The organism is Streptomyces sp. NPDC016640, assembly GCF_043076215.1.
Classification (GTDB): domain Bacteria; phylum Actinomycetota; class Actinomycetes; order Streptomycetales; family Streptomycetaceae; genus Streptomyces.
Map to the genome: position 1 here is coordinate 682,790 of NZ_JBIBRG010000001.1, position 55,824 is coordinate 738,613.

The window sequence follows — 55,824 nt, forward strand, 5'->3', positions numbered from 1 at the left end:
GGGCGAGGTCACCGCCCCCGTCTACTCGCACCTCATCTACGACATCGTGCCGGGCGAGAAGCTCACCGTGCGCCGCCCGGACATCCTGATCGTCGAGGGGCTCAACGTGCTCCAGCCCGCGCTGCCCGGCAAGGACGGCCGCACCCGCGTCGGCCTCGCCGACTACTTCGACTTCAGCGTGTACGTGGACGCCCGCACCGAGGACATCGAGCGCTGGTACCTCAACCGCTTCAAGCGGCTGCGCGAGACCGCGTTCCAGGACCCGTCGTCGTACTTCCGCAAGTACACCCAGGTCTCCGAGGAGGAGTCCCTCGACTACGCCCGCACCATGTGGCGCACCATCAACAAGCCCAACCTGGTGGAGAACATCGCCCCCACCCGGGGCCGGGCCGCCCTGATCCTGCGCAAGGGCCCGGACCACAAGGTCCAGCGGCTCAGCCTGCGCAAACTCTGACCGCTACGCTGCCGCCATGCTGCACCTGCGCCTGATCACCCCCGCCGGGAAGACCGACGAGGCGGTACGCCTGATCGAGGGGACGGTCGGCACCGCGCACCTGTGCGTGCTGCCGGGCGCGGCCCGCAGTCCCGCCGGCGACGTCGTGATGTGCGACGTGGCCCGGGAGGCGGCCGACGACCTGCTCGGCGGACTGCAGCGGCTGGGGCTGGACACGACCGGTTCCATCGCCGTGGAGAACATCGACCTGTCGCTGTCGCAGCGGGCCGACAGGGCGGAGAAGGAGGCGCCGGGCGAGAGCGCGGACGCCGTGCTGTGGGACCACCTGGCCGAGGAGACCCACGAGGAGTCGACCCTCTCGGTCACCTACCTCGCGTTCATCACGCTGGCCACCATGATCGCGGCCTGCGGTGTGGTGCTGGACAACGCGATCCTGATCGTGGGCGCGATGGCGGTGGGTCCGGAGTTCGGCCCGCTGGCCGGTTTCTCCACCGCGGTGGTGCGGCGCCGGCCGCGTCTGGCGCTGCGCTCGGTGATCGCCCTGCTGGTGGGCTTCGCGGTGGCGATGGCGGTGACGGTGGGCTTCAGCCTCTTCATGGACGCGGTCGGCCTGTTCACCCGTGAGCAGCTCAACGGCGAACGGCCGCAGACCGGCTTCGTCTACGCCCCCGACTGGTTCTCCTTCGTGGTGGCGGTCCTGGCCGGCGCGGCCGGCACGCTCTCGCTGACGTCCGCCAAGTCCGGCGCCCTGGTCGGTGTCGCCATCTCGGTGACGACGATCCCGGCCGCCGCCAACGCCGCCGTGGCCCTGAGCTACGGCGACACCGTGCAGACCTGGGGCTCCACCGAGCAGTTGCTGCTCAACCTGCTCGGCATCATCCTCGCGGGCACCGTCACCCTGCTGATCCAGAAGTACTTCTGGGCCAGGCAGCACGAGCGCCTGCGCAAGCGGGCACGCGCCTGACGGACCCCCGAACAGTCGGTGCTCACTACCGGCCAACTTCGGTCGACATCCGACCGCTTCATCCATCATTCGAACACCGGAACTTCACAAGCGCCCCTTGCGGTGTGAAGAAACGAAGGACGAGAACAGCTACCGACCGGTAGGTGGGATCTCGCCACCCGTCGTCCGACAGCGGCACCGGCCTCTCTTCCCCGCACCCGGCCTTCTGTCTAGTGTTACGCCCCGCGCAGCCGGAACCGACCAGTCCGTCCTGCGCGCATCCATCAGCGACCGGGGGAACAGCGCCGCCACGGGGAGGGGCGCGTCGCATGCCGCACCATCTGTCATCCGTGCATCTCGTACCGGACGGACATCGCCGTTCCTGACGCCACGGGAGCCGAGGCGTCCTCACCGACGCCTCGCGCTCACCGACGCCTTCCCGGTCATCCCCCTCCAGTGAAGAAGAGGATGCACGCTTGCGTTCCAGACCACCGTGGTCCGTCGGGCACGGACCACGTCGAGCCGGACTCCTTTCCGGATTCCTTCCCGTCTCCCTCAGCCTCGCGGTCGTCGCGGGCCTCGCCGCCCAGCCGCAGCCGCTCGGCCGGACCACCGCGGACGACGCCGTTCTCGCAGCCGGCTCTCCCGACTGGAACGCGGTCACGGCCGCCGAACAGCTGCGGGAGGACCAGTGCCTGATGTCGGACGTGCTGCGGCTGGGCGGACCGGCCATGACCGCCGTCGCACGGGACGGCCTCAACCAGCCGCCGGACAAGCTGCGTGAGCTGGCCGACCGCGACTACTGGGAGGACACGCCCCTCGCCACCGCGTACACCAAGGACCGGGACGCCGCTTCCCGGGAACTGGACGCGCTCAACAGCCGCCGGGACGCCTGGGCAGCGCCCCTCGACGGGCTCGAGACGCCCGGCGGCTTCACCGTCACCGGGTTCCACTGGCCGCCCGGATCGCCCGGTGACGACGAGGAGGACTTCTCCTCCCAGACCGGCCTGACCCAGTGGGTCGCCGACCGGTTCTGGAAGAGCGAGGGCGACTTCTACGAGGACCCCACCCCCCTGGCCGACGAGCAGACCGTCAAGGCCGTCACCGACCTCGGCGCTCCGCTCTACAGCGAGAAGCCCTACGATCCGTCCCTGCCCAATGATGAGCGGCAGCGGCAGTACTACGAGGAGCGGGCGTTCGAGGACCTGACGGACGGTTTTCCCCCCGCGGGCGCGGACGACGCCCGTCTCTTCCTGTCCTACGGGGGTTTCCCCCGTACCGCTCCCCAGCCGGGCACGGCGGAGTACCGCATCGCGGTCGAGGACCTGAAGACCCGGTTCGCGTCCTGCGCCTGGCGGGACCCGATCGACCCGAGCGAGGTGCTGGGCGGGATCGCCGGCACCGCCGCCGTCGAGTGGCAGGAGGAGGTCGCCGCCCAGGCCGGGCAGCGCGACCTGATCCTCGACGCCAACGAGGACGCCACCAAGGCGCTCGCCGCGGGCGCGAAGTCGCTCGGGGAGATGCTCGGCAACTCGTGGGTCGCCGACCACCTCGTCCAGTGGCAGGACTACTGGTCCGCCGGCGGGGTGGGCTGGATCGGCGACAGCCACGTGACGATCGAGGTGCCGGGTGCGAAGGGCAACTGCCTGGACGTCGCCGGCGGCAAGGATGTCAACGGCACGCCCGTGCAGATCTACCCCTGCAGTGGCGGCGCGGCCCAGCAGTGGACGCTCGAGGGCAGCGAGAACGACCTTCACCTCCGCAACGTCGCCTCGCAGAAGTGCCTGGACGTGGCCGGGAACGCCTCGGCGAACGGCACGAAGATCCAGATCTCGGACTGCTACAAGTCCAAGGGGCAGTCGTGGAAGGGTGACGTCCGCGCCACCGCGCCCCTGAAGAGCGTCACCACCGGCAAGTGCCTGGACCTGAGCGCGTTCACCAAGAGCACGGACGCGCGGCTGTGGGACTGCAAGGACGCCGCTTCGCAGAAGTTCCTGATCAAGCCGTCCGGCCACCAGGGCACCGACAGCCTGTCCTACCCGGACACGGCCCAGTTCGACAAGGCGAAGAAGGGTGTCGCCGCCGCGCAGGCGAAGGCGGCGAGTGAACTCGCCCTCCTCAAGGCGCGGGCCGCCGCGGCCCGGAAGGCCGTGGCCACCACCGAACTGGCGGAGAAGGCCGCCTACGCCATCGCCGACGGGCGCGGCGCGCCGCGTGGCCGCGGTCTGCTGGTCGGTCAGCAGAAGGCACAGGTCACCAAGGGCGCCGCGGCGGCGCTGGAGGCGATGGTGAAGGCCGGCGAGACGGCCGAGGCCGCCACCCGCGCGTCCGCCGGCGACAGCGCGACCATCGCCCAGCGGGCGCTGGCGCAGGCCGCCCAGTCCAAGGCGGAGTTCCGCAGGGAGGCCGCCCACGCCGCCGAGCTGCAGGCGAAGGCCTCCGCCGACGCGGCCAAGGTGCACCGGGACAACGCCAAGAAGGACAAGGAGACCGCAGAGGCCAAGCTCGCCGAGACGGTGAAGGCCGAGGGTGAGGCCAAGGCGGCCGCCGCCGAGGCCCACGCCGAGCGCCTGGCGGCCGAGGCCGAGGAGAAGACGGCCGAGGCGGAGAAGAAGGAGGCCGCCGCCAAGCAGGCCGAGGCGGCCGGGCACCGGAGGACCGCCGAGACCGAGGCCACGAAGGCCAAGGACGCCAAGGACAAGGCCGAGGCGGCCGAGGGCACGGCGTCCGACAAGCGCGACGCCGCGGTCAAGGCCCGGGACAAGGCCCGCGACCTGCGGGACGACGCCTGGGACGCCGAGCAGAAGGCCGACGCCGCACGCGCCAGGGCCGACGCGAAGGAGGCGTACGCCCAGGCGCACGAGTCCGACAGCAACGCCCAGGAGGCGAGGGCCGCGGCCGACGCGGCCACCGGGCACGCCGACGACGCCGAGGCCGCCGCGACGAAGGCCCGCTCCGCGGCCGACGCCGCGACGAAGGCCGCCGCGGACGCGGACGCCGCCGCGACCCGCGCCGAGGCCGCCGCCAAGCGGGCCCGCGCGCACGCGGACGGCGCCCAGGCCGCGAAGCTGAAGGCCGACGCCGCACTGAAGACCGCGACCAGTGCCGCGGCGGACGCCATCCAGGCGGCGAAGCACGCCGCGTCCGAGGCCAAGGCGGCCGTCGAACTGGCCGCCGAGGCGGAGAAGGAGGCCAAGACCGCCAAGACCCACGCGGACGAGGCGAGCAAGGAGGCCGCCAAGGCCCTCGTCGCGTCGGCGAAGGCGGCGGGCTTCGCCCACGTCACCGCCCAGGCCGCGGCGGACGCCGGCAACGCCGCCGCACAGGTCGCCAAGCCCGCCAACGACGCGATCCAGCTCGGCTCCCCCTACGTCGACACCGACTCGGCCGCCGGCCTGGTGGTGCTGACGGGCCAGGCGTCGAAGTCGATCGCCGAGCAGCAGAAGGCCGTCGCCGAGGCCCACGCCAAGAACGCGCAGGCCGAGGCCTCCGCCGCGAAGAACCTCGCCGACCAGGCGCAGGGTGACGCGAAGCAGGCCTACGTCCACGCCGCGAACGCCGCCGGCCATGCCGCCGACGCCCGCGGCTACGCCAAGGAGGCCCTCGGCCACGCCGCCGACGCCGCCACCGCCGCGTCCAGGGCCGCCGCCTCACTGGCCCGCACGGTCGAGTACGACCGCCAGGCCACCGAGGACGCGGAGGCCGCCGACAAGGCGGCGGGCCGCGCCGAGGGCCACGCCAAGGACGCCCGCGACTCCGCCGACGAGGCCGCGCTCGACGCGGCAGCCGCCCGCGCGGCCGCCACGGAGGCCGAGGAGGCCGCCCGGGACGCCCGGTCGGCCGCCGACCGCGCGGACGCCGCCGCCACCGAGGCGGAGGAGGCCGCGAAGGACGCCCTGAAGTACGCGGAGGAGGCCCAGGAGGCGGCGGAGTCCGCCGAACGCAAGCAGGCCAACCAGCAGGTCTCCTCGGGCGCCGGCACGGGCATCGGCGGCGTCTTCTACGTGGTCGACGAGGACACCGTCGAGGTCACCGACGCCCAGCAGAAGAACGACTGCGTCATCGAGATCGGCTTCGAGGGCTGCACGGTCACGTTCGCGGTGACCTTCGACGTGGAGGTCGACTTCCTCCTCTGCACCAACCCGGACGTACCCGCCACGGCCACCGGCTGCCCGGCCGGAGACACGCTGTACCTCAGCACCCAGCCTTTCAACGGGCTGAAGAAGGACGTCACCCACTACTTCAGCAAGCTCGACCTGATCAAGCAGACCGTCGTCTACCAGATCCTGAAGGCGGCCCTGGTCCAGGACTTCGTGGACTGCTGGCACGGCAGCGTCAGCGGCTGTGCGTGGGCGGCGAGCAACTTCATCCCGGGCAAGGCGTTCGCGAAGGTCGGCGACGCGCTCCACGCGCTCAACGCCGCGATGCACACGGGAGTCGGCGTCACCGACGCCTTGAAGGCGCTGAAGGCCCTGGACGGCATCGACCCCGCGACCCTCGCCAAGATCGAAGGGACGGTCAACGCCTACGAGGACGTGATGACCGCCTGCCGGGTCAACAGTTTCCCGGGCGCCACCCGGGTACTGATGGCGGACGGCTCCCGCAAGGCGATCCGGGACGTACGGGTGGGCGACCTGCTGCTCGCCGGTGACCCGCTGACCGGGCGGTCGGCCATGCAGCCGGTAACCGACACCTTCCGGCATCCGACGACGCGCCTGATCGACATCGCCCTGACGGACGGGGCCCTCACCAGCACCGCCGGCCACCGGTTCTGGGTGGAGGGCAAGGGCTGGACCCTGGTCTCCGGTCTCCGGACGGGCGACCGGCTCCGCACCCCGGACGGCACCTTCCACGCGGTGACGGGTCTCCGGGACCGGAACGGGCTGGCGTCCCGCGAGGTCTTCGACCTGACGGTCGACGCACTGCACACCTTCTACGTCACCACCGAAGGCACCCGGCCGCAGGACGTCCTCGTCCACAACTGCACCGACATCATCGGCGACGAGGGCTTCGAGGGCGCCCACACCCTGGGTGACCACGTGAACAAGACCGACGAGCAGATGAAGCAGAAGGCGCTGGCCTCGACCCGCGGCATCGCGACGCGGTGGCTCGACGAGGCGACCGCCGCGCGCGCCGTGGACAAGGTCATGAGGCAGTGGATCGCACAGCCTCGCAACGCCGCCAAAATGGAGACGTGGAGGACCAAGCAGGCCCAGCGCATCGGGAAGGGGATCGGCTTCGACCCGCGGAAGGATCTGCTCACGTTCACCTGGACTCTCAGCGACGAGGGGTCCTTGGGCTTCAAGTGGGTGAGGAACGGCGACGACGCGGCCAAGTCCGCCGCCGGTAACAAGGTGTCGATCAGCCTGAAGTACGTGGGCAAGCACAAGCCGTCCAAGTACGTGGTCTACACCGCATACCTGGAAGGCTGACCCATGACCGACAGAACCGGGAAAGGACCGGGTGCCCTGAGCGATTACCTTGAAGACATCTTCGTGGAGGACATCGGGCTCAGCTGGGTGACCTCCAAGTGGAACGTCCCCGACGAGCTCTCCCCGGAGGACGCCGAGCGCTGCCTTCCCGAGGGCGGGCCGTCGGCGTGGTGGCTCACGCTCCCCGCATCCGCGGTGGAGAACTTCGACCGGTCCAGAGCCGTGCGGCTGGGGCAGGACATCCGCCGCCTGGTCGAGTCACCGCTACCGGACGGGACCATCCGTACGGTGTGGCTCGGCGCCACGCACGGGACCTTCGATCCGGAGGCGTACGGCTTCGGCGCTCGCGCCTGGCTGCGAGAGCTGGGGGACGCCTGGCTCACCCGGGTCCGCCAGGACGATCCCGTCTTCACGCCTCCGCCACCACAACCGGTGCGGGACGAGCAGGCGCGGCAGGCCGTCCTGGGGGTGATGCGCCCGGTCGCGGACGACTTGGACCGTGCGGCCTCGAACCCCGGCTACGGACTCGCCGTGCACGGTCTCGTCCCCGCACTGCGGCAGGTCGTCACCGAGGCCTGCGCCGACCTGGGCTACCGGCTGTTCCTGCGCGCCATGAAGGCGTACTTCGTGGAAGTCGACACGTCGAGCCACGACGCCTTCGTCGCCCTCGGGCAGCGCTTCGGCTACCCGGAGTTCCTGGTGGATGACAACCTCAACCACCGGAGCTGATCGATCCGAACAGCGGACGGCGGGGGACACCACCAGGTGTCCCCCGCCGTCCGCCGTTCCGTCCCAGGAGAGCGAGGGCTCCCCGGACTTCCGCCGCGCCTACCCCAGCGCCGACTTCACCGCGTCCGCCAGGCGGCTCGCCACCGAGCGGGCCTGGTCGATGTCCGCGGCCTCGACCATGACGCGGACCAGCGGTTCCGTGCCCGAGGGGCGGAGGAGTACGCGGCCCGTCCCGCCCAGTTCGCGCTCGGCCTCGGTGACGGCCGCGGCGAGTTCCGCGGAGGTCTTCACGCGGGACCTGTCCACGTCCGGCACGTTGACGAGGACCTGCGGCAGCCGCTCCATCACCGAGGCCAGGTCCCGCAGCGTACGGCCGGTCTCGGCGACCCGCGCCGCGAGCAGCAGGCCGGTGAGCGTGCCGTCGCCGGTCGTCGCGTGGTCGAGGACGATGACGTGGCCGGACTGCTCGCCGCCGAGGGCGTAGTCCTTCTCCTTCATCTCCTCCAGGACGTACCGGTCGCCGACCCCGGTCTGCACGAGCCGGATGCCCTCGCGTTCCATGGCCAGCTTGAAGCCCAGGTTGGACATGACGGTCGCGACGACGGTGTCGGAGCGCAGTGCGCCGCGTTCCCGCATCGCCAGCGCGAGCACGGCGAGGATCTGGTCGCCGTCGACCTCGTCGCCGGCGTGGTCCACGGCCAGGCACCGGTCGGCGTCGCCGTCGTGCGCGATGCCGAGGTCGGCCCCGTGCTCGACGACCGCGGCCTTCAGCCGGTCCAGGTGGGTCGAGCCGCAGCCGTCGTTGATGTTGAGCCCGTCCGGCTCGGCGCCGATGGTGACGACCTCGGCCCCGGCCTGCGTGAACGCCTCCGGCGAGACCTGGGCGGCGGCACCGTGCGCCTCGTCCAGGACGACCCGCAGACCGTCCAGCCGGTTCGGCAGGACGCCGACGAGATGGGCGACGTACTTCTCCGGCCCTTCCGCGTAGTCCCGCACGCGGCCGACGCCGGCGCCGGTCGGGCGGTCCCAGGGGGCGCCGGTGCGGTGCTCCTCGTACACGGCCTCGATCCGGTCCTCCAGCTCGTCGGCGAGCTTGTGACCGCCGCGCGCGAAGAACTTGATGCCGTTGTCCGGCATGGCGTTGTGGCTCGCGGAGAGCATCACACCGAGGTCGGCGCCGAGCGCGCCGGTCAGGTGCGCCACCGCGGGCGTCGGCAGCACGCCGACCCGCAGCACGTCCACCCCGGCGCTGGCGAGGCCCGCCACCACGGCGGCCTCCAGGAACTCCCCGGACGCACGCGGGTCGCGCCCGACCACGGCGGTGGGCCGGTGGCCCTCGAACGTGCCCGCCTCGGCCAGTACGTGCGCGGCGGCGACGGACAGGCCGAGCGCCAGCTCCGCCGTCAGGTCCGCATTGGCGACACCGCGCACCCCGTCCGTGCCGAAGAGTCGTCCCACTTGTCCTCCTGAGGAAGCGTCAGTATCGAAAGCCGTGCCAGGGACCGGCCGGGGCCGCGCCCAGGCGTCGGACCGCCCGCGCGGCCGACGGTCGCGCCCCTGACGAGGCCGGTGATGTGTTCGACGGTCGCGATGCGAGTGCGGCTCCGCATCCCGGGCACACACCACGGCGGCAATGCCCGACCATCCGATCACATTAGCCTTTGAGCGCCTTGTGCCGTTATACGCCCACGGCAATGAGAAAACGAACGCCCCGACAGCACGTGGCGTGCCGCCGGGGCGTTCGGAGTACGCGCGAGCGTCCGGGATTAGCGCTTGCTGTACTGCGGGGCCTTGCGGGCCTTCTTCAGACCGGCCTTCTTGCGCTCGACCGCACGGTCGTCGCGCTTGAGGAAGCCGGCCTTCTTCAGCGGGCCGCGGTTGTTGTCCACGTCCGCCTCGTTCAGCGCGCGGGCGACACCGAGACGGAGCGCACCGGCCTGACCGGAGACACCGCCACCCGCGATGCGGGCGATGACGTCGTACCGGCCCTCGAGCTCGAGCACCTTGAAGGGCTCGTTGACTTCCTGCTGGTGCACCTTGTTCGGGAAGTAGTCCTCGAGGGTGCGCCCGTTGATCTTCCACTTGCCGGAGCCCGGGACGATCCGGACGCGGGCGATGGCGTTCTTGCGACGGCCCAGGCCGGCGGCCGGCTGGGGCTCGCCGAAGCGGGAGGCCATGGACTCCGAGGTGTACTCGCCCTCGACGGGCACCTCGGACTCGGTGGTGTAGCTGTCGATGTCAAGCTCTTCGAGCGGCTGCTCGGCAGTGGTCTCGGCCACGATGCTCCTCAGATTCTCTTCAGTCTTAGGGGGTGGCCGGACTTACTGCGCGACCTGGGTGATCTCGAACGGCACCGGCTGCTGGGCAGCGTGCGGGTGCTGGTCGCCCGAGTAGACCTTCAGCTTCGACAGCATCTGACGGCCCAGGGTGTTCTTGGGGAGCATGCCCTTGACGGCCTTCTCGATGGCCTTCTCGGGGTTCTTCGCGAGCAGCTCGTCGTAGCGGACGGAGCGCAGACCACCCGGGTAACCCGAGTGGCGGTACGCCATCTTCTGGGTCCGCTTGTTGCCGGAGAGGTGCACCTTGTCGGCGTTGATGATGATGACGAAGTCACCGGTGTCGACGTGGGGTGCATAGATCGGCTTGTGCTTGCCGCGCAGGATGGAGGCCGCAGTGGAGGCCAGACGGCCCAGGACGACGTCCTGAGCGTCGATGACATGCCACTGGCGCGTCACATCGCCGGGCTTGGGGCTGTACGTACGCACGGTTCGTAGCCTTCGCTTCTTCAGTGAATGGTCCTGACAAGGTCACCGAAGACGATCACGACAGCCCTGACCGCACAGCGGTGACGCAAACCGCGTGCTGGTCGCTGGTCATCGGCCCGGTGGACCGGTGTAAGGGCCCCTCACGTGAGAATGAGTAAGCCACTACACACAACGAACAAGCAGAATACCCATGCTCGGCCGGACGGGTCAAAACGGCTCCGCCACCGGTGGGCTACGGCGCTTCCACGGCCGCACGCTCCCGCTCGGGCGCCCCTCCCCGCTCACCGGTCCCTCCGGGCCCCCGCACGCAGTGGCGCGCCACCGTCGCCGTCAGCGCACACAGGGTGAGGGCGTCCCGGAAGGCCCGGCGCCGCGCCGACTCCAGCCACGGCCAGGTCACCCCCGGCAGCTGCGGCACCAGGGCGAGCCAGAACCAGGGCCGCCGGGCCACCCCGCCGGCGTACGGCAGACCGGCGAGCAGCAGCGGCAGGACGACCAGGAGGTAGTGGTCGTAGGAGGGCCGGGAGACCAGGAACGCCGAGAGCATCAGCCCCGCGGAGGTCTCCGTCAGCCTGAGCGGCACCGGACCGGGCCCGCGCCAGCGCCGGTACGCGCACACCACCCCCGCCGCGGCCGCGAGCAGCCCGAGCAGCGCGGCGAGGGCCCCGGGCACGCCGAGCCGGGGCAGCACCGCCACCGGCGAGGCCTCGTAGAACCGCACGAAGGGGTCGTCGCCGCGCAGCAGGAAGGGCAGCGTGCGGGTGAGGAAGCCCGCGGGGTCCGGGAGCAGCAGCGCCGCCCCCGCCGAGGCCACCGCCGGCACCAGCACCAGCGCGGCCAGCGCCCGCCACCGGCGGGCGAAGAGGAACAGCAGCACCATCGGCGCGAGCAGCGGCTTGAGCGCCACGGCCACCCCGACCACCGTGCCCGCCGCCACCCAGCGGCCCCGGCTCGCCAGCAGCAGGCACAGCGGCAGCGCCAGCGCGGCCGACACCGTCCAGTTGCCCAGCCGCACCAGGTGCCCGAACGGCGCGAAGCCGGCCACCAGGCCCAGCAGACCGAGGGCGGCGAGCCTGCTGTGCAGCGGCACCCGGTGCAGCCGCAGGGCGCAGGCCCAGCCCAGCGCGAGCGCGGCGGTCACCGCCGGCGGCACCAGCACCCCGAGCACCGGCCGCGGCAGCAGCGCCTGCGGCACGGCGGCCATGACCGCGCTCGGGAAATAGAGGAAGTGCGGATCGTCATACGGCGAACCACCCGCCAGCCAGGTCCGCGCGGCGTCCACGACGATCGCGTTGTCCATCCCTCCGTCCGAGGTCACCCGCACCGCATGGACCGTCAGAGCCCCCAGCAGCGCCGCCAGTCCGGCCCACAGGGCCCCGCCCGCAGGACGCACCAACCACCCGGAGATGTCGCTTTTGCCCGTCACCATGGGGGCAACGCTAGGGCCTGTCCGGCACGTTGGGGCGGACCAGCACACCCCTTGCCCCGTCTAAGATGCGCCCCATGAGTTTTGGGCAGGGGGGACCTCAGCAGCAGTGGGATCCCTGGAAACCGAATTCCCAGCAGCCCTGGAACAGCGGCGGCTCCGGCCAGTCACCCGACTGGGCCGCGCTCGCCGACGCCTCCGAGGCGCGCGCCAAGCGGCGCAGGCTGCTGTTCATAGGCGGCGGCGCACTCGCCACCGTCGCGATAGGCGCGGCGGTTGCCGTGGCCGTCGTCTCGGCCAACGGCGGTGACCAGGCCTCTCCGGGCGCCTCGTCCCAGCTGCCCGGGGCCACCGGCCTGCCGAGCGCCACGAGCACGGTCCCGTCGTTCGCCCCGACGAGTGCCCCGCCCCCGCTGGACCCGAAGGACTTCATCGCCAGCGCGAAGAAGGACAAGGCTCCGCTGAGCCCGGACGTCCTGTTCCCGGGCACCCAGCTGACCATGGGCGAGACGGTGTACAAGAAGGGCCCGACGGCCGACACCGGGAACTGCGTGTCGGCCGCCAAGGCCACGCTCCCCAAGGTCCTCACCGACAACGGCTGCACCCGCCTGCTCCGTGTCACCTACACCAAGGACGGTGTCGCGGTGACGGTCGGCGTGGCCGTCTTCGGCACCGAGGCCCAGGCGACCCGGGCCAAGCAGCAGGCCGACGACAAGAGCATCGTCAAGTCCCTCGCGGGCGGCGGCGTCAAGGACTTCTGCGTCGGCGCGGTCTGCCGCTCGACCACCAACTCCTACGGCCGCTACGCCTACTTCACCCTCGCCGGCTTCACGGACGGCAGGGACGTGACGACCGGGGACACGGCCGTCTTCTCCACCGGCGACGACCTCCAGGAGTTCACGTTCCGTCAGATCCGCCGCAGGGGCGAGGCCCAGGCGTCGGCGGCGGCGGACGAGTAGCCGACGCCGCGGCGCCGGACCGGCGGGTCACCGGCGCCCGGCGCCGCGCGGGGTCCTGGCGCGGGGCCGCGCGGGGTCTCGGCGTGGTGCCCCGCGTCCGGGCGCGAGACGCCGCCGATGCCGCCCACCGCGGGGACAAGCGCCTTGCGCACCACCGTCCTGCGGACCGCAGGGGCGCGGTGTGCCCGGCCCGCTCATCGACCGGGCGGACGGCCGAGCGGGCCCGCCCGGTTCAGCAGCAGCCGGCCGTCGGCAGCGACCGCTTGTTGCGGGCCTCCCTGCTGCGGGCCGCGAGCAGTTCGTCCGCCGGGTAGCCGACCTCCTCCAGGGTCAGGCCGTGGGGGCGTACGACGTGTACGGCCGAGTCCCGCACGCCCGCCGCGAGGACCTCGCCCGGCCAGTCCGGCGGACGGTGGCCGTCGCCGACGAACAGCAGCGCGCCGATGAGCGAACGCACCATGTTGTGGCAGAAGGCGTCCGCCCGCACGGTCGCCGTGATGATCCCGTCCGCGCCCCGCACCAGGCTCAGCTCCTGGAGCGTACGGATCGTCGTCGCGCCCTCCCGCCGCTTGCAGTACGCGGCGAAGTCGTGCTCCCCCAGCAGTGCGCGGGCCGCCTCGTTCATCGCGTCGACGTCGAGCGGCCAGTCGTGCCACAGCACGTGCCCGCGCAGCAGCGGGTCCACCCCGCCCGGGTTGTCGGTGACGCGGTAGGCGTACCGCCGCCAGACCGCGGAGAACCGGGCGTCGAAGCCACTGGGCGCCTCCCTGAGAGCCCACACCCGCACATCCCTCGGCAGCCGTCCGGCGAGCCGCTTGAGCAGCTTGGTGTGGTGCTCGGCCCAGACGCCGCGCTCCAGGTCCACATGGGCGACCTGTCCCCGCGCGTGCACCCCGGCGTCGGTACGGCCGGCCACGGTCAGCTCGCACGTCGCGGCGCCGGAGCGCGTCACGGTCCGCAGCGCGTCCTCGATCTCCCCCTGCACGGTCCGCCGCCCGCCGGCCTGCTTGGCCCAGCCCGAGAACCCGGTCCCGTCGTAGGAAAGGTCCAGCCGCACCCGTACGAACCCGGGTTGTACTTCCTCGCTCACCCCTAGATCCTCTCAGCAACGCGGAAGCGGGCCCGCCCCCGCAAGGGACGGACCCGCTCGGCGCAAGGCAGTGCCTCAGGCGTCCTTGGACTCTTCGTCCTTGGCGCTCTCCTCGGCCGCTTCCGCGGCGGGCTCGGCCGGGGCCTCGGCGGCCTCGTCCTTCTTGAGGGCGTCTTCCTTGACCGCGCGCTTGGTGGCGGCCTCGGCCTCGCCGGTCGCCTCCTGCGCCACCGTCAGCGCCTCGACCAGCTCGATGACGGCCATGGGCGCGTTGTCGCCCCGGCGGTTACCGATCTTGGTGATGCGGGTGTAGCCACCGGGACGGTTCTCGTACCGCGGGCCGATCTCGGTGAAGAGCGTGTGGACGATGCTCTTGTCCGTGATGACCTGGAGCACCTGACGGCGGTTGTGAAGGTCGCCCTTCTTCGCCTTGGTGACCAGACGCTCGGCGTACGGACGCAGCTTGCGCGCCTTCGCCTCGGTGGTGGTGATGCGGCCGTGCTCGAACAGCGCCTTCGCGAGGTTCGCGAGGAGCAGCTTCTCGTGCGCGGCGCTGCCGCCCATACGGGCACCCTTGGTGGGCCTCGGCATGGTGTTTCTCCTAGGTGTCTGCCCCGGCCGTATCAGGTACCGGGGTCAGTATCCGAGCGGGCGGTTGCCCGTCGGAGATCCGGGCGCCGTTTCCGGCGCCCGGAGGGTCCGCGCCCCTGAGGGGCGCGGGGTCGTACTCATGTGCGGCTCCGCCGCGTGGGCGCGACCGGTCACAGCCGGCCCGCGGCCGGGAGCGGACCGCCGGGCCCGGGCTCTCAGTACTGCTCGGTCTCCACGAAGCCCGCGTCCGCGTCGTCGTCCGCGCCGAACGCGTCCGCCGCGGCGGTCGGGTCGAATCCGGGCGGGCTGTCCTTGAGGGCCAGGCCCATGCCGGCCAGCTTCGCCTTGACCTCGTCGATGGACTTCGCACCGAAGTTGCGGATGTCCAGGAGGTCCGCCTCGGAGCGGGCGACGAGCTCACCCACGGAGTGGATGCCCTCACGCTTGAGGCAGTTGTACGACCGAACGGTGAGCTCCAGCTCCTCGATCGGCAGCGCCAGGTCGGCGGCGAGGGCGGCGTCCGTCGGGGACGGGCCCATGTCGATGCCCTCGGCGTCGATGTTCAGCTCACGGGCGAGACCGAACAGCTCGACCAGGGTCTTGCCGGCCGACGCCATGGCGTCACGGGGACGCATGGCCTGCTTGGTCTCGACGTCGACGATCAGCTTGTCGAAGTCGGTGCGCTGCTCGACACGGGTCGCCTCGACCTTGTAGGTGACCTTGAGGACCGGCGAGTAGATCGAGTCGACCGGGATACGGCCGATCTCCTGGCCCACCTGCTTGTTCTGCACGGCGGAGACGTAACCGCGGCCGCGCTCGACCGTCAGCTCCATCTCCAGCTTGCCCTTGCCGTTGAGCGTGGCGAGGACGAGGTCGGGGTTGTGCACCTCGACACCGGCCGGGGGCGCGATGTCGGCGGCGGTGACCAGACCCGGGCCCTGCTTGCGCAGGTACATCACGACCGGCTCGTCGTGCTCCGAGGAGACGACCAGCTGCTTGATGTTGAGGATCAGGTCGGTGACGTCCTCCTTGACGCCCGGCACGGTGGTGAACTCGTGCAGGACGCCGTCGATGCGGATGCTGGTGACGGCGGCACCGGGGATCGACGACAGGAGGGTGCGGCGGAGGCTGTTGCCGAGGGTGTAGCCGAAGCCCGGCTCCAGCGGCTCGATCACGAACCGGGAGCGGAACTCGTCGACGACCTCTTCGGTCAGCGAGGGACGCTGAGCGATCAGCATGTGTGGATCAGATCCTTCATTCGTGGACGCCCGCTATTTGACGCCCGACGGAAACCGCACCCGGTGACAAGTGCGGGTACTGCAAGGGTACGGGCGGTACGGCCCCTTGCGGAGACGTACCGCCCGAAACTCCGAACCGGACGAAGCGGCCGTGCGTCAGACGCGACGGCGCTTCGGCGGACGGCAGCCGTTGTGCGGGGTCGGGGTGACGTCCTGGATGGAGCCGACCTCGAGGCCCGTGGCCTGCAGGGAGCGGATCGCGGTCTCACGACCGGAGCCCGGGCCCTTGACGAACACGTCGACCTTGCGCATGCCGTGCTCCTGGGCGCGGCGGGCGGCCGACTCGGCGGCCATCTGCGCGGCGAACGGCGTGGACTTGCGCGAGCCCTTGAAGCCGACGTGGCCGGCGGAGGCCCAGGAGATCACGTTGCCGGACGGGTCCGTGATCGAGACGATCGTGTTGTTGAACGTGCTCTTGATGTGCGCGTGGCCGTGAGCGACGTTCTTCTTTTCCTTGCGGCGCACCTTCTTGGCAGCGCCCTGACGACCCTTGGGGGGCATCTATAACTCCTACGGGAGGTGGTCGGTCCTGCAGCAAGACCGCTGGATGAGCGTCCGCTGAGGACTACTTCTTGCCCGGCTTCTTCTTGCCGGCGATGGCGCGACGCGGGCCCTTGCGGGTACGCGCGTTGGTGCTGGTGCGCTGACCGCGGACGGGGAGACCGCGACGGTGACGCAGACCCTGGTAGGTGCCGATCTCGACCTTGCGGCGGATGTCGGCCTGGATCTCGCGACGGAGGTCACCCTCGGTCTTGATGTTGCTGTCGACGTACTCGCGGATCGCGACGAGCTGCTCCTCGGAGAGGTCGCGGACGCGGGTGTTCGGGTCGACGCCGGTAGCGGCCAGCGTCTGCTGCGAAAGGGTCCGGCCGATACCGAACACGTAGGTGAGGGCGATCTCCACGCGCTTTTCGCGCGGGATGTCAACACCGGAAACGCGTGCCATTCAATGGCTCCAGTTTGATCTTCGGAGGTCTTCCACAGAACCGGATCCCAGCCGCCGTACCAGGTACGAACTGGGTCCCCGGCCTCCGAGCCGGGGGTGTCGAGCCGTGCGGCCCGGGTCCTGCGTATGAACGTGTGTTGCTCGCGTCGCGCGAAGTTCTGCGGAAGTCGCAGAGGGTCGATCGTGCTGCGGTCAGCCCTGGCGCTGCTTGTGGCGCGGGTTCTCGCAGATGATCATGACCCGGCCGTGACGGCGGATCACCCTGCACTTGTCGCAGATCTTCTTGACGCTCGGCTTGACCTTCATGGGATGTGAGGCTCTCCGGGTCAGTGCCACCACCCCGGCGTACCGGGGCGCGGGCAAGATCTACTTGTACCGGTAGACGATCCGGCCACGCGTCAGGTCGTACGGAGACAGCTCCACCACGACCCGGTCGTCAGGGAGGATGCGGATGTAGTGCATACGCATCTTGCCGCTGATGTGTGCCAGGACCTGGTGGCCGTTCTGGAGCTCGACCTTGAACATGGCGTTCGGAAGAGACTCGACGACAGTGCCCTCGATCTCGATGGCACCTTGCTTCTTGGCCACGCTTCGCCCTTCGAATCGACTACCTTGATCGACTCTGGCGTGCACCACGAACACATGCGGACATGAGGGTGCACGAGAGCCGACGAGTCAGTCTACGTCAGCGCACCCGGAAAGACGAATCGAGGGATCCTGCCCCGCGTCCGAGATCCTTAACCGGCCGGATCCGGCGCGAACCGGCCGGATCCGGCCCGGCGGCGGCACCCGGCGGCTCCGCCGGCCGCGCCCCACCGCCGTCCCCGACGCCGCTCCCGCGGGGCCGGTGCGTCAGCCGAGCGGATCCGGCGCCGCCGTGACGCCCAGTTCGGCGAGCTTCGCCTTGCCGCCGTCGGGGGCCGTCAGGACCAGCGGACCCTGTTCGGTCAGGGCGACCGAGTGCTCCCAGTGGGAGGACCAGGTGCCGTCGGTGGTGATGACGGTCCAGTCGTCGGAGAGGACCTCCGTCCTCGGGGTGCCCAGGGAGACCATCGGCTCGATGGCCAGGCAGAAGCCCGGGACCAGCTTGGGTCCCTTGCCCCGGCGGCGGTCGACGTAGTTCAGCAGGTGCGGGTCCATGTGCATCTCGGTGCCGATGCCGTGGCCGCCGTAGTCCTCGATGATCCCGTACTTGCCGCCGCCCGGCTTCGGCTGGCGGCGGATGTACGTCTCGATCGCGCGGGAGACGTCCACGAGCCGGTTGCCCTGCTTCATGGCCGCGATGCCGGCCCACATCGACTCCTCGGTCACCCGGGACAGCTCGACCAGCTCCGGGGAGTGGCCGGAGCCGACGAACGCGGTGTAGGCCGCGTCGCCGTGCCAGCCGTCGACGACCGCGCCGCAGTCGATGGAGATGATGTCGCCGTCCTTCAGGACGACGTCGTCGGAGGGGATGCCGTGGACGACGACCTCGTTGACCGAGGTGCAGATCGTCGCGGGGAAACCGCCGTAGCCGAGGAAGTTCGGCTTGGCGTTGTGCTCCGCGAGCACCTTGCGGGCGACCTGGTCCAGGTCCTTCGTCGTGGCCCCGGGCACGGCGGCCTCACGGGTGGCCGCGTGGATGGCGGCGACGACCAGCCCCGCCTCACGCATCGTGGCGATCTGCTCGGGGCTCTTGATCTGCACCATGGGGACTGCGGCCTTTCTGGACCGAGGGAGATACGGACGCTTCCCACGATACGGGCCGGACTCCCGTGCACCGCGGGCACATGTGCCGCCGGGGACGGCGCGGGCGGGCGGTGGGGGCGCCTCCCGCCCGGGCGGGGCCGGGGGACGGGGTGGCGCGCCCCGCGGACGCCGGACCGCGTCACCACCCCCGCCATGCCGCAGCCGCGGTCCCTTGCGAAGGAACCGCGGCTGTGACCGGCGTGGGGACTACTCCCCGCTCTTCAGCGCTTCCAGCGCCCGGCCCGTGACCTCGTCGACCGCCCCCATCGCGGAGATGGTGACGACCAGGCCCTGCGCCTTGTAGTAGTCGATGATCGGCTCGGTCTGCGTGTGGTAGACCTCCAGCCGCGTCCGCACGGTCTCCTCCGTGTCGTCGTCGCGCTGGTACAGCTCGCCACCGCAGATGTCGCAGACACCCTCCCGCTTCGACGGGCTGTACGTCGCGTGGAAGACGTGCGCGGAGTCCTTGCGGCAGATGCGCCGGCCGGCGATCCGCTTGACCACCTCGTCCTCGGGGGCCTCCAGGTCGAGGACCGCGTCCAGCTCGATGCCCTCGGTCGTCAGCAGTTCGTCCAGCGCCTCGGCCTGCGACACGTTGCGCGGGAAACCGTCCAGCAGGAACCCGCCCTCGGCGTCGGGCTGCTCCATGCGGTCCTTGGCCATGGCGATGGTGACCTCGTCGGGCACGAGGTTGCCCGCGTCCATGTAGGACTTGGCGAGCTTCCCGAGCTCGGTCTGCCGGCTGATGTTGGCGCGGAACAGGTCGCCCGTGGAGATGTGCGGGATGCGCAGTTTCTCGGCAAGGCGGGTGGCCTGCGTACCCTTACCGGCACCCGGCGGCCCGACGAGGACGATTCGCATCAGCGGAGGAACCCTTCGTAATTGCGCTGCTGGAGCTGGCTCTCGATCTGCTTCACCGTCTCGAGGCCGACACCCACGATGATCAGGATGCTGGTCCCGCCGAAGGGGAAGTTCTGGTTTGCCCCGAAACCAACCAACGCCATCGTCGGTACGAGAGCGATCAGACCCAAGTACAGCGAACCCGGCCAGGTGATCCGGTTGAGTACGTAGCTCAGGTACTCAGCGGTCGGTCGGCCAGCCCGGATGCCCGGGATGAAGCCACCATACTTCTTCATGTTGTCGGCGACTTCCTCGGGGTTGAAGGAGATCGCCACGTAGAAGAACGCGAAGAAAACGATGAGCAGGAAGTACAGGCTGACGTAGATCGGGTGGTCGCCCTGGACCAGGTGCTGCTCGATCCAGGTCTTCCATCCCGAGGTCCCGCTCGAGAACTGGGCGATCAGGGCCGGGATGTAGAGCAGCGACGAGGCGAAGATGACGGGGATGACGCCCGCCTGGTTCACCTTCAGCGGGATGTAGGTCGACGTGCCGCCGTAGGAACGGCGGCCGATCATCCGCTTCGCGTACTGCACGGGGATCCGGCGCTGGGCCTGCTCGACGAAGACGACCAGGCCGACCATGACCAGGCCGACGGCGATGACGGTGCCGAACTCGATCCAGCCGTCCGCCAGGCTGCCCTGCTCCTTGATGGCCCACAGGGCGGAGGGGAAGGTCGCGGCGATCGAGATGAACATCAGGATCGACATGCCGTTGCCGACACCCCGGTCGGTGATGAGCTCGCCGAGCCACATCACGCACGCCGTACCGGCGGTCATGGTGATGACCATGGTGATGGTGACGAAGATCGACTGGTCCGGGACGATCTGGCTCGCGACCGGGCAGCCCTGGAAGAGGGCGCCGCTGCGGGCGGTGGCCACCAGGCCGGTGCCCTGGAGGATGGCGAGCGCCACCGTCAGGTAACGGGTGTACTGCGTGATCTTCGCCGTACCGGCCTGGCCCTCCTTCTTCAGGGCTTCCAGGCGCGGGATCACGACGGTCAGCAGCTGCAGAATGATGCTCGCCGTGATGTACGGCATGATGCCCAGCGCGAAGACCGTGATCTGCAGCAGCGCGCCGCCGCTGAACATGTTGACGAGACCGAACAGGCCCTGGTTCGCCTCGGCCGCGTCGATACAGGTCTGGACGTTCCGGTAGTCGACACCAGGAATCGGGATATGCGTACCGACCCGGTACACCACGATGATGCCGAGCGTGAAGAGCAGCTTCTTGCGCAGGTCGGGCGTCTTGAACGCCCGGGCGAACGCGGTGAGCACGGTGCCTCCTGCGACCCCCCGCGCAACTGCGTCAAGGGTGACGGTCTTGAGATTCCGACTAAGGACGATTACGTAACGGTCAACTGCCGCCCTGAGTGCCCCGCATGGGGCGCCCGAGGTCAGTGGGCAGCGCAGGCCACCTTACCGGCGACCTGCCGCCCTAGGAACGACCAACCGGGGATACCCCATTTGTGGGGTATCCCCGGTCGGGATCGCTCTATGTCATCGAGACACCCGAAGGTCTCAGACGAGCTCGGTGACGGTACCGCCGGCGGCGGTGATCTTCTCCTTGGCGGAGCCGGAGACGGCGTCGACCGTCACCTGCAGCGCCACGGAGATCTCGCCCTGGCCCAGGACCTTGACGAGGCTGTTCTTGCGCACGGCACCCTTGGCGACCAGGTCCTCGACCGTGACCTCCCCGCCCTCGGGGTAGAGGGAGGCGAGCTTGTCCAGGTTGACGACCTGGAACTCGGTCTTGAACGGGTTCTTGAAGCCCTTGAGCTTCGGGAGGCGCATGTGGAGCGGCATCTGGCCACCCTCGAAGCGCTCCGGAACCTGGTAACGGGCCTTGGTGCCCTTCGTACCACGACCGGCCGTCTTACCCTTCGACGCCTCACCACGACCGACACGGGTCTTGGCGGTCTTGGCGCCCGGGGCGGGACGGAGGTTGTGGATCTTGAGCGGGTTGTTCTCCGCCATGATCAGTCGACCTCCTCGACCGACACGAGGTGGCGGACGGTGTGCACCATGCCGCGGAACTCGGGGCGGTCCTCCTTGACGACCACGTCGTTGACCCTCTTCAGGCCAAGCGAACGCAGGGTGTCACGGTGGTTCTGCTTGCTGCCGATGTAGGACTTGACCTGCGTGATCTTGAGCTGGGCCATGATCACACACCCGCCCCGGCACGTGCGCGCAGCAGGGCCGCGGGGGCGACGTCCTCGAGCGGCAGACCACGGCGGGCCGCGATCTCCTCGGGACGCTGCAGGCCCTTCAGGGCCGCCACGGTGGCGTGCACGATGTTGATCGCGTTGTCGGAGCCGAGCGACTTCGACAGCACGTCGTGGATGCCGGCGCACTCGAGCACGGCGCGCACCGGGCCACCGGCGATCACACCGGTACCGGGCGACGCGGGCTTGAGCAGCACGACGCCGGCAGCCTTCTCACCCTGGATGGGGTGCGGGATGGTGCCCTGGATACGGGGGACCTTGAAGAAGTGCTTCTTGGCCTCCTCAACACCCTTGGCGATGGCGGCCGGCACCTCCTTGGCCTTGCCGTAACCGACACCCACGGTGCCGTCACCGTCGCCCACCACGACCAGCGCGGTGAAGCTGAAGCGACGACCACCCTTCACAACCTTGGCGACACGGTTGATCGCGACGACGCGCTCAACGTAAGCGGTCTTCTCGGCGGCAGCTGCGCCGCCGTCACGGCCCTTCCGGTCCCGCCGCTCGCCGCCACCGGCGCCGCCACCGCGGCGCTGGGGTCCAGCCATTTCCTGTCTCCTTCCTAGGCCCGCAGGCGGCTCAGAACTTGAGCCCGGCCTCACGAGCGGCGTCCGCCAGAGCGGCGATACGTCCGGCGTACTGGTTGCCACCACGGTCAAAGACGACCGCCTCGACACCGGCGGCCTTGGCACGCTCGGCGACCAGGGCGCCGACCTGCTTGGCCTGCGCGGACTTGTCGCCCTCGCCACCGCGGACCGAGGCGTCCAGCGTGGACGCCGACGCCAGGGTGTGACCCTTCAGGTCGTCGATCACCTGCGCCACGATGTGGCGGTTGGAACGAGTCACGACGAGGCGAGGACGCTCGGCGGTACCGGCGACCTTCTTGCGGATCCGGATGTGACGACGCTTGATAGCAGCACGCTTGTAGGCGTCGCCCTTGAGGATCTTCTGCCCGTATGCCATGGCTTACTTACCCGCCTTTCCGACCTTGCGGCGGATGACTTCGCCCTCGTACTTGACACCCTTGGCCTTGTACGGGTCGGGCTTGCGCAGCTTGCGGATGTTGGCCGCAACCTCGCCGACCTTCTGCTTGTCGATGCCCTCGACCGAGAACCGGGTCGGGGCCTCCACCTTGAAGGTGATGCCCTCAGGGGCCTCGACCGTGATCGGGTGGCTGTATCCGAGGGAGAACTCCAGGTTCGAACCCTTGGCGACAACGCGGTAACCGACACCGCTGATCTCGAGCTTCTTCACGTAACCCTGGGTCACGCCGGTGATCATGTTCGCCACCAGCGTGCGGGACAGGCCGTGCAGGGCCTTGTTCTGACGCTCGTCGTTGGGGCGGGTGACGTTCAGAACGCCGTCCTCACCCTTGGCGATCTCGATCGGCGCCACGACGGTGTGGGTCAGCGAGCCCTTGGGGCCCTTGACCGAAACCGTACGGCCGTCGATGGTGACGTCCACGCCGGCGGGAACCGCGATGGGGAGCTTGCCGATGCGCGACATAGCTGTTTCCTCCGTTCCCTTCCGCTACCAGACGTAGGCGAGGACTTCCCCACCCACGCCCTTCTTGCCGGCCTGCTTGTCGGTGAGGAGCCCGTGCGACGTGGAGATGATGGCCACGCCCAGGCCGCCGAGCACCTTCGGCAGGTTGGTGGACTTCGCGTACACCCGGAGACCGGGCTTGGAGATCCGCTTGATGCCCGCGATGGAGCGCTCACGGTTGGGGCCGAACTTCAGCTCGAGAACGAGGTTCTTGCCGACCTCGGCGTCCTCGGTCTTCCACCCCGTGATGAAGCCCTCCTGCTGGAGGATCTCCGCGATGTGCGACTTGATCTTCGAGTGCGGCATCGCCACGGAGTCGTGGTACGCCGAGTTCGCGTTCCGCAGACGCGTAAGCATGTCTGCGATCGGATCAGTCATGGTCATGAATTGGCCTTCGGCCTCTCTCGCCGGGGTTTCCTGGTGCGCCATCCCTCTCCCCGATCCGAGACGGGACGGGTGCGGCGCGGTGGACCTACGGCGTAGTAAGTCGTATGGGCACGGCAGGCGCCCAACCCCACAAGCCTAAGCCATGGGGAGTGGGCGTCCTGCCGCCCCAGTTGCTTACCGAGAGCCCTGGGTGTCCGGAAAGTGCCGGATTACCAGGAGCTCTTGGTCACGCCCGGCAGCTCGCCACGGTGAGCCATCTCACGAAGGCACACGCGGCACAGGCCGAACTTGCGGTACACGGAGTGCGGACGACCGCAGCGCTGGCAGCGGGTGTAGCCGCGCACTCCGAACTTGGGCTTGCGAGCAGCCTTCGCGATGAGAGCCTTCTTCGCCATCTCGCTCACGCCTCCTTGAACGGGAAGCCGAGGTGACGGAGAAGGGCGCGGCCCTCTTCGTCGTTGGTCGCCGTGGTGACCACGGTGATGTCCATACCCCGGACACGGTCGATCTTGTCCTGGTCGATCTCGTGGAACATGACCTGCTCCGTGAGACCGAAGGTGTAGTTGCCACGGCCGTCGAACTGCTTGGGGGACAGGCCGCGGAAGTCGCGGATGCGCGGCAGCGCGAGCGACAGGGTGCGGTCCAGGAACTCCCACATGCGGTCGCCACGGAGGGTGACGTGGGCACCGATCGGCTGTCCCTCACGCAGCTTGAACTGCGCGATGGACTTGCGGGCCTTGGTGACGGCCGGCTTCTGACCGGTGATCGTGGTGAGGTCGCGGATGGCGCCGTCGATCAGCTTGGAGTCGCGGGCGGCGTCGCCCACACCCATGTTGACCACGATCTTGACGAGGCCGGGAACCTGCATGACGTTCTCGTAGGAGAACTGCTCGCGCAGCTTGCCCGCGATCTCCTCGCGGTACTTCGTCTTCAGACGCGGAGTGGTGGTGGTCGTCATCAGATGTCCTCACCCGTCCGCTTGGCAACGCGGATCTTGTTGCCCTCGTCGTCGAAGCGGTAACCGACGCGCGTGACGACCTTGTTGCCGTCCTTCTCCACGACCAGCTGGACGTTGGAGACGTGGATCGGGGCCTCGGTGGTCACGATGCCGCCGGCCTGCGAACCGCGAGCGGTCGGACCGGCCTTGGTGTGCTTCTTGACCCGGTTGACACCCTCGACCAGAACACGGTCCTCACGGGGGAAGGCCGCGATGACCTTGCCCTGCTTGCCCTTGTCCTTACCGGTGATGACCTGGACCAGGTCGCCCTTCTTGATCTTCATGCTCACAGCACCTCCGGCGCGAGGGAGATGATCTTCATGAACTTCTTCTCGCGCAGCTCACGGCCGACCGGGCCGAAGATACGGGTGCCGCGAGGGTCGCCGTCGTTCTTCAGAATGACGGCGGCGTTCTCGTCGAAGCGGATGTACGAGCCGTCCGGACGGCGGCGCTCCTTGACGGTGCGAACGATGACCGCCTTGACGACGTCACCCTTCTTCACGTTGCCACCGGGGATCGCGTCCTTGACGGTGGCGACGATGACGTCACCGATGCCCGCGTAGCGGCGACCGGAGCCACCGAGCACACGGATGCAAAGGATCTCCTTCGCCCCCGTGTTGTCGGCGACACGCAGTCGCGACTCCTGCTGGATCACGTCTATCTCCTGTTTGTCTGCCGGTTCCCCGGGGACCGTTCGGGCGAACGGTCCCCGGAGCCTGGCGGAACTGTCCTGCGAGGGATGCCCCGCAGAGGATTACTTGGCCTTCTCGAGGATCTCGACGACGCGCCAGTGCTTCGTCGCGGACAGCGGCCGGGTCTCCATCAGGAGGACGCGGTCGCCGATGCCGGCGGCGTTCTGCTCGTCGTGGGCCTTGAGCTTGCTCGTGCTGCGGATGACCTTGCCGTACAGCGCGTGCTTCTTGCGGTCCTCGACGGCGACGACGACGGTCTTGTCCATCTTGTCGCTGACGACGATGCCCTCACGGGTCTTGCGGTCGCCCCGAGCCTCAGTGTTCGTCTCAGTCACGTTGTTCTCGCTCATCAGGCGCTCTCCACCGTCTCGATGCCCAGCTCGCGCTCACGCATCAGGGTGTAGATCCGCGCGATGTCCTTGCGGACGGCCTTGAGCCGACCGTGGTTCTCGAGCTGGCCCGTCGCCGCCTGGAAGCGGAGGTTGAACAGCTCTTCCTTGGCCTCGCGAAGCTTCGCCAGAAGCTCCTCGTCACCCAGTTCGCGCAGCTCGGACGCCTTGGTACCGGCCGACATCACGCTTCACCTGCCTCGCGCTTGACGATCCGGCACTTCATCGGCAGCTTGTGGGCCGCACGGGTCAGCGCCTCACGGGCGATCTTCTCGTTGGGGTAGGACAGCTCGAACATGACCCGTCCCGGGTGCACGTTCGCGATCCACCACTCCGGCGAACCCTTACCGGAACCCATGCGGGTCTCGGCCGGCTTCTTCGTGAGCGGGCGGTCCGGGTAGATGTTGATCCAGACCTTTCCGCCACGCTTGATGTGGCGGGTCATGGCGATACGGGCCGCCTCGATCTGGCGGTTGGTCACGTACGCCGGCGTGAGGGCCTGGATGCCGTACTCGCCGAACGCGACCGTCGTACCGCCCTTGGCCTGGCCACGGCGCTTCGGGTGGTGCTGCTTGCGGTGCTTGACCCTACGGGGGATCAGCATGTCGGTCAGGCCTCCGTTCCGGTGCTCTCAGCCGGAGCGGCAGCCGGAGCCTCGGCCTTGGGGGCCTCGGCAGCGGCAGCCTGCTGCGGCTTGCGACCGCGACCGCCACGCTCGCCGCCGCGGCCACCACGGGCCGGACGGTCGGCGCCGCCACGGGCCGGGCGGTTGCCGGCGCGGGCAGCAGCGTTCTCGGCGCGGACCTCGGCGATGTTCTTGACGTCGCCCTTGTAGATCCAGACCTTCACGCCGATGCGGCCGAAGGTCGTCTTGGCCTCGAAGAAGCCGTAGTCCACGTTCGCGCGGAGCGTGTGCAGGGGCACGCGGCCCTCGCGGTAGAACTCCGAGCGGGACATCTCGGCGCCGCCGAGGCGGCCACCGCACTGGATCTTGATGCCCTTGGCGCCCGCCTTCATCGCCGACTGCATGCTCTTGCGCATGGCGCGGCGGAAGGAGACGCGGGAGGAGAGCTGCTCGGCGACGGCCTGGGCGACCAGCTGGGCATCGGTCTCGGGGTTCTTGACCTCGAGGATGTTCAGCTGGACCTGCTTGCCCGTGAGCTTCTCGAGGTCACCGCGGATGCGGTCGGCCTCGGCGCCGCGGCGGCCGATGACGATGCCCGGACGCGCGGTGTGGATGTCCACCCGCACACGGTCACGGGTGCGCTCGATCTCGACCTTGGAGATGCCGGCGCGCTCCATGCCGGACGTCATCATCCGGCGGATGGCGACGTCTTCCTTGACGTAGTCCTTGTACAGCTTGTCGGCGTACCAACGCGACTTGAAGTCGGTGGTGATGCCGAGCCGGAACCCGTGCGGGTTTACCTTCTGGCCCATTACCGGGTTCCTTCCTTGCTGCTGACGACCACGGTGATGTGGCTGGTCCGCTTGCGGATCCGGTAGGCACGGCCCTGGGCACGCGGCCGGAACCGCTTCAGGGTCGGACCCTCGTCGACGTAGGCCTCGGAAATGAAGAGGCTGTCGACATCGGTGTGGTCGTAGTTGTGCGCGGCGTTGGCGATGGCGCTGTCCAGCACCTTGCCGACCGGCACGCTCGCGGCCTGCGGGGCGAAACGCAGGACCGCCTGAGCCTCCGTGGCATCCATGCCACGGATGAGGTCCACCACTCGGCGGGCCTTCATGGGCGTGACGCGGATGTACCGCGCCTGGGCCCTGGCTTCCATGGTTGTCCCTTCAGTGTCTGTCATGGTCGATTGCACCCCGCCGACTAGCGGCGCTTCGACTTCCGGTCGTCCTTGACGTGGCCCCGGAAGGTGCGGGTCGGCGAGAACTCGCCGAGCTTGTGGCCGACCATCGACTCGGTGACAAACACCGGGATGTGGGTCTTGCCGTTGTGCACCGCGATCGTGTGGCCCAGCATCGCCGGGACGATCATCGAGCGACGGGACCAGGTCTTGATGACGTTCTTGGTACCGGCTTCGTTCTGGACGTCCACCTTCTTGATCAGGTGGTCGTCGACGAAGGGTCCCTTCTTCAAGCTACGAGGCATCTCAACCCGTCCTTAGCGCTTCTTGTTCGTCTTGCGGCGGCGGACGATGTACTTGTTCGACGCCTTCTTGGGCGAACGAGTACGGCCTTCCTTCTTGCCCCACGGGGACACGGGGTGGCGTCCACCGGAGGTCCGGCCCTCACCACCACCGTGCGGGTGGTCGACCGGGTTCATGACGACACCGCGGACGGTCGGACGGACGCCCAGCCACCGCTTACGGCCGGCCTTGCCCCAGTTGATGTTGCTCTGCTCGGCGTTGCCGACCTCGCCGACCGTGGCGCGGCAGCGCTGGTCGACCAGGCGGATCTCGCCGGACGGCATGCGGAGGTGGGCCATGGTGCCCTCCTTCGCGAGCAGCTGCACCGAGGCGCCGGCGGAGCGGGCGAACTTGGCGCCGCCACCGGGACGGAGCTCGATCGCGTGGATCGTGGTACCGACCGGGATGTTGCGGAGGGCCAGGTTGTTGCCCGGCTTGATGTCGGCCCCGGGACCGTTCTCGACGCGGTCGCCCTGCTGCAGGTTGCGCGGGGCGAGGATGTAGCGCTTCTCGCCGTCCGCGTAGTGCAGGAGCGCGATGCGCGCGGTGCGGTTGGGGTCGTACTCGATGTGCGCGACCTTCGCCGGCACGCCGTCCTTGTCGTGACGACGGAAGTCGATCACGCGGTAGGCGCGCTTGTGGCCACCACCCTGGTGGCGGACGGTCACACGACCGGAATTGTTACGGCCGCCCTTGCTGTGCAGGGGACGGACCAGCGACTTCTCCGGCGTGGACCGCGTGACCTCGACGAAGTCGGCGACGCTGGAGCCACGACGGCCCGGAGTCGTCGGCTTGTACTTGCGGATACCCATTTCTCAGTCCTCGTCCGATATCGAACGATCCTGACCGCTTACGCGGTCGGACCGCCGAAGATGTCGATACGGTCGCCCTCGGCGAGGGTCACGATCGCGCGCTTGGTCGCCGCGCGCTGGCCGAAGCCGGTGCGGGTCCGCTTGCGCTTGCCGATGCGGTTGATCGTGTTGACCCCGGTGACCTTGACCGAGAAGACCGCCTGGACGGCCTCCTTGATCTGGGTCTTGTTGGAGCCAGGCGCGACGATGAACGTGTACTTGTTCTCGTCGATGAGCGCGTAGCTCTTCTCGGACACGACCGGCTTGATCAGGACGTCACGGGGGTCCGTGAACGACTTGCTCACCGGCGTGACGACGGTGTTCTTGCCCTCGGCGGCGTGACGGCGCGCCTTGGCGACGCGCGCGGCCTTGGCCTTCTTGGCCGCCTTGGAGGCGATGGAGGGGTGACGGATAGCCATCAGACCTCGCTCCCTTCGTTGTCGTTGGCCGTGTTCGGGCCGGCGACGAAGGACTCGAAAGCGGCCTTGGTGAAGACCACGTCGTCCGAGACGAGAACGTCGTACGTGTTCAGCTGGCCCGGCTCCAGGATGTGGACCTGGGGCAGGTTGCGGGCGGACAGCCACGCGGCCTCGTCGGCGCGGTCGACGACCAGGAGCAGGTTCTTGCGCTCACTGATCTTGCCGAACAGGCTCCTGGCGGCCTTCGTGGACGGCGTCTCGCCCTCGACCACGCCGGAGACGACGTGGATGCGGTTGTGGCGTGCCCGGTCGGTGAGGGCGTGACGCAGGGCGGCAGCCTTCATCTTCTTCGGGGTGCGCTGCGAGTAGTCACGCGGCTGCGGGCCGTGGACGACGCCACCGCCGGCGAACTGCGGCGCGCGGGTCGAACCCTGACGGGCGCGACCGGTGCCCTTCTGGCGGTACGGCTTCCTGCCGCCACCACGGACTTCGGCACGCGTCTTGGTCTTGTGGGTGCCCTGGCGGGCAGCGGCCAGCTGTGCGACGACGACCTGGTGGATCAGCGGGATGCTGACCTTCTCGACGTCGAAGATCTCCGCGGGGAGCTCGACGGTACCGGCCTTGTCGCCCGCCGGCGAAAGGATGTCAACAGTGCTCATCGGTTACCTCAGGCCCCCTTGGCCGCGGTGCGGACCAGGACGAGGCCGCCGTTCGGACCGGGAACCGCGCCCTTGATGAGCAGCAGACCCTTCTCCGCGTCAACGGCGTGGACGGTCAGGTTCTGGGTGGTGACCCGCTCGTTGCCCATGCGACCCGCCATGCGGAGGCCCTTGAACACACGACCCGGGGTGGCGCAGCCACCGATGGAACCGGGCGAGCGGTGCTTGCGCTGGGTGCCGTGACCGGCGCCGAGGCCCTTGAAGTTGTGACGCTTCATGACACCGGCGAAGCCCTTGCCCTTGCTCTTGCCGGTCACGTCGACCTTCACGCCGGCCTCGAACACCTCGGCGGTGACTTCCTGGCCCAGCGTGTACTCGGAGGCGTCCGCGGTGCGGATCTCGACGAGGTGACGACGGGGGGTGACGTCGGCCTTGGCGAAGTGACCCTTGAGGGGCTTGTTCACCTTGCGCGGGTCGATCTCGCCGAAGGCGATCTGGACGGACTCGTAGCCGTCGACGTCGTTCGTGCGGACCTGGGTGACGACATTGGGGCCGGCCTTGACGACGGTGACCGGAACAACACGGTTGTTCTCGTCCCACACCTGCGTCATGCCGAGCTTCTCGCCCAGGATGCCCTTGATCTGCTTGGTCATCTTCAGATCACCGGCCTCAGAGCTTGATCTCGATGTCGACACCGGCCGGGAGGTCGAGTCGCATCAGAGAGTCAACGGTCTTGGGGGTCGGGTCGAGGATGTCGATCAGGCGCTTGTGCGTGCGCATCTCGAAGTGCTCGCGCGAGTCCTTGTACTTGTGCGGCGACTTGATGACGCAGTACACGTTCTTCTCAGTGGGCAGCGGCACCGGGCCCGCGACCGACGCACCAGTGCGAGTCACCGTCTCGACGATCTTCTTCGCCGAGCTGTCGATGACCTCGTGGTCGTAGGCCTTGAGCCGGATGCGGATCTTCTGTCCCGCCATGGCTACTTCGTAGTCCTGTCTCTCTTTACGCTCTGGAACCCGGTGCTCCAGGTCTCGTCCGCCGACCCACGCGGTCGGGCGTGTCGCACTCTCGCTAATAAGAATGTCCCTCGTTCGAACATCCCTGCGGGATTGACACGGTCCTACCAGAAACCGCGGACCGGGGGCGAAAGGCCCACCGGGTGCCTGGCCGTCGTCGCGCTCACGCTTCCCGGAAGATTCCCGTACGTCCGCCCCTGCACCTTCCGGTGCAATGCATGGGACGACGAGTACTGTGGGACTCGCTTCCGGTCCTCCCGGCGGGAGGCGCGCAACATCAACGCTCGACCGAGCAACTCGGACAGTCTGCCACAGCGGGCGGGGTGCTGGCCAATCGGGCCGGAGAGAATACCCCGGGAGTGACGAGGATCAAACAAGGGCTCGCGCGGGGACGGCCGCCGGCCGGGGACACCGTCACCGGGCCGGGGACCGGGGTCTCCCCGGCCGAAGCTCTCCGCCACGCGGCCGCGGGCCACCTGCCGGTCCGGCGGAACGGCGGACGGACCGGGGCGGCGGGGTGCCTGCGGATGCCCCGGCCCACCGCCTCCCCGATACTGGCGTGGTGCCGACGCCACCGCTGCCCGTGAGCCCCGACCCACCGGGGGCGGTCACGCGTCCGCTGCTCACCCAGTCGTGGCTCGGCCTGACGTTCCTGCACTGGGCGGCGGACCCGGCCGACGTGGCCGGGCTGCTGCCGCCGGGTACCGTGCCCGACACGCTGGACGGTGTCACGTACGTCGGTCTCGTCGCGTTCCGGATGCACCGGGTGGGATGGCTCGGCCTGCCGGGGGTTCCCTGGCTGGGCACCTTCCCGGAGACCAACGTCCGGCTCTACTCGGTGGACGCGCACGGGCGGCGCGGTGTCGTCTTCCTCTCCCTGGACGCCTCGCGCCTGATCCCGGTGGTGGTCGGCCGTCTCGGGTTCCGGATGCCGTACGTCTGGTCCCGCATGGACATACGGCACGACGGCGACACCGTGACGTACACCGCTTCCCGCCGCTGGCCGGGACCGCGCGGCGCCGGTGGCCGCATCACCGTACGGCGGGGCGGGCGGATCGAGGAGCCCACCGGGCTGGAGCACTTCCTGACCGCCCGCTGGGGCCTGCACGGCGCCTTCTTCGGACGGTCGGTGTACCTGCCGAACGCCCATCCCCGCTGGCCCCTGCACCGGGCCGAGCTGGTCGAGTGCGAGGACGACCTGATCACGGCGGCCGGGCTGCCGGGGCCGGCCGGGGAGCCGGTGAGCGTCCTGTACTCGCCGGGCGTGCCCGCGCGCTTCGGACGCCCGGCCCGCCCGGCCGGCATCACCACCCCGTGATCAGATGACTCCCTGCGCGAGCATCGCGTCCGCCACCCGCTCGAAGCCGGCGATGTTCGCGCCGGTCACGTAGTCGCCGGGGGCGCCGTAGCGCTCGGCGGTCTCGGCGCAGGTGGTGTGGATGTCCGTCATGATGCGGGCCAGTTCGTTCTCGACCTGGCCGGCCTTCCACGACGTACGCGACGCGTTCTGCGTCATCTCCAGCGCGCTGACCGCGACACCGCCCGCGTTGGCCGCCTTGCCGGGGCCGAAGGCGACGCCGGCCTGCTGGAGCAGGGCGACGGCGTCGGGCGTGGCCGGCATGTTCGCACCCTCGGAGACCGCCTTCACGCCGTTGCGGATCAGGGTCGCGGCGTCGTCCGCGTTCAGCTCGTTCTGCGTGGCCGAGGGGAGGGCGACGTCCGCCGGGACCTCCCAGACCCGTCCGCCCGGCACGAAGCGGGCGGAGGCGCCCCGGCGCTCGGCGTAGTCGCTGACCCGGCCGCGCTCGACCTCCTTGATCTCCCGCAGCAGCTCCAGGTCGATGCCCTTCTCGTCGACGACGTAGCCGCCGGAGTCGGAGCAGGTCACCGGGTTGGCGCCGAGGGCGGTCAGCTTCTGGATGGTGTAGATCGCGACGTTGCCGGAGCCGGAGACGACCGCCGTCCGCCCCTCCAGGTCCTCGCCTCGCTCACGCAGCATCGCCTCCGTGAACAGCACGTTGCCGTACCCGGTCGCCTCCGGCCGGATCAGCGAGCCGCCCCAGCCGGCGCTCTTGCCGGTGAGCACGCCGCCCTCCCAGCGGTTGGTGATCCGCCGGTACTGGCCGAAGAGGTAGCCGATCTCGCGGGCGCCGACGCCGATGTCACCGGCGGGGACGTCGGTGTACTCGCCGATGTGCCGGTGCAGCTCGGTCATGAAGGACTGGCAGAACCGCATGACCTCCGCGTCGCTGCGCCCCTGCGGGTCGAAGTCGCTGCCGCCCTTGCCGCCGCCGATGCCGAGCCCGGTCAGCGCGTTCTTGAAGATCTGCTCGAAGCCGAGGAACTTGATGATCCCGAGGTTCACGGAGGGGTGGAAGCGCAGGCCGCCCTTGTAGGGGCCGAGGGCGCTGTTGTATTCGACCCGGAAGCCACGGTTGACGTGGACCCGCCCGTGGTCGTCCTGCCAGGGCACCCGGAACATGATCTGCCGCTCGGGCTCGACCAGCCGCTCGACGAGCCCCGGCTCCGCGTACTCGGGGCGCGCCGCGAGCACCGGGCCGAGGGTCTCCAGCACCTCCCGTGCGGCCTGGTGGAACTCGGGCTCCGCCGGGTTGCGGCGCTCGACCTCGGCACGGAGCAGGTCGAGCGAGGTCTTGGGGTCGGGTCGTGAGGTCACAGGGTCCCTTTCTGGCGCGGCTGACACCGATACATGTACCGGTGAGGGGCGCTCGGCGCCGTTGCCGCGCGCAGGACAGCGGCCGCCCTGGTCGTATACGACAGGTCGGCCGACCCTCCCAGTGTTACTGCTGTGTTAACTCGATACCAAGAGCCGGGCCGGATTGCCCGCCATCTGGACAGGGCGATCGCAGTCCGGAGGGCCGGTGGGTCCTGATCCGGTCCTTGGCATACCCACACCCATCCCCCGCATCGCCCCTCAGGCTTTCGTGGCGGTGCGGGCAGGCACCGTACGGGGCGTCGCCGATCCGGCGGGGCGGGAGAGACAGGGGCATCATGACGGGTGGGGCAGCCGTGCGGCCGGCGACAGGGGACGGCGACGAGACGGCGGCCGACGGCGGTCCCGGCCTCGCCCGCCCCGCCGGCGGCGCGGCGCCCGTGGCCCCCGGCCGACTGGTGACCGTACGCAATCGCCCGTGGGTGGTGACGGAGGTGACCCGTTCCGCCCTGACCACCGACGACCCCGCCCGCAGCGCCGGAGCCAGTGCGCCGCACCTCGTCTCCCTGGCGTCCGTCCAGGACGGCGCCCGGGACGAGGAACCGCGGGTGGTGTGGGAGCTGGAGCAGGCGACGGGCGTCCACGACCGGTACGAACTGCCGTCACCGGACGCCGGCCGGATCGGCAGGACGGGAGTGCTGCACGCGAAGGTGCTGGCCGCCGATCGGCACACCGCCCTGCTGGGCAGTGCGAATCCGACCGATCGCGGGCTGTCGGACAACATCGAGGTGGGCGTGGTCCTCCGTGATCCGGCGGTGGTGGAACCCCTGGTCGATCACTTCCGTCGGCTCATCAGCCCCGGGAGCGAGGTGATGCGCCGTGCCGGGCAGGGGTTCCTGGAAGACAGGGCGACGGGTGCCCGGCACATCGCGCCGGGCACGGCCCGGTTATCGTGGCGATCACGACTGGAAAAGGTCAACTGACGCGCGGGGCAAGGGGAATCGACGTGGATCAGCAGGACTCCGCTATGGGCGCTCCGGTACGGATCGACACCGGCAAGCCGCATCCCGCGCGGATGTACGACTGGTTCCTCGGCGGCAAGGACAACTACCCGGTGGACGAGGAGCTGGGCAGACAGCTCGTGGCGTTCGCGCCGCCCATTCCGGTCATGGCGCGGATGAACAGGGCGTTCATGCACCGTGCCACCCGCTGGGTGGCCGACCAGGGCGTGCGCCAGTTCCTCGACATCGGGACGGGCATCCCGACGGAGCCGAATCTGCACCAGGTGGCCCAGGGGGTCGCCGCCGACGCGCGGATCGTGTACTGCGACAACGACCCGATCGTCCTGGTCCACGCCGAGGCGCTGCTGCGGGGCACGCCCGAGGGGGCCGTCGACTACGTGCAGGCGGACGCCCGTGACACCGCCGCGATCGTCGAGCGCGCCCGCAGGACGCTGGACTTCGAGCGGCCGGTCGCGCTCTCCCTGATCGCGCTGCTGCACTTCATCGGCGACGAGGACGGGGCGTACGAGCTGGTGGATCGGCTCAAGAAGGCTTTGGCGCCGGGCAGTTACCTGGTGATGTCGCACCTCACGCCCGACTTCCACCCGGAGCAGGCGTCGAGGAAGGTGATCGACCTGTACCGGGCGGGCGGGCTCACCATGGACATGCGCAGCCGGGACCGGTTCGCCCGGTTCTTCGAAGGCTTCGAGGTCGTCACCCCCGGCATCGTGGCGGCCGAGGAGTGGCACCCGGAGCTCGGTGAGCCGGTTCCCGGGCAGGAGGGCGTCCACAGCGGGGCGTACGTGGCGGTGGCCCGCAAGGCCTGAGCCCTCGCGGAGCAAGACGGCAGGACCGCCCCGGTCAGGGCGGCCCTGCCGGGCGTTCTCAGCCCTTCCCGTGCATGTGGTGCTTCCCGTGCTTCTTGCAGTCGTCCTCCCGGGCCGCCTCCCTCAGCGTGTCCCGCAGGGCGTAGAAGGCGGGCTTGCGGGTGTAGTCGGCGGTCATGACGTTCGCGAAGCCCTCGCCCTCGAAGAACACCGGCACCCACGAGTACTTGTCGGTGAAGCCCCAGATGGTGAACGAGTTGCAGCCGTCGACGGCCAGGCACGCCTCCAGGGTCCGCTGGTAGTAGTCGGCCTGCTTCCGCTCCTGCTCCTCGGTGGGCACGCCGCCCTCCGGGACGTCCATGCGGACGTCCAGCTCGGTGACGGCGGTCTCCAGGCCGAGCGCGTCGAACCGGCTCAGGTTGTCCTCCAGGTCGCCCGGGAAGCCGTACCGCGTGCTCAGGTGCCCCTGGACGGAGAAGCCGTGCACGGGCACGCCCTGCGCGAGCAGGTCCTGGACGAGGGCGTAGTAGGCGTCGCTCTTGGCGTTGACGCCCTCGACGTTGTAGTCGTTGAAGAACAGCTTCGCCTTCGGGTCGATCTCGTGGACCCACCGGAAGACGTCCGCGACGATGCCCGGCCCCAGCTCGCGGATCCAGATGTTGTCCTGGGTGCGCAGGTCGCCCTGGTCGTCGAAGATCTCGTTGGCGACGTCCCACTGCTGGATCCGGCCGGCGTAGCGGCCGACGACGGTGGTGACGTGCTCGCGCAGGACGGCGCGCAGCTCCTCCTTCGAGAAGTCGCCCTCCTCCAGCCACGCCGGGTTCTGGCTGTGCCACAGCAGGGTGTGACCGCGTACGACCTGCTTGTTGCGCCGGGCGAACTCGACGATCGCGTCGGCCTGTGCGAAGTCGTAGCGGTCCCGCTCGGGATGGATGTGGTCCCACTTCATCTGGTTCTCGGGGGAGACCGAGCTGAACTGGCGTCCCAGGACCTTCCGGTACTCCCTGTCGTACGTGAAGGGGTCCGGGTAGTCCTGCTCCAGGTGGTGGCCGCCGCCTGCCGCGGCGGTGCCCACGACGAAGCCCTCCGGAGCGGCCGAGCGCAGCCGGTCGGACGCGGCGTGGGAGTGCGGGGCGGCCTGCGCCGCCGCGCCGCGGTCGCCCGAGGGGCCGGCTGTGGCCACCGCCGTGAGCGGGAGGGAGAGGGCGGCGGTGGCGAGGGCCACCGTGGCGAAGCGAGCGGGTCTCATGCGGGGAGCCTCATTCCGTCGACGTCATCCGGTGTCGAATGTTTCGAAAGTAGATCCGAAACATTAGGGATGGGCGGACGGTAGGATCCGGCCGGACGCCACGTCAATACCCGTGCACGGATTCGGGACGCCGGCCGCCCTCAGACCGACGGCCGGACGATCTCGTCGGCGGCCCACCGCGCGACACCGTCCGGATACGGCCCCGGCAGCCCGAGGACGATGTGCCGGAACCCGGCGTCCACCGCCTCCCCGATCGCGTCCCGGGTGACGCCGGGGCGGTCGTAGGAGACGGGCAGGTGGATCGAGCGGACGACCGAGGCCGGGTCCCGGCCGGCCTCGGCGCAGTAGCGGTCCAGCAGGGCGCTGCGCCGGGTCAGGTCGTCGATGTCGCCGCCGCCCGGGATGTTCCACAGGTCGGCGTGTTCGGCGACCACGCGCAGGGTCGCGGACGAGCGTCCGCCGATGAGGATCGGCGGGTGCGGTCGCTGGACGGGTTTGGGGCTGCCGAACGCCCCGGTGAGGTGGTGGCGGGCGCCGTGGAAGTCGAACGGTTCCGTCTCCGTCCACAGCCGCCGGATCACCGTGCAGGCTTCGGCGAGGCTCTCCACGGCGTGCGCGGTGTCGTGGAAGGGCAGGCCGTGTGCCGCGTGCTCGATCTCCGGGACGGCGTCCGCCTCCTGCCATACGCGCAGGACGTCCCGGTAGTCGACCTGCGAGGGGGCGGTCCTGATCCCGAAACGGGGTCGGGGTGCGGGGTGCACGGGCTGGTTGCCCTTTCGGGTGGCTCGGTACGTCCGGGGCTCCCCCGGACGGTCAGCGGCGCCGCAGCGACGGGTCGAGCAGCGCGGGCGGGGTGTCGAACTTCTCGTGCGCGGCCAGGTCGGCACCGGGGGCGACGATCGCGTCGATCGCGTCGAGGACATCGGCGGAGAGCACGGTGTCCGCGGCGGCGAGTTGCGCGCGCAGGTGGTCCAGGGTGCGGGGACCGATGAGCGCGCCGGTCACGGCGGGATGCGCGGTCACGAAGCCGAGCGCCAGCTGGATCATGGTCAGGCCCGCCTCGTCGGCGACCTCGGCGAGCTGCTCGACAGCGTCGAGCCGGGCCCGGTTGGCGGGGAGGGCAGTGTCGAAGCGCTCCGGCAGGATCCCCGACCGGTGGGTGGTGATGTCCCGGCCCCTGCGGACGGCGCCCGACAGCCAGCCCGAGGCCAGCGGGCTCCACGCCAGCACGCCGAGGCCGTACTCCTCGGCCACGGGCAGGACGTGGGCCTCGATGCCGCGCTGCAGGATGGAGTAGCTGGGCTGTTCGGTGACGTAGCGGCTCAGGCGGTGCTCGCGGGCGGCCCACTGGGCCTGCACGATGCGGTAGGCGGGGAAGGTGGAGGAGCCGAAGTAGCGGATCTTCCCCGCGCGCTGCAGGTCGGTCAGGGCGGACAGGGTCTCCTCGTCACCGGTCTCCGGGTCCCAGCGGTGGATCTGGTAGAGGTCGACGTGGTCGACGCCGAGGCGGCGCAGGCTGTTGTCCAGTTCGGTGACGAGCCAGCGGCGCGAGCTGCCCCGGTGGTTGCGCTCGTCGCCCATGGGCATGCCCGCCTTGGTGGCGAGCACGATGTCGTCGCGGCGGCCGGCGACGGCCTTGCCGACCATCTCCTCCGACTCCCCGCCGCCGTACATGTCGGCGGTGTCGATGAGGTTGACGCCGGCTTCGAGGGCCGCGTCGACGATCGCGGTGGCCTCGTCCTGGGTGGTGCGGCCGATCGCGCCGAAGTTCATCGCGCCGAGCGCGAGGGTGCTGACCTGTACTCCGGTGCGGCCGAGGGAGCGGTAGCGCATGAGGTGTTCCTTCGTCGTGGGTGAGGTGGGGTGCCACCGGCCCATGGCTTGGTGGCGGGCTCCCGTTCTGCCATGATGGACAAACGGAACCTCGTTCCGGAACGACAATACGGAACACTGTTCCGCTTTGCAAGGGTGGTTGTGCACGCGTCCGTGGGAGTGGTTGTGCCGGCGGCCGTGGGAGCGGTTTGTGCGAGCGGCCGTGGGAGCGGTCGTGGAAGGAGCGGGTGCGATGAGCGACGGCGAGGGGAGCCCGGGCGGCGCGGGACGTGCGGCCGAGTCCAAGCGGAAGGACGCCCGGCGCAACAAGGAGGCCCTGCTCGACGCGGCCGCCGCGGTCTTCGTCACGTCAGGCGTGGAGGCCCCGGTGCGCGACATCGCGGCCAGGGCGGGCGTCGGCCTGGGCACCATCTACCGTCACTTCCCCAAGCGGGCGGACCTGATCATCGCCGTCTACCGGCACCAGGTCGACGCCCTCGCCGAGGCGGGCCCGGCCCTGCTGGAGAGCGGCGCGAGCCCGCACGCCGCCCTGGGGCAGTGGATCAGCCGGTTCGTCGACTTCCTGGTCACCAAGCACGGGCTCGCCGCCGCACTGCGCTCCGACGACACCGGCTTCGAGGCGCTGCACGCCTACTTCCTGGACCGCCTGGTGCCCGTCTGCGCCCGACTGCTCGAAGCCGCCGTCGCCGCCGGCGAGATCCACTCCGACATCGAGGCCCTGGCGCTCATGCGCGGCGTCGGGAACCTCTGCATCGGCGGCGACAGCGATCCCCGCTACGAGCCGCGCCGGCTGGTCGAACTCCTCATCGCGGGACTGCGCCACCCCCCGCTGACCGCCGGGTGACGTCAGCGCCCGGAGGCGTACGTCACGAACCGGGCCCGTGCGGCGGGCGTGAGCGCGAGCCGGGAACCGGGGACCGGGAGCCGTCGGCGTTCAAGGCCCTCCCCGCCGTACCGCACCCCGGCTTCCCCCCTCCCGCCCTCCTCCGGACCGCCGCCGAAGTCCTCCCCCGACGAGGACGTGTCAGTGGTGGTGGCCCTGCCGGCCGAGGGTCTCCACGGGGGTCGCGCCGGGGCCGGTCCACTGCGGGACGGGGCGGCCGGCCGGGCCCCTCCTCGAGGACCTCCGCCGCGGACGTGGCCGTGACGGCCCGCGTGAACCACAGCTCAAGCACGTCCGGGTCGTCACAGTCGGCGATGCGTTCCCGGTCCTCGTCCGTCACCTCCCCACCCCGGCCGAGGCCTTGTTCCGTGAGTTCGATGAAGGTGCCCGCGGTGTTCTCGTCGTCGGCCGGCGGGCCTTTCGCCGCCAGCCTCATGGGATGAGCTGACCATGCGGCGAAGCTACGGTCGGGACGGCATGCACCGGGCTCATATGACGCGACATCCCCTCGACCGGGTGACGCCTTCGGCGCCGATGTCGACGCCCCCGCACCCCGCACAGCGAAAGGGCCCGCACGACCGAAGTCGTGCGGGCCCCTTCAGGTGCCAGGTGCTCGCGAGCGAGCTACCAGGTCAGATCAGCAAGCTCACTTGTTGATCTTGGTGACCTGGCCGGCGCCCACGGTCCGGCCACCCTCACGGATGGCGAACTTCAGGCCCTCCTCCATGGCGACGGGCTGGATGAGCTCCACCTTCATCTCGGTGTTGTCACCCGGCATGACCATCTCGGTGCCCTCGGGGAGGGTCACGACGCCGGTCACGTCCGTCGTACGGAAGTAGAACTGCGGGCGGTAGTTGTTGAAGAAGGGGGTGTGACGGCCACCCTCGTCCTTCGACAGGATGTAGGCCTGGGCCTCGAACTCGGTGTGCGGGGTGACCGAGCCCGGCTTGATGATGACCTGGCCGCGCTCGACGTCCTCGCGCTTGATGCCACGGAGGAGCAGACCGACGTTCTCACCGGCCTGGCCCTCGTCGAGCAGCTTGCGGAACATCTCGATGCCGGTGACCGTGGTGGTGGTCTTCTCCTGCTTGATGCCCACGATGTCGACGGTCTCGTTGACCTTGAGGACACCACGCTCGATACGGCCGGTGACGACCGTACCGCGACCGGTGATCGTGAAGACGTCCTCGATCGGCATGAGGAACGGCTTGTCGACGTCACGCTCGGGCTGCGGGATGTTCTCGTCCACGGCCTTCATCAGGTCGAGAACGGTCTGGCCCCACTCCTTGTCGCCCTCGAGGGCCTTGAGCGCCGAGACCTTGACGACCGGCAGGTCGTCGCCCGGGAACTCGTACTCGGAGAGCAGCTCACGGACCTCGAGCTCGACGAGCTCCAGGATCTCCTCGTCGTCCACCATGTCGGCCTTGTTGAGGGCGACGACGATGTAGGGGACGCCGACCTGGCGGGCCAGGAGCACGTGCTCCTTGGTCTGCGGCATCGGGCCGTCGGTGGCGGCGACCACGAGGATGGCGCCGTCCATCTGCGCCGCACCCGTGATCATGTTCTTGATGTAGTCCGCGTGACCGGGGCAGTCGACGTGGGCGTAGTGACGCGTCTCGGTCTGGTACTCGACGTGCGCGATGGAGATGGTGATACCGCGCTGGCGCTCTTCGGGAGCCTTGTCGATCTGGTCGAAGGCCGAGGCCTCGTTCAGGTCCGGGTACGCGTCGTGCAGCACCTTGGTAATGGCGGCCGTGAGGGTCGTCTTACCGTGGTCGATGTGACCGATGGTGCCGATGTTGACGTGCGGCTTAGTCCGCTCGAACTTCGCCTTCGCCACGGGGGTCCTCCTGAGAGTGGTTCTGGTACGCCTTGCTCATCGGCGCCAGGTGATCTTTGCTGGGAAACCCGGACCCGGGACATTCCACCACGAGGGTGGCGGAACGCCCCTTGCAGGCTCCGGGGTCAAGCCTAAAGCGTGTGAACGGAGTCCGTTACTCGCCCTTGGCCTTCGCGATGATCTCCTCGGCGACGTTCCGGGGAACCTCGGCGTAGGAGTCGAACTGCATGGAGTAGCTGGCCCGGCCGGACGTCTTGCTGCGCAGGTCGCCGACGTAACCGAACATCTCCGAAAGGGGCACGAGCCCCTTCACGACGCGGGCACCCGCCCGCTCCTCCATGGCCTGGATCTGGCCACGGCGGGAGTTGATGTCGCCGATGACCTCACCCATGTAGTCCTCGGGCGTGGTGACCTCGACGGCCATCATCGGCTCCAGGAGCACGGGCGAAGCCTTGCGCGCGGCCTCCTTGAAGGCCTGCGAACCGGCGATCTTGAACGCGAGCTCGGAGGAGTCGACCTCGTGGTAGCCGCCGTCGATGAGCGTGACGCGGACGCCCGTCATCTCGTAGCCGGCCAGGATGCCGAACTGCATGGCCTCCTGGGCACCGGCGTCCACCGAAGGGATGTACTCCTTCGGGATGCGGCCACCGGTCACCTTGTTCACGAACTCGTACGAGGCGTCGCCGCCCTCGATCGGCTCGATCGCGATCTGCACCTTGGCGAACTGACCGGTACCACCGGTCTGCTTCTTGTGGGTGTAGTCCACGCGCTCGACGGCCTTGCGGATCGTCTCACGGTAGGCGACCTGCGGCTTGCCGACGTTGGCCTCGACCTTGAACTCACGGCGCATGCGGTCGACCAGCACCTCGAGGTGCAGCTCGCCCATACCGCCGATGATGGTCTGGCCCGTCTCCTCGTCCGAGTGGACCTGGAAGGACGGGTCCTCCTCGGCCAGGCGCTGGATCGCGACGCCCAGCTTCTCCTGGTCGCCCTTCGACTTGGGCTCGATGGCGACCTGGATGACCGGCGCCGGGAAGTCCATGGACTCCAGGATCACCGGGTTCTTGTCGTCGGACAGCGTCTCACCGGTGGTGGTCTGCTTCAGGCCCATGACGGCGACGATGTCGCCGGCGCCCACCGAGTCGATCTCCTCACGCTTGTTGGCGTGCATGCGGTAGATCTTGCCGATGCGCTCCTTCTTGCCCTTGACGGAGTTCAGCACCGCGGTGCCGGACTCCAGGCGGCCCGAGTAGACCCGGACGAAGGTGAGCTTGCCGAGGTGCGGGTCGCTCATGATCTTGAACGCGAGGGCGGCGAGGGGCTCGTCCTCGGACGGCTTGCGCCGGACGACGACCTCGGGGTCCTTGACGTCGTGGCCCTCGATGGCCTCGACGTCGAGCGGGGTCGGCAGGTAGCGCACGACCGCGTCGAGCAGGGGCTGGACGCCCTTGTTCTTGAACGCGGTGCCGCAGAACACCGGGGTGACCGTGGTGTCGCTGGACTTGCCGGAGGCGATCGTGATGCGACGGATCGCGGCGTACAGCTGCTCCTCGGTGGGCTCCTGGCCCTCCAGGTACAGCTCCATGATCTCTTCGTCGTTCTCGGCGACGGCCTCGACCAGCTTGCCGCGCCACTCCTCGGCGGCCTCGGTGTGCGTGGCCGGGATGTCGACGACGTCGTACATCTCGCCCTTGGCGGCCTCGGCGGACCACACGAGCGCCTTCATGCGGACCAGGTCCACGACGCCCTTGAAGTCGGCCTCGGCGCCGATCGGAAGCTGCATGACGAGCGGCTGGGCACCCAGACGGTCCGAGATCATCTCCACGCAGCGGTGGAACTCGGCGCCGGTGCGGTCCAGCTTGTTCACGAAGCAGATGCGCGGCACGCCGTAACGGTCGGCCTGACGCCACACCGTCTCGGACTGCGGCTCGACACCGGCGACACCGTCGAACACGGTCACGGCACCGTCGAGCACGCGCAGGGAGCGCTCCACCTCGACGGTGAAGTCGACGTGCCCCGGGGTGTCGATGATGTTGATCGTGTAGTCGTTGTCCTCGAGCGGCCAGTGGCAGGTGGTCGCAGCAGACGTGATCGTGATGCCACGCTCCTGCTCCTGCTCCATCCAGTCCATGGTGGCGGCGCCGTCGTGGACCTCACCGATCTTGTACGACACGCCGGTGTAGAACAGGATCCGCTCGGTGGTGGTCGTCTTGCCCGCGTCGATGTGGGCCATGATCCCGATGTTGCGGACCCTGGCCAGGTCAAGCGAAGTGGTAGCCATAAGGCTTCAGTCTTCTCTCGGTCTCGATGTGGACTGCGACTACCAGCGGTAGTGCGCGAAGGCCTTGTTGGACTCGGCCATCTTGTGCGTGTCCTCGCGCTTCTTCACAGCGGCGCCGAGGCCGTTGGAGGCGTCGAGAAGTTCGTTGAGCAGACGCTCGGTCATGGTCTTCTCGCGACGGGCGCGGGAGTAACCGACCAGCCAGCGCAGCGCGAGCGTGTTGGCACGACCGGGCTTGACCTCGATCGGGACCTGGTACGTCGCACCACCGACACGGCGGGACTTGACCTCGAGGGTCGGCTTGATGTTCTCCAGCGCGCGCTTCAGCGTGATGATCGGGTCGTTGCCCGTCTTCTCACGCAGACCTTCCATGGCGCCGTAGACGATGCGCTCGGCGGTGGAGCGCTTGCCGTTCAGCAGCACCTTGTTGATGAGCGACGTCACCAGAGGAGAACCGTAGACCGGGTCGATGATGACCGGGCGCTTCGGGGCGGGGCCCTTACGAGGCATTCTTACTTCTCCTTCTTGGCGCCGTAACGGCTGCGAGCCTGCTTGCGGTTCTTGACACCCTGGGTGTCGAGCGAGCCGCGGATGATCTTGTAGCGAACACCCGGCAGGTCCTTCACACGGCCGCCGCGCACGAGCACGATGGAGTGCTCCTGCAGGTTGTGTCCCTCACCCGGAATGTAAGCGGTGACCTCGATCCCGCTGGTCAGACGCACACGCGCGACCTTACGCAGGGCCGAGTTCGGCTTCTTCGGGGTGGTCGTGAACACACGCGTGCAGACGCCACGACGCTGAGGAGAACCCTCGAGTGCGGGCGTCTTGTTCTTCTCGACCTTGTCCTGCCGGCCCTTACGGACCAGCTGCTGGATCGTAGGCACTACTTCTCCGGTTTCTGTGTGCCGATAGGTACAGCTAACCTGGAACATCTCCGACCCACGCGGTCGGGTGTGTCGAATACCGCGGACTTCCACCGGAAGGCAGAAGGAAGCGCGGATTGCGGTGGCCGTTTCTCAGCCCCCGGTGCGGTGTGATGGGCACGCACGAGGGCCAGGGCACACCCCAGGCACAAGGTCTGAGCGTACCTACCTCACGGACTCCGGTCAAAACAAATGGAGCGCGGCCCGACACGCCGGACTTGCCCACTGTGTCCACGGCCTTCACCGGACCGGTCCTGCCCCTCGTACGCGTCGGTCACGACTTGGCCGGTTCCCGTCCTTGCCGGGGGCCGTGCTCAGTACTTTGATCCGTCCGCCGTAGACGAACGGGGGTCCACCTGATGAAGCCGACGCCGCACGGACCGGACGACGGGGGCCTGGAGGACCGGGTGCCCTTCCTGGCACGCCTGGAGAGCCAGGACCGCACCGCGCTGCTCTCGCTGGGCCGGGAGCTGCGCTTCGCGCCGCGTGCCGCTCTGCTGCACCAGCTGGAGCCGTCGTCGCACGTGCTGTTCCTGGTGCAGGGCTGGACGAAGGTCACGGCGGCGGCGGCCAACGGGTACGAGGCGCTGCTCGCCCTGCGCGGAGCGGGCGACGTGGTCGGCGAGTCGGCCGCGCTGACCGGGCGTCCCCGGGCGGCGACGGTGACCGCGCTGGAACCGGTGCGGGCGGTGGCCGTGGAGCACGAGCGCTTCAAGACCTTTCTGGGCCGCTCCCCCGCCGTGTCGTTCGCCCTGCTGGGCCTCACGGCGGACCGTACCCGGGCGGCCGACCGGCGGCGCCTGGAGTTCGCGTCGATGAACGTGCGCCAGCGTTTCGCGGTGCTGCTGCTGGACCTGGCCCGCAGCCACGGCCTCCGCACCGCCGGCGGCATCGAACTCTCCGTCCCGCTCAGCAAGCAGGAGCTGGCGGGGTCGGTGGGCGCCTCCCGGGAGATGGTGCAACGGCTGCTGCGGGAGCTGCGCGAGCGGGACGCGGTCTCCACGGGCCGCCGCACCCTGCTCATCATCCGCCCCGACGTCCTGCGCCGCATCGCCGCCACGGACCAGCCGGGCCCCTGCGTCCCGTCCCCGCGGCGGGCCCCCGCGGAGGACGGGACGGCGCGGCCGGGGAGCGCCGGGTAGCGGCACCCCCGCGCGGTCCCCCGCGGCCCGGTCCGGTCGTCCCCGCGGCCCGCGGCACTCGCGTCCCGGGAGCCCGGCAGCCGTGCCCCGGACCGCAGGCGTCCCGGCCGCACGGCGGACCGCCCGCGCCGGCGGGCCCGCGACCATCCCGCCGGAGGCCGGGGCGCCCCCGTTGTGTGTACCCGTTCACAGTTCCACTGGGTCATACGCCCTCACGCATCACGCACCGCTCCCGCCACTCTGCTGCTCTGCACGGCCATCCCCCACCGCTTCGAAGGACGACCATGACCGACCCCGTGAGCCGCACGATCCTGCTGCTGGACATCGAGAGGTACAGCGACCGGGACGACGTCGAGCAGGCCTACCTGCGGCGCATGCTCTACGACGTCACCGACCGCGCGCTGGAGGCCGCGGGCATCGACGAGACGCTGCGCCTGCGGGCCGACCGCGGGGACGCCGTGATGGAGCTGATCGACGCGAACGCCCCGGTCACGGCGCTGCTGCGGGCCCTGCTCACCGAGGTGCCCAGCCAGTTGCGGGCGGTGAACCGGATGGCGTCCCGCTCGGCGCAGATCCGGCTGCGCGGCGTCCTCGCCACCGGCTACGTGGCCGTCGACCGGCACGACGGATGGGTCGGCTCCGACCTGAACCACGCCTGCCGGCTGCTCGACGCGCGGCTGCTCCGCTCCGCCCTGCGGGAGCGCGCCGACGACCTCGCCCTGTGCGTCTCGGACGCCCTGTACGCCGGGGTCGTACGGCACGACCATCCCGGTATCCCGGCGGCGGACTTCCACGCGGTGACGGTGGACAGCAAGAACGGCCCGCTGACGGCGTGGCTGCACGGGCCGGTGCCCGCGTCGGAGCACGGCCGGGGCAGGGCCACGAAGGACCATGGTGAGCGGGGGGAGGAGGCGCCGGGCGGATCGGGGGACCGCCCGGCGCCGACCACCGCCCACCCGCGGGGCCACGCGGAATCCGGCGGCCGGCAGGAGGGCGGCCCGGCGCCGGCCGGAGACCGGGGAGCCCCGGCGCCGGGCGCGGTCCTGCACGTCACCGGCGGCACGGTGAGCTTCGGCGGCGGCTACGTGGCCGGCGACCAGCACGGCGTCTCCGGCGGCAACGTCACCGGCGACGTGATCATGGGCGGCAGCACCGACCGGGGTGAGCGGCCGTGAGCGGCCAGGAGCCACCCGCCGACGCCCAGGGCGGGGGCACGGCCGCCGACCCGGGCGAGGCCGCGCAGGACGAGGCCCGCGAGGCCGGCGGCACCGAGCAGCCCGAGGAGCAGGACCAGCCGCAGACGGCCTGGTCCGCCCGGCGCGACCTGGTCGACCACAGCCCCCGCACCATGAACGTCGGCTCCCGCGCCCGTTTCGGCGGCGGCTACACCGGCGGCGACCAGCACGGCGTCTCCGGCGGCAACGTCACCGGCGACGTGATCATGGGCAGCAAGACGGAGATCCACCACTGGTCGTTCCCGGGGCTCTCCGCGTCCGCCGCCGCGTCCGGGGAGATCCCCCGCGCCACCCTGGAGCGGCTCGCCGCGTCCTTCGTCGCCGACGGGGACACCGTCGCCGCCCTGCTGGACCGGCTGCGCCGCGAGCGCGTACTGGTCCTGTCCGGCGCCCGCTTCACCGGCCGCCGCACGGCCGCCCTGATGCTGCTGCACCGGCTCGGCGCCGGACCGGTGCAGGCGCTGGACCGCGACACCGCACCCGGCGCGCTGGCCGACCGCGTCACGGCTCCCGCGCCCGGCGACGGCGCCGCCGACACCGGGCGCGCCCGCGGGTACGTGCTGTGCGACGTGGCGACCCGGCGCGGCGACGCGCTGCGCGAGACGCATCTGCTGGCCGCCCGGGACCGGCTCGCCGAGCACGACGCCTACCTCGTCGTCACCGTCGGCCCCACCGCCGTACTGGAGGACGACGTGTCCGCGGCGGAGTGGAAGCCGCCGGTGGCCGCCGACGTGCTCGCCGCGCATCTGCGCGTCCACGCCGACGCGGAGACCGCCGGGCGGCTGCTCGGTCTGCCGGCCGTCAAGGAGTTCCTGGACCACGGTCACCAGCTCCGCGAGGTGGCCGCGTTCGCTCAGCTGCTCGGCCGGTACGCCGCCGGAGAGGTCACCGAACGGGCCGTCGGCGACTTCTCGCTCGTGTCGCTGGAGAACCAGGTCCAGGAGTGGTTCGAGGAGGACGAGACGGCGATCCACCTGCGCGACAAGGCGTTCCTCGTCGCGCTCGCCGCCTTCGACGACGGCCCGTACGCGCTCACCGCCGAACTCAGCGACCTGCTGTACCGGTTCCTCCAGAAGACCGACGATCCCACCCGCTCCCCCAAGGTCCCCGTGTTCGGCACCCACATCGGCAAGCGCCTGCAACTGGCGCGCGCCGAGCGCTACGAGGGCGAGGAGCACACCGAGTGGGGGCCGGTGACGCAGTCGAAGGCGGCGTTCGCCGACGAGCGGACCCCGCTGGTGCTGCTGCGGGAGGTGTGGACCGGCCATCCGTCCGCCCGGCCGGCGCTGATCGCCTGGCTGCGCCGGCTCGCCGACGACGGACGGCCCCTGGTCCGCACCCGGGCCGCGTCCACCGTCGCCGTCCTCGCCCGTACCGACCTGCCTTCCGCGATGGCGCTGGTCATCGAGCCGTGGGCCACCTCCAACCGGTTCCGGCACCGGCTCGTCGCGGTCAACTCGCTCACCCTGGCCCACCACATCGGCACCCCCAGCATCCCGCGCATCCTCGACACCTGGTCGACCCACGAGGACCGGCGGCTGCGCTGGGTCGCGGTCCGCGCGTACGCGCTGATCGGACCGGAACGGCCCGCGCAGGCCCTCGCCGCGCTGCGCGACGCGGCCCGCCGGCTGTACGAGCGCTTCGCCGATCCGGACGACTTCGACCGGGATACGGCGCGGGAACTGGCCGAAGCCGTGGAGCTGCTGCTGCTGTCCTCGGCCGCCCCCGAGGTCCTCGGCGAACTCACCGACCGCCTCGACGACGACCGGGCCGTGCGCGATCTGGCCCTGAGCGGTTTCGTCAACGCCTGCGGCCGCACCGAGGGCGAGGAGCGGTACGGCACGCCGCTCGTCCTGACCTGGTACGCCCGCGCGGCGACGGACGACGACCGCGCCGCCCGCGGCATCGCGCACCTGTGGCGGGAGGCCCTCGGCGACCCGCACCACAGCCGGCACGCGCTGGAGGTGATGCGGGACTGGGTCCTGATCGCCGACCGTTCCACGGCCACCGAATGGGCGCTCGCCGCGCTCCTGCCCGGACTCGTCACCACCCCGACCGAACACCAGCGGCTGAGCCATCTGCTGCGCACCATGCCCGGCGAGGACGGAAACCCCCCGCCGCCGGTCGCCGCCCGCCTGCTGAGCACGCTTCCACCGCGCTGACGAAGGACACGCCATGCCCACCTTCCACCGCCCGCCCGAGTGGCAGCAGCCGGCCGACCGCCACACCCGGCTGATCGACCCGGTCCTCACCGTGCGCCGGCTGTCGCGCTTCGAGCTGTCGCTGAAGCACGTGGTCCGCATCGACCACGCGCTGGTCTTCTCCACCCCGAAGGGCGGCTACGAGGCGTACCCGCCGCCCGGACGGCCGACCCGCGGCGAGATCGCCTCCCGCCGGTACACCGCCGTGTACGAGGTGGACATGGGTGTCCATCCCTTCACGGACACCCTCGCACTGCCCAGCGAGAACGACGCGTTCGAGTTCACCGCCGAGGTGGACGTCTCCTGGCAGGTGCTGGACCCGGCGCAATTCGTGGCGAGCGGCATCAGGGACGTGCCCGCGCTGCTGCTCGGCGAGCTGCAGCAGGCCGCGCGGCCGGTCACGCGGCGCTTCGCCGTCGCCGACAGCGGGCGTGCCGAGCAGGAGCTGCTGCGCGCGGTCACCGCCGGCGGTCCGCTCGGCGCGTCCGCGGGACTCCAGGTGACCTGGACCCTGCGGCTGCGCCGTGACCAGGCGAACATCGACCATCAGCACCGCCTCCAGTCGATCGACCACTCCGCGGCGGAGCAGATCCGCGCGGCGCAGCAGGGCATGCGGGTCGACGTCGAGATGGATCACCGCTACCGGCAGCAGGACGCGCTGCAGGCCGCCCGGGCCATGAAGTACGGACACCAGCAGCAGGAGCTGGCCATGCAGCAGCAGCGCTGGCAGCACGAGCGGGCGATGCTCCAGGGCGAGCAGATGCTGGAGCTGCAGGAGGTCGAGGCGAAGAAGATCGAGTTCTACCGGTGGCACCTGTCGCAGGGCGGGGTGCAGTCCTGGGCGCTCCACCTCGCCCAGCACCCGGAGGACTCGCGGCTCGTGATGAACAGCATGCGGGAGGACCAGCTCCGCATGATCCAGGCGCAGATGGACCTGGTGAAGGAGCTGCTGGGCGGGGAGGGCGCCGAGAAGTTCGAACTGGAGGGTCCCAAGCAGCTCGCGCTCCGCACCGTCAGCGACATCCTCAACCAGCGTCTCCCGGGCGTCCCCCAGACCCCGCCCCTGCTCCCCCCACCGGACCAGCCCGCCCCGCCCGGCGCCCCCACACCCTCCCCCGCACCGCACGCCCCACCGGCGGGCAGCCCCGCGCCGGGCACGGCACCGCACGCGGGGCCCGCAGCGGACGGCGGCGCTCCCGCAGCGCCCTCGCCGGACGCGACACCGCGTCCGAGCCCCGTACCCGGGCCTCCCGGGTCGGCTCCCCCGGCCGCCGCGCCGGCCATGGCACCGCCCGAACCGCCCACCGGCCCCGCCGCGACTCCCCTGCCTCACCCCCCGCCGCCGTACACCCCGCCGCCGTACACGCCGTACCCCATGCACACGCCGTACCCCACGCCGATCGTGCCCGGAACGTTTCCGCAGCACCCCGCACCGCCCGTGCCACCCGTCCCCTCCCCGCCGGCGTACCCGCCCCACCACGCCACGCCCGCCTGGCAACCGCCTCCCGGGTACGGGACCACCCCGACCGCACCGCCGGAGCAGGCCGCGGCGCCGCCCACGCCCGCCGAAGGCGACCAGGGCGGGTCCGCGCCGGAGGGGTCCGGCCGATGACGACGGTCGACCCGGGCCCCACCCCGGCCACGGGCGTCCCCGACCCCGGCCCCGCCTCCCCGCCGGCACCCGGTCCCGCACCCACCTCACCGCAGCCCTCCACGCACCGTGCGCAACTGTGCGAGCGGCTGCTCGCGGACCTGCGGACCGAGATCGCCCGCGCGGACAGCAAGGCCGCCGTCCTGGTCGCCGCACTCGGCATCACCGCGGGCGTGTTCAGCGGTCTTCTCGCGGGCCGGGACTGGTCACCGGACACCCTCGCGGCCACCGGCGCCGCAGTGTGGTGGGCGGGGATCCTCTCCCTCGCCCTGTCCCTGTTCGCGCTGCTCCTGGCCGTACTGCCCCGCTACCGCGGCGGGACCTGGTCACCGGGCATGCCCCTGTCGTACTTCGGCGACATCCAGCGGGCCGTACGGGCAGGCCGGCTGGACGCCGCGCTGGCCGACACCGAGGCCGACCCCGTGTCCGCCCTGACCACGGCGCTCACCGAGACGAGCCGGATCGCCTGGCGTAAGCACCAGTGGATCCGCACCGGTCTGATCGCCTTCTGCACCGGCACGCTCCTGCTGCCGGCCTCCCTGCTGATCGGCTGACCCGCGGGCCGGCCACCGCTCACGCCAAGCGAAGGAAGCACATGAACCAGCCGCCACCGATGCCCCCGGAGTACCCCGAGCCGAACGGCCACCCCACCACCGCACCGCCGTACCCGCAGCCCGACCCCCGAACCACCCAGGCCCCACCGCCGTACCCCCACCCCCACATCCCCCCGCAGTACCCGCACCCGGCCCCGTCGGCTGCTCCCCCGTACCCGGGCGGCGGCGCGGCGGCCCAGCCCTCGATGCCGCATCCCGCCACCGCCCCGCCCCCCTACGCACAGCAGCACCCGTACCCCCAGGCCGGTCCGGCCCCCGCCGCCGCACCGACGCCCCCGGCCCCCGGCTCCCCGCTGCACCCGCACCACATCAGCACCGACCGCGGTCGCGTGCACATCGCCGGCCAGCAGCGCCGCACCGACGCCACCGCCTTCGGCAACCTGCTGCTCCACCTGCCCAACTTCCTGTGCAGCCTCGCCGTCGTCGCCCTGGTCTCACTCCTCTTCGGCGGCCTCGGGATCCTGATCGTCCTGGCCTGGCTCGCCAGCGGCGCACTCGTGTTCCACCGCCCGACGGAAAGCGCCCTCGCGCGCCATCTGCTCCGCCTGCGCTACCCCACACCGCAGGAAAGAGCCAAACTCGAACCGGTCTGGCGCGAAGTCACCGCCCGCGCGGGCGTCGAGGGCCGGAACTACGAGCTGTGGGTGGAGGACAGCGACAACCTCAACGCGGTCGCCGCGGCCGGTCACATCGTCGGCGTCACCCGCTTCGCCATGAACCAGCTGCCCAACGGCGAACTGGCCGCCGTACTGGCGCACGAGCTGGGCCACCACGTGGGCGGCCACGCGTGGTCCTCGCTGCTGGGCTACTGGTACGCCCTGCCGGGCCGCGTCGCCTGGCGGGTGCTGCGCGCGGTCACCGGCTTCATGTTCCGGGTCTCCCGCGTCTTCTCCTGCTTCGGTGTGCTGTTCTTCGGCCTGTTCGTCGGCAGCATCGCACTGGCCACGGTCAGCTCCCTGTACGGTCTGCCGCTGCTGATCCTCGCCATGCCGTACGCGCTGGCCGCCGTCGGCCGCCGCTCGGAGCTGCGCGCCGACCAGCACGCCGCCGCACTCGGCTTCGCCCCGATGCTGGCCGCCGTACTGCAGCAGCTGCACCACCAGGAGCAGCAGCAGATCGCCGCGCTCACCGCCGTCGGCCATGGCGCGCCGACCGGGACCCCGGTCAGCACGCTGCTGTCCTCGCACCCCGACTACCACACCCGGCTGCACCACCTGCAGCCGTACCTCCGGCCACCGCGCTGAACCGACGCCCGACCGGCCACCGCGCCCCGCCGGGCCGCCCGCCCCGCGGCCCCGCCCCTCCGGTCAGCCCGCGCCCGCCAGTACGGCCACCAGACCGAACAGACTGATGACCAGCGCCCAGCCGGCCACCGACAGCCAGCCGAGCACCAGCCCGGTCAGCGCGAATCCGTCGCCGCCCTCGCCGGTGCGCCGGATCTCCGACTGAGCCAGGTGACCGAGGATCACCGCCGGCAGGCCGGTGAGCCCACCGGTGGCCACGCACAGGACGCCGCAGATCATCGAGGCGATCGCCTTGCCGTTGGTCCTGGGCTGCGGCCTGGCCAGGAAGGTCGCCGGTATCGGCCCGGCGGGCGCCGCCGACTGCGCCGCCGGGCCCTGCGGCAGATCGGCGACCAGCAGGGACAGCTCGGCCACCGTGCGCGCGGAGTAGGCACGGGCGACCCGCTTGTCGAACTCCGGGTGGTCCAGCCTGCCCTCGGCGTAACCGGCCCGCAGCACGTCCACCGCGCGCTCGCGGTCCGCGTGGCCGGCCAGCATGGACGGAGCACCGGGGCCTTGCGGCAGGTTGCCCTGCCACGGGGTCGGGTACGACACGGCCGCCTCCTGGGGGCAGACGGTGAATCCCTCGCGGGTCGATCCCTTCGGGGTCAATCACTCTTCAGAGACTCGAACGCACCGTACCCGGCATTTGGTTCCATCACCGGCCCGGTGCCGCTCCCCGCCCCGCTTCCGGGAACGCCGAAGGGCGGTCACCCCGTACGGGGTGACCGCCCTCGGATCAAGCGGCTCGCTTACTGGTTGTACGGACCGTAGTCGTAGTCCTCCAGCGGAACGGCCTGGCCGGAGCCCGTGCCGAACGGCGAGTAGTCGATGTCGTCGTAGCCGACGGCCGAGTACATCGCGGCCTTGGCCTCCTCGGTCGGCTCGACCCGGATGTTGCGGTAGCGGGACAGACCCGTACCGGCCGGGATGAGCTTACCGATGATGACGTTCTCCTTGAGGCCGATGAGGCTGTCGGACTTGGCGTTGATCGCCGCGTCCGTCAGCACTCGGGTCGTCTCCTGGAAGGAGGCGGCCGACAGCCAGGACTCCGTCGCCAGCGAGGCCTTGGTGATACCCATCAGCTGCGGACGACCGGAGGCCGGGTGACCGCCCTCCTGGACCACACGACGGTTCTCGGTCTCGAACTTCGAGCGCTCGACCAGCTCGCCGGGCAGCAGCTCGGCGTCGCCGGACTCGATGATCGTCACGCGGCGGAGCATCTGCCGGATGATGATCTCGATGTGCTTGTCGTGGATCGACACACCCTGCGAGTTGTAGACCTTCTGGACCTCGCCGACCAGGTGGACCTGGACGGCACGCTGACCCAGGATGCGCAGCACGTCGTGCGGGTTGGTGGCACCCACGGTGAGCTGCTGACCCACCTCGACGTGCTCGCCCTCGCTCACCAGGACCTTGGCGCGCTTCGAGATCGGGTACGCCGTCTCGTCGCTGCCGTCGTCCGGGGTGACGACGAGCTTCTTGGTCTTCTCGGTCTCCTCGATTCGCACGCGGCCGGAGGCCTCGGAGACCGGGGCGACACCCTTCGGGGTACGGGCCTCGAAGAGCTCGACGACACGCGGCAGACCCTGGGTGATGTCGTCACCGGCCACACCACCGGTGTGGAAGGTACGCATCGTCAGCTGGGTGCCGGGCTCACCGATGGACTGGGCGGCGATGATGCCGACCGCCTCACCGATGTCGACCAGCTTGCCGGTGGCCAGCGAACGGCCGTAGCACATGGCGCAGGTGCCGACGGCGGACTCGCAGGTCAGGACCGAGCGCGTCTTGACCTCCTCGACGCCGCGGGAGACGAGCTCCTCGATGAGGACGTCGCCCAGGTCGGTGCCGGCCGGGGCCAGCACCTGTCCGTCGACCACGATGTCCTCGGCGAGGCAGCGCGCGTACACCGACGTCTCGACGTCGCCTTCCTTGCGCAGCACGCCGTCCGCGTCACGGCTGGCGATCTTCAGACGCAGACCGCGGTCGGTGCCGCAGTCCTCCTCGCGGATGATGACGTCCTGGGAGACGTCGACCAGACGACGGGTGAGGTAACCCGAGTCGGCGGTCCGCAGAGCGGTGTCGGCCAGACCCTTACGGGCACCGTGCGTGGAGATGAAGTACTCCAGCACGGACAGGCCCTCACGGAACGACGCCTTGATCGGACGCGGGATCGTCTCGTTCTTCGCGTTCGACACCAGACCACGCATACCGGCGATCTGACGCATCTGCATCATGTTGCCTCGTGCACCCGAGTTCACCATCATGAAGATCGGGTTGGTCTTCGGGAAGTTGTCGTTCATCGCCTCGGCGACCTCGTTGGTCGCCTTGGTCCAGATCGCGATGAGCTCCTGCGTGCGCTCGTCCTTGGTGATCAGACCGCGCTCGTACTGCTTCTGGACCTTCTCGTCCTGCGCCTCGTAGCCCTTGACGATCTCCTTCTTCGCCTCGGGGACGACGACGTCGGAGATGGCGACGGTGACACCGGAGCGGGTGGCCCAGTAGAAGCCGGACGCCTTCAGGTTGTCGAGCGTCGCCGCCACGATGACCTTCGGGTAACGCTCGGCGAGGTCGTTGACGATCTCGGAGAGCTGCTTCTTGCCGACCTCGTAGTCGACGAACGGGTAGTCCTCGGGCAGCAGCTCGTTGAAGAGCGCGCGGCCCAGGGTGGTGTTCAGCCGGAAGGGGTCACCCTGCTGCCACTCGCCCGCGGCGGAGCCGCTGCCGGCCGCAGCGCCGTCGGACTCGGCGCCCTCCTCACGCGCCGGCGGGGTCCAGCCGCGCGGCGGGATGGTGCCGACCGGGAAGCGGATGTCGATCCTCGACTGGAGCGACAGCTCGCCCGCGTCGAAGGCCATGATCGCCTCGGCGACCGAGGCGAAGGAACGGCCCTCGCCCTTGAGGTCGCGCATCTCGCCGTCGGTGGTGAGGAAGAACAGACCGAGAACCATGTCCTGGGTCGGCATCGTCACCGGGCGGCCGTCGGCCGGCTTGAGGATGTTGTTCGAGGACAGCATCAGGATGCGGGCCTCGGCCTGCGCCTCCGCGGACAGCGGCAGGTGCACGGCCATCTGGTCACCGTCGAAGTCCGCGTTGAACGCGGTGCAGACGAGCGGGTGGATCTGGATGGCCTTGCCCTCGACCAGCTGCGGCTCGAAGGCCTGGATGCCGAGGCGGTGCAGCGTGGGCGCACGGTTCAGCAGAACCGGGTGCTCCGCGATGACCTCTTCCAGGACGTCGTACACGACCGTGCGGCCGCGCTCGACCATGCGCTTGGCCGACTTGATGTTCTGCGCGTGGTTCAGGTCGACCAGGCGCTTCATCACGAACGGCTTGAACAGCTCCAGCGCCATCGCCTTCGGCAGACCGCACTGGTGCAGCTTCAGCTGCGGACCGACGACGATCACGGAACGCGCCGAGTAGTCGACCCGCTTGCCGAGCAGGTTCTGACGGAAGCGGCCCTGCTTGCCCTTGAGCATGTCGGACAGCGACTTCAGCGGACGGTTGCCGGGGCCCGTGACCGGGCGACCGCGACGGCCGTTGTCGAAGAGCGCGTCGACGGCCTCCTGGAGCATGCGCTTCTCGTTGTTCACGATGATCTCGGG

The 55,824-nt window shown here is 70.1% G+C and carries 60 protein-coding genes (2 of these 60 only partly in view); 15 read left to right on the forward strand and 45 right to left on the reverse strand.

Annotation, left to right across the window (positions count from 1 at the left end):
• From coaA to ACF07S_RS03175, 4 genes are all read left to right on the forward strand, one after another.
• On the forward strand, positions 1-454 hold the 3' portion of the coding sequence (coaA, locus tag ACF07S_RS03160; protein ID WP_391961777.1) for a type I pantothenate kinase. 536 nt of this gene lie to the left of the window's left edge; only the last 454 of its 990 coding nucleotides appear in the window; its start codon lies off the left edge, out of view; its stop codon occupies positions 452-454.
• 16 nt (positions 455-470) lie between these two features.
• Positions 471-1,418, forward strand: a complete 948-nt coding sequence (locus ACF07S_RS03165) for a DUF389 domain-containing protein (protein ID WP_391961778.1) — start codon at positions 471-473, stop codon at positions 1,416-1,418.
• 677 nt (positions 1,419-2,095) lie between these two features.
• Positions 2,096-6,829, forward strand: a complete 4,734-nt coding sequence (locus ACF07S_RS03170; RefSeq protein WP_391973334.1) for a ricin-type beta-trefoil lectin domain protein — start codon at positions 2,096-2,098, stop codon at positions 6,827-6,829.
• Between the two features lie 3 nt (positions 6,830-6,832).
• Positions 6,833-7,558, forward strand: coding sequence for a hypothetical protein (locus tag ACF07S_RS03175; RefSeq protein WP_391973297.1), 726 nt, complete (start codon positions 6,833-6,835; stop codon positions 7,556-7,558).
• Between the two features lie 99 nt (positions 7,559-7,657).
• Here ACF07S_RS03175 and glmM read toward each other — a convergent pair whose 3' ends face one another.
• The 4 genes from glmM to ACF07S_RS03195 all read right to left on the reverse strand — a co-directional run bounded on the left by glmM (position 7,658) and on the right by ACF07S_RS03195 (position 11,752).
• Complete coding sequence (gene glmM / locus ACF07S_RS03180) at positions 7,658-9,016, reverse strand: phosphoglucosamine mutase (RefSeq protein ID WP_391961780.1); 1,359 nt, start codon at positions 9,014-9,016, stop codon at positions 7,658-7,660.
• A 308-nt stretch (positions 9,017-9,324) separates the two neighbouring features.
• Positions 9,325-9,837, reverse strand: coding sequence for a 30S ribosomal protein S9 (rpsI, locus tag ACF07S_RS03185; RefSeq protein WP_030831638.1), 513 nt, complete (start codon positions 9,835-9,837; stop codon positions 9,325-9,327).
• Between the two features lie 42 nt (positions 9,838-9,879).
• Entirely contained in the window at positions 9,880-10,323 is a 444-nt protein-coding gene (rplM, locus tag ACF07S_RS03190; RefSeq protein WP_019526965.1) for a 50S ribosomal protein L13, read from the reverse strand.
• A gap of 232 nt (positions 10,324-10,555) precedes the next feature.
• A complete protein-coding gene (locus ACF07S_RS03195) occupies positions 10,556-11,752 on the reverse strand; it encodes a glycosyltransferase family 87 protein (protein WP_391973298.1) in 1,197 nt (398 codons plus the stop codon).
• Between the two features lie 74 nt (positions 11,753-11,826).
• On the opposite strand from ACF07S_RS03195, the gene ACF07S_RS03200 reads away from it, so the two are divergent.
• Positions 11,827-12,708 (forward strand): hypothetical protein, encoded by an 882-nt coding sequence (locus ACF07S_RS03200; protein ID WP_391961782.1) that lies wholly within the window; start codon positions 11,827-11,829, stop codon positions 12,706-12,708.
• A gap of 232 nt (positions 12,709-12,940) precedes the next feature.
• Here the strand turns inward: ACF07S_RS03200 and truA are convergent, their stop codons facing one another.
• The 31 genes from truA to rpsJ form a co-directional block, all read right to left on the reverse strand.
• Positions 12,941-13,798 (reverse strand): tRNA pseudouridine(38-40) synthase TruA, encoded by an 858-nt coding sequence (truA, locus tag ACF07S_RS03205; RefSeq protein ID WP_391961783.1) that lies wholly within the window; start codon positions 13,796-13,798, stop codon positions 12,941-12,943.
• 75 nt (positions 13,799-13,873) lie between these two features.
• Complete coding sequence (gene rplQ, locus ACF07S_RS03210; RefSeq protein ID WP_391973299.1) at positions 13,874-14,389, reverse strand: 50S ribosomal protein L17; 516 nt, start codon at positions 14,387-14,389, stop codon at positions 13,874-13,876.
• A 215-nt stretch (positions 14,390-14,604) separates the two neighbouring features.
• Positions 14,605-15,627, reverse strand: coding sequence for a DNA-directed RNA polymerase subunit alpha (locus ACF07S_RS03215; RefSeq protein WP_003966937.1), 1,023 nt, complete (start codon positions 15,625-15,627; stop codon positions 14,605-14,607).
• A gap of 156 nt (positions 15,628-15,783) precedes the next feature.
• The gene (rpsK, locus tag ACF07S_RS03220; RefSeq protein WP_003956432.1) at positions 15,784-16,188 is read right to left on the reverse strand and encodes a 30S ribosomal protein S11; all 405 of its coding nucleotides are present in this window, start codon (positions 16,186-16,188) and stop codon (positions 15,784-15,786) included.
• A 64-nt stretch (positions 16,189-16,252) separates the two neighbouring features.
• Positions 16,253-16,633 (reverse strand): 30S ribosomal protein S13, encoded by a 381-nt coding sequence (gene rpsM, locus ACF07S_RS03225; protein WP_024883210.1) that lies wholly within the window; start codon positions 16,631-16,633, stop codon positions 16,253-16,255.
• A 192-nt stretch (positions 16,634-16,825) separates the two neighbouring features.
• Positions 16,826-16,939: a 50S ribosomal protein L36 gene (rpmJ, locus tag ACF07S_RS03230; RefSeq protein WP_004984509.1), complete on the reverse strand. Its 114-nt coding sequence runs from the start codon at positions 16,937-16,939 to the stop codon at positions 16,826-16,828.
• A 60-nt stretch (positions 16,940-16,999) separates the two neighbouring features.
• The gene (gene infA / locus ACF07S_RS03235) at positions 17,000-17,221 is read right to left on the reverse strand and encodes a translation initiation factor IF-1 (RefSeq protein WP_003948620.1); all 222 of its coding nucleotides are present in this window, start codon (positions 17,219-17,221) and stop codon (positions 17,000-17,002) included.
• Between the two features lie 264 nt (positions 17,222-17,485).
• Positions 17,486-18,322, reverse strand: a complete 837-nt coding sequence (gene map, locus ACF07S_RS03240) for a type I methionyl aminopeptidase (RefSeq protein WP_391961785.1) — start codon at positions 18,320-18,322, stop codon at positions 17,486-17,488.
• A gap of 246 nt (positions 18,323-18,568) precedes the next feature.
• On the reverse strand, positions 18,569-19,222 hold the full coding sequence (locus tag ACF07S_RS03245; protein ID WP_391961786.1) for an adenylate kinase: 654 nt from the start codon (positions 19,220-19,222) through the stop codon (positions 18,569-18,571).
• Entirely contained in the window at positions 19,222-20,535 is a 1,314-nt protein-coding gene (secY, locus tag ACF07S_RS03250; protein ID WP_391030777.1) for a preprotein translocase subunit SecY, read from the reverse strand. The genes ACF07S_RS03245 and secY overlap by 1 nt, the downstream gene beginning before the upstream one ends.
• Positions 20,536-20,778: 243 nt before the next feature.
• Positions 20,779-21,234, reverse strand: coding sequence for a 50S ribosomal protein L15 (gene rplO, locus ACF07S_RS03255; RefSeq protein WP_024883206.1), 456 nt, complete (start codon positions 21,232-21,234; stop codon positions 20,779-20,781).
• Between the two features lie 2 nt (positions 21,235-21,236).
• On the reverse strand, positions 21,237-21,419 hold the full coding sequence (gene rpmD / locus ACF07S_RS03260) for a 50S ribosomal protein L30 (protein ID WP_391961787.1): 183 nt from the start codon (positions 21,417-21,419) through the stop codon (positions 21,237-21,239).
• A gap of 2 nt (positions 21,420-21,421) precedes the next feature.
• Positions 21,422-22,027, reverse strand: coding sequence for a 30S ribosomal protein S5 (gene rpsE / locus ACF07S_RS03265; RefSeq protein WP_030860989.1), 606 nt, complete (start codon positions 22,025-22,027; stop codon positions 21,422-21,424).
• Between the two features lie 31 nt (positions 22,028-22,058).
• Positions 22,059-22,442 (reverse strand): 50S ribosomal protein L18, encoded by a 384-nt coding sequence (gene rplR / locus ACF07S_RS03270; RefSeq protein WP_004927235.1) that lies wholly within the window; start codon positions 22,440-22,442, stop codon positions 22,059-22,061.
• 3 nt (positions 22,443-22,445) lie between these two features.
• Positions 22,446-22,985 (reverse strand): 50S ribosomal protein L6, encoded by a 540-nt coding sequence (gene rplF / locus ACF07S_RS03275; protein ID WP_024883205.1) that lies wholly within the window; start codon positions 22,983-22,985, stop codon positions 22,446-22,448.
• A 24-nt stretch (positions 22,986-23,009) separates the two neighbouring features.
• Positions 23,010-23,408 carry a 30S ribosomal protein S8 gene (rpsH, locus tag ACF07S_RS03280; RefSeq protein WP_030831671.1) on the reverse strand — a complete coding sequence of 133 codons (399 nt, stop codon included), beginning with the start codon at positions 23,406-23,408 and terminating at the stop codon, positions 23,010-23,012.
• A 212-nt stretch (positions 23,409-23,620) separates the two neighbouring features.
• Positions 23,621-23,806: a type Z 30S ribosomal protein S14 gene (locus tag ACF07S_RS03285; RefSeq protein WP_003948630.1), complete on the reverse strand. Its 186-nt coding sequence runs from the start codon at positions 23,804-23,806 to the stop codon at positions 23,621-23,623.
• A 5-nt stretch (positions 23,807-23,811) separates the two neighbouring features.
• On the reverse strand, positions 23,812-24,369 hold the full coding sequence (gene rplE / locus ACF07S_RS03290) for a 50S ribosomal protein L5 (protein ID WP_024883203.1): 558 nt from the start codon (positions 24,367-24,369) through the stop codon (positions 23,812-23,814).
• Positions 24,369-24,692, reverse strand: coding sequence for a 50S ribosomal protein L24 (rplX, locus tag ACF07S_RS03295; protein ID WP_003992365.1), 324 nt, complete (start codon positions 24,690-24,692; stop codon positions 24,369-24,371). Before rplX ends, rplE begins: the two co-directional genes overlap by 1 nt.
• A gap of 2 nt (positions 24,693-24,694) precedes the next feature.
• Positions 24,695-25,063 carry a 50S ribosomal protein L14 gene (gene rplN, locus ACF07S_RS03300; RefSeq protein ID WP_003998823.1) on the reverse strand — a complete coding sequence of 123 codons (369 nt, stop codon included), beginning with the start codon at positions 25,061-25,063 and terminating at the stop codon, positions 24,695-24,697.
• Between the two features lie 99 nt (positions 25,064-25,162).
• Positions 25,163-25,450, reverse strand: a complete 288-nt coding sequence (gene rpsQ / locus ACF07S_RS03305) for a 30S ribosomal protein S17 (RefSeq protein WP_145867743.1) — start codon at positions 25,448-25,450, stop codon at positions 25,163-25,165.
• Positions 25,450-25,674, reverse strand: a complete 225-nt coding sequence (gene rpmC, locus ACF07S_RS03310) for a 50S ribosomal protein L29 (protein WP_003998824.1) — start codon at positions 25,672-25,674, stop codon at positions 25,450-25,452. Before rpmC ends, rpsQ begins: the two co-directional genes overlap by 1 nt.
• The gene (gene rplP / locus ACF07S_RS03315; protein ID WP_004927269.1) at positions 25,674-26,093 is read right to left on the reverse strand and encodes a 50S ribosomal protein L16; all 420 of its coding nucleotides are present in this window, start codon (positions 26,091-26,093) and stop codon (positions 25,674-25,676) included. Before rplP ends, rpmC begins: the two co-directional genes overlap by 1 nt.
• Positions 26,094-26,098: 5 nt before the next feature.
• Positions 26,099-26,926 carry a 30S ribosomal protein S3 gene (gene rpsC, locus ACF07S_RS03320; RefSeq protein ID WP_391961788.1) on the reverse strand — a complete coding sequence of 276 codons (828 nt, stop codon included), beginning with the start codon at positions 26,924-26,926 and terminating at the stop codon, positions 26,099-26,101.
• Positions 26,926-27,273: a 50S ribosomal protein L22 gene (gene rplV, locus ACF07S_RS03325; protein WP_006130776.1), complete on the reverse strand. Its 348-nt coding sequence runs from the start codon at positions 27,271-27,273 to the stop codon at positions 26,926-26,928. Before rplV ends, rpsC begins: the two co-directional genes overlap by 1 nt.
• Before the next feature lie 44 nt (positions 27,274-27,317).
• The gene (gene rpsS / locus ACF07S_RS03330; protein ID WP_003948639.1) at positions 27,318-27,599 is read right to left on the reverse strand and encodes a 30S ribosomal protein S19; all 282 of its coding nucleotides are present in this window, start codon (positions 27,597-27,599) and stop codon (positions 27,318-27,320) included.
• Positions 27,600-27,611: 12 nt separating this feature from the next.
• A complete protein-coding gene (gene rplB, locus ACF07S_RS03335) occupies positions 27,612-28,448 on the reverse strand; it encodes a 50S ribosomal protein L2 (RefSeq protein WP_030220992.1) in 837 nt (278 codons plus the stop codon).
• 38 nt (positions 28,449-28,486) lie between these two features.
• Positions 28,487-28,906 carry a 50S ribosomal protein L23 gene (gene rplW / locus ACF07S_RS03340; protein ID WP_391961789.1) on the reverse strand — a complete coding sequence of 140 codons (420 nt, stop codon included), beginning with the start codon at positions 28,904-28,906 and terminating at the stop codon, positions 28,487-28,489.
• Positions 28,906-29,565, reverse strand: coding sequence for a 50S ribosomal protein L4 (rplD, locus tag ACF07S_RS03345; protein WP_391961790.1), 660 nt, complete (start codon positions 29,563-29,565; stop codon positions 28,906-28,908). Before rplD ends, rplW begins: the two co-directional genes overlap by 1 nt.
• Before the next feature lie 8 nt (positions 29,566-29,573).
• Positions 29,574-30,218 carry a 50S ribosomal protein L3 gene (rplC, locus tag ACF07S_RS03350; protein WP_037929559.1) on the reverse strand — a complete coding sequence of 215 codons (645 nt, stop codon included), beginning with the start codon at positions 30,216-30,218 and terminating at the stop codon, positions 29,574-29,576.
• A 16-nt stretch (positions 30,219-30,234) separates the two neighbouring features.
• Complete coding sequence (gene rpsJ / locus ACF07S_RS03355) at positions 30,235-30,543, reverse strand: 30S ribosomal protein S10 (RefSeq protein ID WP_003948644.1); 309 nt, start codon at positions 30,541-30,543, stop codon at positions 30,235-30,237.
• 601 nt (positions 30,544-31,144) lie between these two features.
• Here rpsJ and ACF07S_RS03360 point away from each other — a divergent pair.
• Positions 31,145-31,900: a YqjF family protein gene (locus ACF07S_RS03360; protein ID WP_391973300.1), complete on the forward strand. Its 756-nt coding sequence runs from the start codon at positions 31,145-31,147 to the stop codon at positions 31,898-31,900.
• On the opposite strand, the gene gdhA is transcribed toward ACF07S_RS03360, so the two are convergent.
• Positions 31,901-33,259 carry an NADP-specific glutamate dehydrogenase gene (gene gdhA, locus ACF07S_RS03365; RefSeq protein WP_391973301.1) on the reverse strand — a complete coding sequence of 453 codons (1,359 nt, stop codon included), beginning with the start codon at positions 33,257-33,259 and terminating at the stop codon, positions 31,901-31,903.
• 335 nt (positions 33,260-33,594) lie between these two features.
• Between gdhA and ACF07S_RS03370 the strand changes: the two genes are divergently transcribed.
• Together ACF07S_RS03370 and ACF07S_RS03375 are read left to right on the forward strand one after the other, a co-directional pair.
• A complete protein-coding gene (locus tag ACF07S_RS03370; RefSeq protein WP_391973302.1) occupies positions 33,595-34,239 on the forward strand; it encodes a phospholipase D-like domain-containing protein in 645 nt (214 codons plus the stop codon).
• Between the two features lie 23 nt (positions 34,240-34,262).
• Positions 34,263-35,084, forward strand: coding sequence for an SAM-dependent methyltransferase (locus tag ACF07S_RS03375; RefSeq protein ID WP_391961794.1), 822 nt, complete (start codon positions 34,263-34,265; stop codon positions 35,082-35,084).
• A gap of 58 nt (positions 35,085-35,142) precedes the next feature.
• Here ACF07S_RS03375 and ACF07S_RS03380 read toward each other — a convergent pair whose 3' ends face one another.
• From ACF07S_RS03380 to ACF07S_RS03390, 3 genes are all read right to left on the reverse strand, one after another.
• A complete protein-coding gene (locus tag ACF07S_RS03380; protein ID WP_391973303.1) occupies positions 35,143-36,333 on the reverse strand; it encodes an endo-1,4-beta-xylanase in 1,191 nt (396 codons plus the stop codon).
• 140 nt (positions 36,334-36,473) lie between these two features.
• Positions 36,474-37,094, reverse strand: coding sequence for an LLM class flavin-dependent oxidoreductase (locus ACF07S_RS03385; RefSeq protein WP_391973304.1), 621 nt, complete (start codon positions 37,092-37,094; stop codon positions 36,474-36,476).
• A gap of 52 nt (positions 37,095-37,146) precedes the next feature.
• Positions 37,147-38,166 carry an aldo/keto reductase gene (locus ACF07S_RS03390; protein ID WP_391961797.1) on the reverse strand — a complete coding sequence of 340 codons (1,020 nt, stop codon included), beginning with the start codon at positions 38,164-38,166 and terminating at the stop codon, positions 37,147-37,149.
• Between the two features lie 232 nt (positions 38,167-38,398).
• Here ACF07S_RS03390 and ACF07S_RS03395 point away from each other — a divergent pair, with 232 nt between their 5' ends.
• Entirely contained in the window at positions 38,399-39,010 is a 612-nt protein-coding gene (locus ACF07S_RS03395; RefSeq protein ID WP_391973305.1) for a TetR/AcrR family transcriptional regulator, read from the forward strand.
• Positions 39,011-39,695: 685 nt separating this feature from the next.
• Here the strand turns inward: ACF07S_RS03395 and tuf are convergent.
• The 4 genes from tuf to rpsL form a co-directional block, all read right to left on the reverse strand.
• Positions 39,696-40,889: an elongation factor Tu gene (gene tuf / locus ACF07S_RS03400; protein ID WP_062706810.1), complete on the reverse strand. Its 1,194-nt coding sequence runs from the start codon at positions 40,887-40,889 to the stop codon at positions 39,696-39,698.
• A 154-nt stretch (positions 40,890-41,043) separates the two neighbouring features.
• A complete protein-coding gene (gene fusA, locus ACF07S_RS03405) occupies positions 41,044-43,170 on the reverse strand; it encodes an elongation factor G (RefSeq protein WP_356310444.1) in 2,127 nt (708 codons plus the stop codon).
• Between the two features lie 39 nt (positions 43,171-43,209).
• Positions 43,210-43,680 (reverse strand): 30S ribosomal protein S7, encoded by a 471-nt coding sequence (rpsG, locus tag ACF07S_RS03410; RefSeq protein WP_003992340.1) that lies wholly within the window; start codon positions 43,678-43,680, stop codon positions 43,210-43,212.
• A gap of 2 nt (positions 43,681-43,682) precedes the next feature.
• Positions 43,683-44,054: a 30S ribosomal protein S12 gene (gene rpsL / locus ACF07S_RS03415; RefSeq protein ID WP_003948652.1), complete on the reverse strand. Its 372-nt coding sequence runs from the start codon at positions 44,052-44,054 to the stop codon at positions 43,683-43,685.
• A gap of 398 nt (positions 44,055-44,452) precedes the next feature.
• Between rpsL and ACF07S_RS03420 the strand changes: the two genes are divergently transcribed.
• From ACF07S_RS03420 to ACF07S_RS03445, 6 genes are all read left to right on the forward strand, one after another.
• Positions 44,453-45,235 (forward strand): Crp/Fnr family transcriptional regulator, encoded by a 783-nt coding sequence (locus ACF07S_RS03420; protein ID WP_391961799.1) that lies wholly within the window; start codon positions 44,453-44,455, stop codon positions 45,233-45,235.
• A gap of 284 nt (positions 45,236-45,519) precedes the next feature.
• Positions 45,520-46,410, forward strand: coding sequence for a hypothetical protein (locus ACF07S_RS03425; protein WP_391973306.1), 891 nt, complete (start codon positions 45,520-45,522; stop codon positions 46,408-46,410).
• Complete coding sequence (locus tag ACF07S_RS03430; RefSeq protein WP_391973307.1) at positions 46,407-48,632, forward strand: hypothetical protein; 2,226 nt, start codon at positions 46,407-46,409, stop codon at positions 48,630-48,632. Before ACF07S_RS03425 ends, ACF07S_RS03430 begins: the two co-directional genes overlap by 4 nt.
• A gap of 13 nt (positions 48,633-48,645) precedes the next feature.
• Positions 48,646-50,283 carry a hypothetical protein gene (locus ACF07S_RS03435; RefSeq protein ID WP_391973308.1) on the forward strand — a complete coding sequence of 546 codons (1,638 nt, stop codon included), beginning with the start codon at positions 48,646-48,648 and terminating at the stop codon, positions 50,281-50,283.
• Positions 50,280-50,876, forward strand: coding sequence for a Pycsar system effector family protein (locus tag ACF07S_RS03440; protein WP_391961803.1), 597 nt, complete (start codon positions 50,280-50,282; stop codon positions 50,874-50,876). Before ACF07S_RS03435 ends, ACF07S_RS03440 begins: the two co-directional genes overlap by 4 nt.
• Before the next feature lie 41 nt (positions 50,877-50,917).
• Positions 50,918-52,180: a M48 family metalloprotease gene (locus ACF07S_RS03445; RefSeq protein WP_391973309.1), complete on the forward strand. Its 1,263-nt coding sequence runs from the start codon at positions 50,918-50,920 to the stop codon at positions 52,178-52,180.
• A 63-nt stretch (positions 52,181-52,243) separates the two neighbouring features.
• On the opposite strand, the gene ACF07S_RS03450 is transcribed toward ACF07S_RS03445, so the two are convergent.
• Both ACF07S_RS03450 and ACF07S_RS03455 read right to left on the reverse strand, forming a co-directional pair.
• Entirely contained in the window at positions 52,244-52,774 is a 531-nt protein-coding gene (locus ACF07S_RS03450; protein ID WP_391961805.1) for a DUF1707 and DUF4190 domain-containing protein, read from the reverse strand.
• Positions 52,775-52,971: 197 nt separating this feature from the next.
• Positions 52,972-55,824 carry the 3' portion of a DNA-directed RNA polymerase subunit beta' gene (locus tag ACF07S_RS03455; protein ID WP_391961806.1) on the reverse strand. Its footprint extends 1,086 nt past the window's final position, so the window shows 2,853 of its 3,939 coding nt (coding positions 1,087-3,939); its start codon lies off the right edge, out of view; the stop codon is at positions 52,972-52,974.

Coding starts and splice junctions, on each gene's coding strand:
- ACF07S_RS03395 (WP_391973305.1), top strand. CDS start 38,399: ATGAGCGACGGCGAGGGGAGCCCGGGCGGCGCGGGACGTGCGGCCGAG.
- rpsH (WP_030831671.1), bottom strand. CDS start 23,408: ATGACCATGACTGATCCGATCGCAGACATGCTTACGCGTCTGCGGAAC.
- rpsE (WP_030860989.1), bottom strand. CDS start 22,027: ATGGCTGGACCCCAGCGCCGCGGTGGCGGCGCCGGTGGCGGCGAGCGG.
- ACF07S_RS03425 (WP_391973306.1), top strand. CDS start 45,520: ATGACCGACCCCGTGAGCCGCACGATCCTGCTGCTGGACATCGAGAGG.
- ACF07S_RS03440 (WP_391961803.1), top strand. CDS start 50,280: ATGACGACGGTCGACCCGGGCCCCACCCCGGCCACGGGCGTCCCCGAC.
- rpsJ (WP_003948644.1), bottom strand. CDS start 30,543: ATGGCGGGACAGAAGATCCGCATCCGGCTCAAGGCCTACGACCACGAG.
- ACF07S_RS03445 (WP_391973309.1), top strand. CDS start 50,918: ATGAACCAGCCGCCACCGATGCCCCCGGAGTACCCCGAGCCGAACGGC.
- rpsG (WP_003992340.1), bottom strand. CDS start 43,680: ATGCCTCGTAAGGGCCCCGCCCCGAAGCGCCCGGTCATCATCGACCCG.
- fusA (WP_356310444.1), bottom strand. CDS start 43,170: ATGGCTACCACTTCGCTTGACCTGGCCAGGGTCCGCAACATCGGGATC.
- rpsQ (WP_145867743.1), bottom strand. CDS start 25,450: ATGAGCGAGAACAACGTGACTGAGACGAACACTGAGGCTCGGGGCGAC.
- rplP (WP_004927269.1), bottom strand. CDS start 26,093: ATGCTGATCCCCCGTAGGGTCAAGCACCGCAAGCAGCACCACCCGAAG.
- ACF07S_RS03245 (WP_391961786.1), bottom strand. CDS start 19,222: ATGCGAATCGTCCTCGTCGGGCCGCCGGGTGCCGGTAAGGGTACGCAG.
- rpmJ (WP_004984509.1), bottom strand. CDS start 16,939: ATGAAGGTCAAGCCGAGCGTCAAGAAGATCTGCGACAAGTGCAGGGTG.
- ACF07S_RS03195 (WP_391973298.1), bottom strand. CDS start 11,752: ATGGTGACGGGCAAAAGCGACATCTCCGGGTGGTTGGTGCGTCCTGCG.
- rpsC (WP_391961788.1), bottom strand. CDS start 26,926: ATGGGCCAGAAGGTAAACCCGCACGGGTTCCGGCTCGGCATCACCACC.
- rpmC (WP_003998824.1), bottom strand. CDS start 25,674: ATGTCGGCCGGTACCAAGGCGTCCGAGCTGCGCGAACTGGGTGACGAG.
- rplX (WP_003992365.1), bottom strand. CDS start 24,692: ATGAAGATCAAGAAGGGCGACCTGGTCCAGGTCATCACCGGTAAGGAC.
- ACF07S_RS03200 (WP_391961782.1), top strand. CDS start 11,827: ATGAGTTTTGGGCAGGGGGGACCTCAGCAGCAGTGGGATCCCTGGAAA.
- ACF07S_RS03170 (WP_391973334.1), top strand. CDS start 2,096: ATGTCGGACGTGCTGCGGCTGGGCGGACCGGCCATGACCGCCGTCGCA.
- ACF07S_RS03285 (WP_003948630.1), bottom strand. CDS start 23,806: ATGGCGAAGAAGGCTCTCATCGCGAAGGCTGCTCGCAAGCCCAAGTTC.
- rpmD (WP_391961787.1), bottom strand. CDS start 21,419: ATGGCCCAGCTCAAGATCACGCAGGTCAAGTCCTACATCGGCAGCAAG.
- ACF07S_RS03380 (WP_391973303.1), bottom strand. CDS start 36,333: ATGAGACCCGCTCGCTTCGCCACGGTGGCCCTCGCCACCGCCGCCCTC.
- rplW (WP_391961789.1), bottom strand. CDS start 28,906: ATGGCTATCCGTCACCCCTCCATCGCCTCCAAGGCGGCCAAGAAGGCC.
- rpsK (WP_003956432.1), bottom strand. CDS start 16,188: ATGCCCCCCAAGGGTCGTCAGGGCGCTGCCAAGAAGGTGCGCCGCAAG.
- rplC (WP_037929559.1), bottom strand. CDS start 30,218: ATGACCAAGCAGATCAAGGGCATCCTGGGCGAGAAGCTCGGCATGACG.
- ACF07S_RS03215 (WP_003966937.1), bottom strand. CDS start 15,627: ATGCTGATCGCTCAGCGTCCCTCGCTGACCGAAGAGGTCGTCGACGAG.
- rpsS (WP_003948639.1), bottom strand. CDS start 27,599: ATGCCTCGTAGCTTGAAGAAGGGACCCTTCGTCGACGACCACCTGATC.
- rplV (WP_006130776.1), bottom strand. CDS start 27,273: ATGGAAGCCAGGGCCCAGGCGCGGTACATCCGCGTCACGCCCATGAAG.
- ACF07S_RS03435 (WP_391973308.1), top strand. CDS start 48,646: ATGCCCACCTTCCACCGCCCGCCCGAGTGGCAGCAGCCGGCCGACCGC.
- rplB (WP_030220992.1), bottom strand. CDS start 28,448: ATGGGTATCCGCAAGTACAAGCCGACGACTCCGGGCCGTCGTGGCTCC.
- rplD (WP_391961790.1), bottom strand. CDS start 29,565: ATGAGCACTGTTGACATCCTTTCGCCGGCGGGCGACAAGGCCGGTACC.
- rplQ (WP_391973299.1), bottom strand. CDS start 14,389: ATGCCGAGGCCCACCAAGGGTGCCCGTATGGGCGGCAGCGCCGCGCAC.
- rplF (WP_024883205.1), bottom strand. CDS start 22,985: ATGTCGCGCATCGGCAAGCTCCCCATCGCGGTTCCCGCCGGCGTGGAC.
- rplE (WP_024883203.1), bottom strand. CDS start 24,369: ATGACGACCACCACCACTCCGCGTCTGAAGACGAAGTACCGCGAGGAG.
- ACF07S_RS03390 (WP_391961797.1), bottom strand. CDS start 38,166: ATGCGCTACCGCTCCCTCGGCCGCACCGGAGTACAGGTCAGCACCCTC.
- ACF07S_RS03370 (WP_391973302.1), top strand. CDS start 33,595: ATGACGGGTGGGGCAGCCGTGCGGCCGGCGACAGGGGACGGCGACGAG.
- ACF07S_RS03420 (WP_391961799.1), top strand. CDS start 44,453: ATGAAGCCGACGCCGCACGGACCGGACGACGGGGGCCTGGAGGACCGG.
- rplR (WP_004927235.1), bottom strand. CDS start 22,442: ATGGCATACGGGCAGAAGATCCTCAAGGGCGACGCCTACAAGCGTGCT.
- map (WP_391961785.1), bottom strand. CDS start 18,322: ATGGTGCAGATCAAGAGCCCCGAGCAGATCGCCACGATGCGTGAGGCG.
- ACF07S_RS03175 (WP_391973297.1), top strand. CDS start 6,833: ATGACCGACAGAACCGGGAAAGGACCGGGTGCCCTGAGCGATTACCTT.
- ACF07S_RS03165 (WP_391961778.1), top strand. CDS start 471: ATGCTGCACCTGCGCCTGATCACCCCCGCCGGGAAGACCGACGAGGCG.
- rpsM (WP_024883210.1), bottom strand. CDS start 16,633: ATGGCACGCGTTTCCGGTGTTGACATCCCGCGCGAAAAGCGCGTGGAG.
- rplO (WP_024883206.1), bottom strand. CDS start 21,234: ATGGCGGAGAACAACCCGCTCAAGATCCACAACCTCCGTCCCGCCCCG.